Source organism: Stenotrophomonas sp. UBA7606, assembly GCF_002477705.1.
Lineage (GTDB): Bacteria > Pseudomonadota > Gammaproteobacteria > Xanthomonadales > Xanthomonadaceae > Stenotrophomonas.
Map to the genome: position 1 here is coordinate 1 of NZ_DLJW01000010.1, position 49,722 is coordinate 49,722.

The 49,722-nt window shown below is 65.2% G+C and carries 51 protein-coding genes and 1 other RNA gene; 24 read left to right on the forward strand and 28 right to left on the reverse strand.

Annotated elements, in window-relative coordinates; genetic code table 11:
- The coding region (locus tag B2527_RS01910; protein ID WP_293705859.1) for a hypothetical protein at nucleotides 1–241 on the forward strand (241 nt) is incomplete at its 5' end.
- Nucleotides 241–1,401 (forward strand): metallophosphoesterase, encoded by a 1,161-nt coding sequence (locus B2527_RS01915; RefSeq protein ID WP_293705860.1) that lies wholly within the window; start codon nucleotides 241–243, stop codon nucleotides 1,399–1,401. The genes B2527_RS01910 and B2527_RS01915, both read left to right, overlap by 1 nt.
- A 114-nt stretch (nucleotides 1,402–1,515) precedes the next feature.
- On the opposite strand, the gene B2527_RS01920 is transcribed toward B2527_RS01915, so the two are convergent.
- The 6 genes from B2527_RS01920 to B2527_RS01945 form a co-directional block, all read right to left on the reverse strand.
- Entirely contained in the window at nucleotides 1,516–2,025 is a 510-nt protein-coding gene (locus B2527_RS01920; RefSeq protein WP_293705861.1) for an MgtC/SapB family protein, read from the reverse strand.
- A 192-nt stretch (nucleotides 2,026–2,217) separates the two neighbouring features.
- Nucleotides 2,218–2,916 carry an acireductone synthase gene (gene mtnC / locus B2527_RS01925; RefSeq protein ID WP_293705862.1) on the reverse strand — a complete coding sequence of 233 codons (699 nt, stop codon included), beginning with the start codon at nucleotides 2,914–2,916 and terminating at the stop codon, nucleotides 2,218–2,220.
- 147 nt (nucleotides 2,917–3,063) lie between these two features.
- Nucleotides 3,064–3,618, reverse strand: a complete 555-nt coding sequence (locus B2527_RS01930) for a 1,2-dihydroxy-3-keto-5-methylthiopentene dioxygenase (RefSeq protein WP_293705863.1) — start codon at nucleotides 3,616–3,618, stop codon at nucleotides 3,064–3,066.
- Between the two features lie 29 nt (nucleotides 3,619–3,647).
- Nucleotides 3,648–4,295 carry a methylthioribulose 1-phosphate dehydratase gene (locus B2527_RS01935; RefSeq protein WP_293705864.1) on the reverse strand — a complete coding sequence of 216 codons (648 nt, stop codon included), beginning with the start codon at nucleotides 4,293–4,295 and terminating at the stop codon, nucleotides 3,648–3,650.
- Nucleotides 4,296–4,553: 258 nt separating this feature from the next.
- On the reverse strand, nucleotides 4,554–5,999 hold the full coding sequence (locus tag B2527_RS01940; RefSeq protein ID WP_293705865.1) for an amino acid permease: 1,446 nt from the start codon (nucleotides 5,997–5,999) through the stop codon (nucleotides 4,554–4,556).
- 77 nt (nucleotides 6,000–6,076) lie between these two features.
- Nucleotides 6,077–7,552 carry an amino acid permease gene (locus B2527_RS01945; protein WP_293705866.1) on the reverse strand — a complete coding sequence of 492 codons (1,476 nt, stop codon included), beginning with the start codon at nucleotides 7,550–7,552 and terminating at the stop codon, nucleotides 6,077–6,079.
- Between the two features lie 186 nt (nucleotides 7,553–7,738).
- Here B2527_RS01945 and B2527_RS01950 point away from each other — a divergent pair, with 186 nt between their 5' ends.
- Nucleotides 7,739–8,290, forward strand: coding sequence for an NUDIX hydrolase (locus B2527_RS01950; RefSeq protein WP_293705867.1), 552 nt, complete (start codon nucleotides 7,739–7,741; stop codon nucleotides 8,288–8,290).
- A gap of 235 nt (nucleotides 8,291–8,525) precedes the next feature.
- Here B2527_RS01950 and serA read toward each other — a convergent pair whose 3' ends face one another.
- Nucleotides 8,526–9,767, reverse strand: a complete 1,242-nt coding sequence (gene serA, locus B2527_RS01955; protein WP_293705868.1) for a phosphoglycerate dehydrogenase — start codon at nucleotides 9,765–9,767, stop codon at nucleotides 8,526–8,528.
- Nucleotides 9,768–9,971: 204 nt separating this feature from the next.
- On the opposite strand from serA, the gene B2527_RS01960 reads away from it, so the two are divergent.
- Genes B2527_RS01960 through B2527_RS01975 form a run of 4 tightly spaced genes read left to right on the forward strand, consistent with a single transcriptional unit; the run spans nucleotide 9,972 to nucleotide 14,705 of the window.
- Nucleotides 9,972–11,360: an FAD-binding oxidoreductase gene (locus B2527_RS01960; protein WP_293705869.1), complete on the forward strand. Its 1,389-nt coding sequence runs from the start codon at nucleotides 9,972–9,974 to the stop codon at nucleotides 11,358–11,360.
- A gap of 51 nt (nucleotides 11,361–11,411) precedes the next feature.
- Nucleotides 11,412–11,711 carry a DUF2388 domain-containing protein gene (locus B2527_RS01965; protein ID WP_293705870.1) on the forward strand — a complete coding sequence of 100 codons (300 nt, stop codon included), beginning with the start codon at nucleotides 11,412–11,414 and terminating at the stop codon, nucleotides 11,709–11,711.
- Nucleotides 11,712–11,755: 44 nt separating this feature from the next.
- Nucleotides 11,756–13,582, forward strand: a complete 1,827-nt coding sequence (locus B2527_RS01970; protein WP_293705871.1) for a DUF4105 domain-containing protein — start codon at nucleotides 11,756–11,758, stop codon at nucleotides 13,580–13,582.
- Nucleotides 13,575–14,705: a two-component system sensor histidine kinase NtrB gene (locus B2527_RS01975; protein ID WP_293705872.1), complete on the forward strand. Its 1,131-nt coding sequence runs from the start codon at nucleotides 13,575–13,577 to the stop codon at nucleotides 14,703–14,705. Before B2527_RS01970 ends, B2527_RS01975 begins: the two co-directional genes overlap by 8 nt.
- Before the next feature lie 38 nt (nucleotides 14,706–14,743).
- Here B2527_RS01975 and yeiP read toward each other — a convergent pair whose 3' ends face one another.
- The 5 genes from yeiP to B2527_RS02000 form a co-directional block, all read right to left on the reverse strand.
- Entirely contained in the window at nucleotides 14,744–15,310 is a 567-nt protein-coding gene (yeiP, locus tag B2527_RS01980; protein WP_293705873.1) for an elongation factor P-like protein YeiP, read from the reverse strand.
- A 145-nt stretch (nucleotides 15,311–15,455) separates the two neighbouring features.
- Nucleotides 15,456–16,226, reverse strand: coding sequence for an SDR family NAD(P)-dependent oxidoreductase (locus B2527_RS01985; protein ID WP_293705874.1), 771 nt, complete (start codon nucleotides 16,224–16,226; stop codon nucleotides 15,456–15,458).
- A gap of 71 nt (nucleotides 16,227–16,297) precedes the next feature.
- Complete coding sequence (locus B2527_RS01990) at nucleotides 16,298–18,850, reverse strand: sensor domain-containing protein (protein ID WP_293705875.1); 2,553 nt, start codon at nucleotides 18,848–18,850, stop codon at nucleotides 16,298–16,300.
- A complete protein-coding gene (locus B2527_RS01995) occupies nucleotides 18,847–19,740 on the reverse strand; it encodes a hydroxymethylglutaryl-CoA lyase (protein WP_293705876.1) in 894 nt (297 codons plus the stop codon). Before B2527_RS01995 ends, B2527_RS01990 begins: the two co-directional genes overlap by 4 nt.
- Nucleotides 19,737–20,534 (reverse strand): enoyl-CoA hydratase-related protein, encoded by a 798-nt coding sequence (locus tag B2527_RS02000; RefSeq protein ID WP_293705877.1) that lies wholly within the window; start codon nucleotides 20,532–20,534, stop codon nucleotides 19,737–19,739. The genes B2527_RS01995 and B2527_RS02000 overlap by 4 nt, the downstream gene beginning before the upstream one ends.
- A gap of 234 nt (nucleotides 20,535–20,768) precedes the next feature.
- Here B2527_RS02000 and B2527_RS02005 point away from each other — a divergent pair, with 234 nt between their 5' ends.
- Nucleotides 20,769–21,404, forward strand: a complete 636-nt coding sequence (locus B2527_RS02005) for a glutathione S-transferase family protein (protein WP_293705878.1) — start codon at nucleotides 20,769–20,771, stop codon at nucleotides 21,402–21,404.
- Between the two features lie 9 nt (nucleotides 21,405–21,413).
- On the opposite strand, the gene B2527_RS02010 is transcribed toward B2527_RS02005, so the two are convergent.
- Nucleotides 21,414–22,523, reverse strand: coding sequence for a sterol desaturase family protein (locus B2527_RS02010; RefSeq protein WP_293705879.1), 1,110 nt, complete (start codon nucleotides 22,521–22,523; stop codon nucleotides 21,414–21,416).
- Between the two features lie 163 nt (nucleotides 22,524–22,686).
- On the opposite strand from B2527_RS02010, the gene B2527_RS02015 reads away from it, so the two are divergent.
- Nucleotides 22,687–23,223 (forward strand): DsbA family protein, encoded by a 537-nt coding sequence (locus B2527_RS02015; protein WP_293705880.1) that lies wholly within the window; start codon nucleotides 22,687–22,689, stop codon nucleotides 23,221–23,223.
- Nucleotides 23,224–23,415: 192 nt separating this feature from the next.
- Here B2527_RS02015 and arsC read toward each other — a convergent pair whose 3' ends face one another.
- From arsC to B2527_RS02030, 3 genes are all read right to left on the reverse strand, one after another.
- Complete coding sequence (gene arsC, locus B2527_RS02020; protein WP_293705881.1) at nucleotides 23,416–23,766, reverse strand: arsenate reductase (glutaredoxin); 351 nt, start codon at nucleotides 23,764–23,766, stop codon at nucleotides 23,416–23,418.
- Nucleotides 23,767–23,770: 4 nt separating this feature from the next.
- A complete protein-coding gene (locus B2527_RS02025) occupies nucleotides 23,771–24,910 on the reverse strand; it encodes a phospholipase A (RefSeq protein WP_293705882.1) in 1,140 nt (379 codons plus the stop codon).
- Between the two features lie 123 nt (nucleotides 24,911–25,033).
- The gene (locus B2527_RS02030) at nucleotides 25,034–25,519 is read right to left on the reverse strand and encodes a DUF456 domain-containing protein (RefSeq protein ID WP_293705883.1); all 486 of its coding nucleotides are present in this window, start codon (nucleotides 25,517–25,519) and stop codon (nucleotides 25,034–25,036) included.
- A gap of 234 nt (nucleotides 25,520–25,753) precedes the next feature.
- Between B2527_RS02030 and B2527_RS02035 the strand changes: the two genes are divergently transcribed.
- Nucleotides 25,754–25,963 carry a cold-shock protein gene (locus tag B2527_RS02035; RefSeq protein ID WP_108765608.1) on the forward strand — a complete coding sequence of 70 codons (210 nt, stop codon included), beginning with the start codon at nucleotides 25,754–25,756 and terminating at the stop codon, nucleotides 25,961–25,963.
- Between the two features lie 69 nt (nucleotides 25,964–26,032).
- Here B2527_RS02035 and B2527_RS02040 read toward each other — a convergent pair whose 3' ends face one another.
- Both B2527_RS02040 and B2527_RS02045 read right to left on the reverse strand, forming a co-directional pair.
- Nucleotides 26,033–26,524, reverse strand: a complete 492-nt coding sequence (locus tag B2527_RS02040) for a glycine zipper 2TM domain-containing protein (RefSeq protein ID WP_293705884.1) — start codon at nucleotides 26,522–26,524, stop codon at nucleotides 26,033–26,035.
- 109 nt (nucleotides 26,525–26,633) lie between these two features.
- Nucleotides 26,634–27,077, reverse strand: coding sequence for a hypothetical protein (locus B2527_RS02045; RefSeq protein ID WP_293705885.1), 444 nt, complete (start codon nucleotides 27,075–27,077; stop codon nucleotides 26,634–26,636).
- 138 nt (nucleotides 27,078–27,215) lie between these two features.
- Between B2527_RS02045 and B2527_RS02050 the strand changes: the two genes are divergently transcribed.
- Nucleotides 27,216–28,022, forward strand: a complete 807-nt coding sequence (locus tag B2527_RS02050) for a tRNA threonylcarbamoyladenosine dehydratase (RefSeq protein ID WP_293705886.1) — start codon at nucleotides 27,216–27,218, stop codon at nucleotides 28,020–28,022.
- Between the two features lie 91 nt (nucleotides 28,023–28,113).
- On the opposite strand, the gene B2527_RS02055 is transcribed toward B2527_RS02050, so the two are convergent.
- Both B2527_RS02055 and B2527_RS02060 read right to left on the reverse strand, forming a co-directional pair.
- Complete coding sequence (locus B2527_RS02055; protein ID WP_293705887.1) at nucleotides 28,114–28,875, reverse strand: TatD family hydrolase; 762 nt, start codon at nucleotides 28,873–28,875, stop codon at nucleotides 28,114–28,116.
- A gap of 2 nt (nucleotides 28,876–28,877) precedes the next feature.
- Entirely contained in the window at nucleotides 28,878–29,099 is a 222-nt protein-coding gene (locus B2527_RS02060; protein ID WP_293705888.1) for a DUF6116 family protein, read from the reverse strand.
- Nucleotides 29,100–29,254: 155 nt separating this feature from the next.
- Here B2527_RS02060 and B2527_RS02065 point away from each other — a divergent pair, with 155 nt between their 5' ends.
- The 8 genes from B2527_RS02065 (at nucleotide 29,255) to B2527_RS02100 (ending at nucleotide 38,469) form a co-directional block, all read left to right on the forward strand.
- Entirely contained in the window at nucleotides 29,255–30,088 is an 834-nt protein-coding gene (locus B2527_RS02065) for a glycine zipper 2TM domain-containing protein (RefSeq protein WP_293705889.1), read from the forward strand.
- 110 nt (nucleotides 30,089–30,198) lie between these two features.
- On the forward strand, nucleotides 30,199–30,735 hold the full coding sequence (locus B2527_RS02070; protein ID WP_293705890.1) for a GNAT family N-acetyltransferase: 537 nt from the start codon (nucleotides 30,199–30,201) through the stop codon (nucleotides 30,733–30,735).
- A gap of 99 nt (nucleotides 30,736–30,834) precedes the next feature.
- Nucleotides 30,835–31,494 carry a glutathione S-transferase family protein gene (locus B2527_RS02075; protein ID WP_293705891.1) on the forward strand — a complete coding sequence of 220 codons (660 nt, stop codon included), beginning with the start codon at nucleotides 30,835–30,837 and terminating at the stop codon, nucleotides 31,492–31,494.
- 60 nt (nucleotides 31,495–31,554) lie between these two features.
- Nucleotides 31,555–33,825: a thiamine pyrophosphate-dependent enzyme gene (locus tag B2527_RS02080; RefSeq protein ID WP_293705892.1), complete on the forward strand. Its 2,271-nt coding sequence runs from the start codon at nucleotides 31,555–31,557 to the stop codon at nucleotides 33,823–33,825.
- A gap of 196 nt (nucleotides 33,826–34,021) precedes the next feature.
- Nucleotides 34,022–34,579 (forward strand): NADPH-dependent FMN reductase, encoded by a 558-nt coding sequence (locus B2527_RS02085; protein ID WP_293705893.1) that lies wholly within the window; start codon nucleotides 34,022–34,024, stop codon nucleotides 34,577–34,579.
- 208 nt (nucleotides 34,580–34,787) lie between these two features.
- Entirely contained in the window at nucleotides 34,788–36,209 is a 1,422-nt protein-coding gene (locus B2527_RS02090; RefSeq protein ID WP_293705894.1) for a replicative DNA helicase, read from the forward strand.
- 12 nt (nucleotides 36,210–36,221) lie between these two features.
- On the forward strand, nucleotides 36,222–37,631 hold the full coding sequence (locus B2527_RS02095; protein WP_293705895.1) for a cryptochrome/photolyase family protein: 1,410 nt from the start codon (nucleotides 36,222–36,224) through the stop codon (nucleotides 37,629–37,631).
- A 139-nt stretch (nucleotides 37,632–37,770) separates the two neighbouring features.
- A complete protein-coding gene (locus B2527_RS02100; protein WP_293705896.1) occupies nucleotides 37,771–38,469 on the forward strand; it encodes an OmpA family protein in 699 nt (232 codons plus the stop codon).
- Nucleotides 38,470–38,915: 446 nt separating this feature from the next.
- On the opposite strand, the gene B2527_RS02105 is transcribed toward B2527_RS02100, so the two are convergent.
- Complete coding sequence (locus tag B2527_RS02105; protein WP_293705897.1) at nucleotides 38,916–39,071, reverse strand: hypothetical protein; 156 nt, start codon at nucleotides 39,069–39,071, stop codon at nucleotides 38,916–38,918.
- Nucleotides 39,072–39,110: 39 nt separating this feature from the next.
- Nucleotides 39,111–40,109: a GGDEF domain-containing protein gene (locus B2527_RS02110; RefSeq protein ID WP_414716964.1), complete on the reverse strand. Its 999-nt coding sequence runs from the start codon at nucleotides 40,107–40,109 to the stop codon at nucleotides 39,111–39,113.
- Nucleotides 40,110–40,211: 102 nt separating this feature from the next.
- Between B2527_RS02110 and lexA the strand changes: the two genes are divergently transcribed.
- From lexA to B2527_RS02130, 4 genes are read left to right on the forward strand one after another with little or no spacing between them, the layout of a single operon-like run.
- Nucleotides 40,212–40,820: a transcriptional repressor LexA gene (gene lexA, locus B2527_RS02115; protein ID WP_293705908.1), complete on the forward strand. Its 609-nt coding sequence runs from the start codon at nucleotides 40,212–40,214 to the stop codon at nucleotides 40,818–40,820.
- Nucleotides 40,820–41,440, forward strand: coding sequence for a translesion DNA synthesis-associated protein ImuA (imuA, locus tag B2527_RS02120; RefSeq protein WP_293705899.1), 621 nt, complete (start codon nucleotides 40,820–40,822; stop codon nucleotides 41,438–41,440). The genes lexA and imuA overlap by 1 nt, the downstream gene beginning before the upstream one ends.
- Before the next feature lie 6 nt (nucleotides 41,441–41,446).
- The gene (locus B2527_RS02125) at nucleotides 41,447–42,856 is read left to right on the forward strand and encodes a Y-family DNA polymerase (protein ID WP_293705900.1); all 1,410 of its coding nucleotides are present in this window, start codon (nucleotides 41,447–41,449) and stop codon (nucleotides 42,854–42,856) included.
- A complete protein-coding gene (locus B2527_RS02130; RefSeq protein WP_293705901.1) occupies nucleotides 42,853–45,933 on the forward strand; it encodes an error-prone DNA polymerase in 3,081 nt (1,026 codons plus the stop codon). The genes B2527_RS02125 and B2527_RS02130 overlap by 4 nt, the downstream gene beginning before the upstream one ends.
- 153 nt (nucleotides 45,934–46,086) lie before the next feature.
- Here B2527_RS02130 and B2527_RS02135 read toward each other — a convergent pair whose 3' ends face one another.
- Nucleotides 46,087–46,368, reverse strand: a complete 282-nt coding sequence (locus B2527_RS02135; RefSeq protein WP_293705902.1) for a hypothetical protein — start codon at nucleotides 46,366–46,368, stop codon at nucleotides 46,087–46,089.
- Between the two features lie 427 nt (nucleotides 46,369–46,795).
- On the opposite strand from B2527_RS02135, the gene B2527_RS02140 reads away from it, so the two are divergent.
- Nucleotides 46,796–47,146, forward strand: coding sequence for a VOC family protein (locus tag B2527_RS02140; RefSeq protein WP_293705903.1), 351 nt, complete (start codon nucleotides 46,796–46,798; stop codon nucleotides 47,144–47,146).
- Nucleotides 47,147–47,194: 48 nt separating this feature from the next.
- Here the strand turns inward: B2527_RS02140 and B2527_RS02145 are convergent, their stop codons facing one another.
- From B2527_RS02145 to ssrA, 5 genes are all read right to left on the reverse strand, one after another.
- On the reverse strand, nucleotides 47,195–47,407 hold the full coding sequence (locus B2527_RS02145) for a hypothetical protein (protein WP_293705904.1): 213 nt from the start codon (nucleotides 47,405–47,407) through the stop codon (nucleotides 47,195–47,197).
- 175 nt (nucleotides 47,408–47,582) lie between these two features.
- Nucleotides 47,583–47,747 carry a hypothetical protein gene (locus tag B2527_RS02150; protein ID WP_293705905.1) on the reverse strand — a complete coding sequence of 55 codons (165 nt, stop codon included), beginning with the start codon at nucleotides 47,745–47,747 and terminating at the stop codon, nucleotides 47,583–47,585.
- Nucleotides 47,748–47,819: 72 nt separating this feature from the next.
- Nucleotides 47,820–48,242 (reverse strand): low affinity iron permease family protein, encoded by a 423-nt coding sequence (locus B2527_RS02155; RefSeq protein WP_293705906.1) that lies wholly within the window; start codon nucleotides 48,240–48,242, stop codon nucleotides 47,820–47,822.
- A gap of 289 nt (nucleotides 48,243–48,531) precedes the next feature.
- Nucleotides 48,532–48,990, reverse strand: a complete 459-nt coding sequence (locus B2527_RS02160; protein ID WP_293705907.1) for a hemerythrin domain-containing protein — start codon at nucleotides 48,988–48,990, stop codon at nucleotides 48,532–48,534.
- Between the two features lie 550 nt (nucleotides 48,991–49,540).
- Nucleotides 49,541–49,722: a transfer-messenger RNA gene (gene ssrA / locus B2527_RS02165) on the reverse strand; the annotation flags it as partial.

Consider the following 49,722-nt stretch of genomic DNA (forward strand, 5'->3'; position numbering starts at 1 on the left):
TGGCCTTGCCGACAATGTCCCGGACCTGATGCAGACGGCATTGCCGGTTCTTCCTTGGGTTGACCGGGAAAGCCCCTGCCGAGCATGGCTCGGCACTACATGCAGCAGGTTGGAGTTACGTAGTGTTCCAATGGCAATCCTGCGCTGGGCAGCCCCGGCATGGCAAAGTGCAGGGGAATTTTCCGAGCCTGTTGGCGGTCTGATCGCGGGCCTGCTTCGCTCATCCACCGCGTACCGCTGATGACTTTTATCGTATCGCTGCTCCTGCCGCTGCTGGCCATCCTGTTCTGGTGGCCGGTCAAACCCCTGTCCACCTGCCAACGCCGTTGGCGTACCGGCATCAGCCTGGTGCTGGCCCTGATAGGCCTGGGCTTTGCGACGCTATGGCGGCTGGATATCTTCAGCTATTCGGTCGAGGCCTGGATCCAGCTGGTGTTTGGCTGGGTGCTGGTGATGTATATGCTGGTACTGGTGTTCGTGGTGGTGCGCGGGGTCGGCTGGCTGCTGTCGCGCCTGTTGCCACGCACTTCCCGCTTGGCGACGCTGTGGCATGGCGCCGGCCTCAATCACGGTGCTGCCATCGTGATCGTGCTGCTGGCGACGCTGGGCATCTACAACGGACTCAAGCCACCGCAGGTGCATGAGCGCGAGCTGATCGTCCCCCACCTGCCCAGGGAGATGGACGGCCTGCGCATGGCAGTGCTGGCGGATCTGCATATCAGCCCGGTCAAGCGCAGCTGGCGCACGCAGCGCATCGTGGATGCGACCTTGGCGGCCAAACCCGACATGATCGTATTGCCTGGCGACATGGCCGACGGTGGTCTGGACGACAGCGGTCGTTTCGCCGCGCCGCTCGCGCAGCTCAAGGCGCCTTACGGCGTCTGGTTGGCACCAGGTAACCACGAGTACTACTACGACTACAGTGCCTGGATGGCGCATTTCCGGCAGATGGGCCTGGGTGTGCTGGAAAACCAGACCGCGCTGTTGACAATCAACGGCCGCAGGCTGGCGGTCTCGGGTATCGGCGACCTCGCGGCGCTGAAGCCGAGCTCGTACATGCACGGTGGGCTGGCACCGGACATGCCGGCGGTGGTGGCCGGCGGCAGTGGCGCCGATGTGCATGTGCTGTTGGCGCATCAGCCCAAACAGGCGCGCGCGGCAGCGGCGACCGGTGCGTTCGACCTGCAGGTTTCCGGGCATACCCACGGCGGCCATATGTGGGGATTCGACCGCTGGGTGGTGGCCCCGTTCAACCATGGCTATGTGCGTGGCCAGTACCGCGTGGGCGACATGGTTTTGTTCGTCAGCAACGGGGTGGGCCAATGGGATGGTTTCACCGCACGTCTTGGGGTGTCCTCCCGCATCGATGTGCTGGTGTTGCGTAGTCCTGCCTTGAAGTAGTGCTGTAAGCCGCGACACTGACGTTGCCCAACGCCGTGGAAGCCCTGCCATCTGATGGTGCGTGAGCCTCGCTGCTTGCGCCGCTCCGGCAGAAGGCGCCGTTGTGGCGACCTGTCAGGTGTCGAGATCGGCGTCGCTGCCCTCTGGGTTCCTGCGTTTGTCCGGCATCAGTTTTGGTAGCGCACTCACCACCGCCAGCGCCGCGAGCGTGGTAATGAAGGCCACCATTTCCATGCCCATGCCGGCGGCCATGCCGATGGCGGCCGTCATCCAGATACCGGCCGCGGTGGTCAGGCCCTGGATGCGCTCTTCATTGTCGAGCTTGAGGATGGCACCAGCGCCGAGGAAGCCGATGCCGGAGACGATGCCCTGCATCACGCGGGTGACATCGGCGCCCGAAATGCCCATTTGCAAGGGTGCAAGTACGAACAGCGCCGAACCTACCGAGACCAGGATATGGGTCTTCAAGCCGGCGGCGCGCCCTTTGCGCTCGCGCTCCAGGCCCAGCAGTCCGCCGAGCACGATGGCGGTGGCCAGCCGCGAGACGATGACGGTCAGTGTGCCCACATCGGGAATGGCAAATTCGGCGGCCAGCGCCTGTCCGACTTCTTCGGTGATGCTCATGCGAGGGCGTCCTGGGTTGTGGTGGCAGGGCTGGCGATGGAGTGCTGATCGTGCGCAGGGTTTGCTTTACCGGTGGTGATGCCGATGTGCTGCCGGTGTGAAAAGCGAGGTTTTCCATTCGGGGTGTCCGGTGGGCCCCGCAAAAAAAAACGGCCCCGTGAGGGGCCATCTTTGTGGGTGTGGATCAGGCAATCAAAGCGCTATCTGGTCGAAGCGTTCGACCCGGGTGTGGCCGTGGGTGGCTTCGCCGGTGCGCGGCTGCGGGTAATCGCTGAGACGGTCGACCAGCACGGTCTGCAGGCCGGCTTCGCGGGCGGCGTCCAGTTCTTCGACCACGTCGGACAGGAACAGGATCTCGGCCGGGGCAATGTTGATGGCCTTGGCGATGTGCGCGTAGCTGGCGGCCTCGCGCTTGCCGCCGACTTCGGTGTCGAAGTTGCCGGAGAACAGGCCGTTGAGGTCACCGGCATCGCTGAAGCCGAAGAACAGCTTCTGCGCCGGCACCGAGCCGGAGGAGTACACATACAGCGGCAAGCCGCTGGCCTTCCAGCCGCGCAGCACGTCAGCGACTTCCGGGTACAGGTGGGCGGTGTAGTCGCCGTTGCGGTAGCCGCTGTCCCACAGCATGCCTTGCAAAGCCTTGAGCGCGGTGTGCTTGCGGTCCTGGTCGATCCAGCCCTGCAGGGTTTCGACGATGACGTCGTCCTGGCAGGCGCTGGCCGAGATTTCAGTGGCCACCGCGTCCAGCCACTGGCGGACCTGCGGCTCATTACCGTGGGCCTGGACGAAGCCGGGCAGGGCATTGCGGGCGTACGGGAACAGCACTTCCTTAACGAAGGAGATGCTGGAGGTGGTGCCCTCGATGTCGGTGAGGATGGCTTTGATGGTCATGCTTTCGGGTCCTGCGCGGCATTCTTGCTCGCGCGTTGTGCGGTTGGTTTGAGGCTTGAACAGCGTAGAGCTGCCCTTACCCCAACCCCTCTCCCGCTCTGGCGGGGAGGGGCTCAAGCAGAGCAGGGGCTCAAGCGAAGCAGCGGCTTATGCCGCGCTGGGCTCGTAGCGCGGGAAGCGCTGGGCGATGTCGGTGCCGGTGAAGTGGCCGACCCAACCGTCCGGCTCGGTGAAGAAACGGATGGCGGCAAAGCTGGGTTCTTCGCCCATGTCGAACCAGTGGTTGACGCGGTCGGGGACGGCGATCAGGTCGTCCTTGACGCATTCCACCTCATAGACCTTGTCGTCCACGTGCAGGGTAAACAGGCCCGAGCCGGCGACGAAGAAACGCACTTCGTCTTCCTTGTGGTAATGCTCGTCGAGGAACTTCTTGCGGATCTCGGCGCGCGCCGGGTTGTCCGGGGCGATCGAGGCCACGTCCACGCTCTTGAAGCCATGCTCGGCCACCAGCCGATCAATGTCCTCGCGGTAGGCGGTGAACACTTCTTCCTGGCTGGCCCCCGGGGCCACCGGGTGCTTGGCCTGCCAACGTTCAAAGGTGACGCCGATCTTCTTCAGTTCGGCGGCGATGACGGTGCCGTCGCGGCTGTCCAGCAGCGGTGCGTCCGGGGCGGTGTCGTTGAAAATGCGCAGTCGGCTCATTGGGGGACTCGACGTAGTAAGGGAGAAGATCAGGCGTGGCCGCGCAGGCGGCGCAGTTCCAACTCACAATGCAGCAGGAACTCGAAGGCTTCCAGGTGGCGGCGGGCTTCGGCCATGTCGCGGCCCCAGGCGTAGAGGCCATGGCCGTCGATCAGGTAGCCCCACATCGGCCCCTTGTCGAGCTCGGCCTCGACCTGGGCGGCCAGCACGTCCATGTCCTGGGTGTTCGGGAACACCTTCAGGTCGACCGCGGTTTCGTGGGTGGCGTTGCCGTGCAGGGCCTTGAGCAGCTCATAGCCTTCCAGGCGGATATGGCCGTCGCTGCCATACAGGCGCGAGGCGATGGTCTGCACCGGCGAATGCGTATGCAGCACGCAGCCGACTTCCGGGAAGCGAGCGTAGAGCTGGGTGTGCAACAGAGTCTCGGCGGACGGGCGCAGGGGGCGGCCAACGGCCTTGCCGTCAAAATCCACCACCATGATGTCGCTTTCGATCAAGCGGCCCTTGTCCTTGCCGGACACGGTGATGGCCGCATGGTTGTCGTCCAGCCGGTGCGAGAAGTTGCTGCTGGTGGCAGGCGTCCAGCCGGCCTGGGCCAGTTCACGGATGTTGTCGATCAGCAGCTGGGCCAGTTCGCTCAGTCGCTGGGCGTCGTAGGGGACAGTAGGCGCGTTCATGCCGCCATTCTACTAAGAACGCCCCAAGGTTCATGCATCTATCCGGATGGAGCTGATATTGGCATGGAATATGCCGGAAACGGCTAACCCCGGCCCGTAGCCCGGGTAAGCGAAAGCGCACCCGGGGCCTTTCGAGGATGCCTGTCACCCAACTCCCAGGTGCGCTTCGCTTACCCGGGCTACGGGTGATGCGGATAGCCCGGTAACGAAAAAGCCCGGGATCGCTCCCGGGCTTTGGCTTCCTTCACTGCAGGCAACTCAGCTGCGCTTGGCCTTGTTCTCGGCGTTCAGCTTGCTGTGGCGCATGCCGTACAGGAAGTAGATGACGAAGCCGGTCACCGTCCAGATGCCCATCAGCATCCAGTTGTGCAGGGTCATCGCGGTCAGCAGGCCGATGCAGCTGAGCACGCCCAGGCTGCAGATCAGCCAGGCCATCGGGATGCGGAACGGACGCGGCAGGTCCGGCTGGGTGCGGCGCAGGACCAACACGCCGGCGCAGACTGCGGCAAAGGCGATCAGCGTGCCCATCGAGGTCAGCTCGCCCAGGATGTCCAGCGGGAACAGCGCCGCCAGCAGGGCGATGCCGATGCCGGTGATCACGGTGTTGATATGCGGCGTGCGGTACTTGGGGTGGATCTTGGTGAACACCGGCGGCAGCAGGCCATCGCGGCCCATGATCATGAAGATGCGCGGCTGGCCGATCACCATCACCAGTACCACCGAGGCCAGGCCGATCAGTGCGCCGATTTCGACGATGATGCGCAGCCAGTCGAGCTGCGGGTGGGCGGCAACCGCGGTGACTACCGGCTCGGCGGTGCCCAGCAACTGGTAGGGCACCAGGCCGGTCATGACTGCCGCCATGCCGATGTACAGCACGGTGCAGATGACCAGCGACAGCAGCATGCCGATCGGCAGGTCGCGTTGCGGGCGGTGCGATTCCTGCGCCGCCACCGACACCGCCTCGAAGCCGATGTAGGCGAAGAACACCATGGCCGCGCCGCGCAGCACGCCTTCGAAGCCGTATTTGCCTGGGCCTTCGTTGGCGGGGATGAACGGGGTCCAGTTGCTGGTGTCCACGTACTTCCAGCCGGCAATGATCACCAGGATGATCAGGCCCGTCTTCAGTACCACCATGGCCATGTTCATTGCCGAGGACTTGCTGATGCCCACGTAGCACAGCCAGGTCAGCAACAGCACCAGGATCGCCGCCGGAATGTTGGCGATGGCACCGGTGGGCTTGAGCTGCGCATCCAGCGGTGCATTGACCAGTGCCGCCGGCAGGTGGATGTCGAAGTGGTTGAGGAAGCTGAGGAAGTAGCCGGTCCAGCTGACCGCTACCGCCGACGCCGAAACACCGTACTCCAGCACCAGCATCCAGCCGATGAACCAGGCCGACAGCTCGCCGAAGGTGGCGTAGGTGTAGGTGTAGGCACTGCCGGAGACCGGCACCATCGAGGCGAACTCTGCATAGGCCAGGGCGCAGAAGGCGCAGCACACGGCTGCCAGCACGAAGGACAGCATGATGGCCGGGCCGGCATGGTTGGCTGCGGCCTGGCCGGTGATGACGAAGATGCCGCCGCCGATCACCGCACCGATGCCCAGCGCGGTCAGACCCCAAGGGCCCAGTGTGCGGCGCAGGCTCAGCCCGTTGGCTTCCTGGTGTGCGGCGTGTGGGTGTTTTGTGGCCCAGAGTTGCTTGAACATGTTTCGGGTCTTCGCTCGTCGGTGCGCGTTGGTGCTGCGCGAAAACCGGCGCACAAGGCGCCGGTCGGGGTGGTTGGTCAGCGGTGCTGGTTGAGCTTGCTGTGGCGGATGCCGTAGCCGAAGTAGATACACAGGCCGAGCAGGGTCCACAGCACGAATACCAGCCAGTGCGCGGCGAAGGCCATGGCAAACAGGCCAAGGCAGATCAGCGCGCCCAGCGGTGCGACCAGCCATACCGCCGGTACGCGGAACGGCCGGTTGATATCCGGCTTGGTCCGGCGCAGTACCAGGATGCCGATGCAGACGGTGGCGAAGGCCAGCAAGGTGCCCATGGCGACCAGTTCACCCAGCACGTTCAGCGGTACCAGGCCGGCCAGGGTTGCCGCCAGGACGCCGACGATGATGGTGCTGATATAAGGCGTGCGGTACTTGGCGTGGACCCTGCCGAACAACGGCGGCAAAAGGCCATCGCGGGAGATGGTGTAGGCGATGCGGGTCTGGCCCATCATCATCACCAGCACCACCGAGGAAAGGCCGGCGATGGCACCGATTTCCACCCAGGTCTTGAGCCAGGCCAGGTTGGCGTAGGGGCTCAGTGCGGTGGCCACCGGCTTGTCGGTACCCAGCAGGTGGTAGGGCAGCAGGCCGGTGAGCACGGCGCACACGATGATGTAGATCAGGGTGCAGACCGCCAGTGAGCCCAACAGCCCGATCGGCATGTTGCGCTGCGGGTCCTTGGTTTCGCCGGCAGCGGTGGAGACCGCGTCGAAGCCGATATAGGCGAAGAACACGATGGACGCCGCGCGCAGCACGCCACTCCAGCCGAACTCACCGAAGGTGCCGGTATTGGCAGGAATGAACGGGGTCCAGTTGGCCGGGTCGATGTACATGGCGCCAAAACCGACGAACAGGCAGATCACCGCCACCTTGATGGCGACGATGACGGCATTGACGAAGGTGGACTGGGTGACGCCGACGTATAGCAGGCCGGTGATGGCGGCCACTATCAGTACCGCAGGCAGGTTGAACAGCTTGCCCGAAGAGATGAAATGACCGTCCTGCCAGGCGATGGGGGCAGCGGTAAGTGCGTCGGGGAAGGGCAGGTTCAAGGTGGTGGTGAGGAAGCTGATCAGGTAAGCCGACCAGCCCACCGCCACCGATGCCGAAGCAAACAGGTATTCCAGCACCAGGCACCAGCCGATGAACCAGGCCACGCCTTCGCCCATGGTGGCGTACGAATAGGAATAGGCACTGCCGGAAACCGGCATCATTGCCGCGAACTCGGCATAGCACAGGCCGGCGAAGGCGCAGGCCAGGCCAGCCAGCACGAAGGACAGCATGATCGCGGGCCCGGCATGGTTGGCCGCAGCCTGGCCGGTCACCACGAAGATGCCGGCGCCGATGACTGCGCCCATGCCCAGCAGGATCAGATGCTTGGCTGTGAGGGTCCGCTTGAGCGTGGCTTCGCCTTGCAGGCTGCCTTCGACCGGTTCACCGGCATCGACATGTGCAGCCGGTTCGACCGGTTTGACCCTCAACAGAGTTTTAAGCATTGCGCTGGTTCCCAAACTGTTTGATGGCCCGCGCGCCGGGGCGGCGGGACCGTTTTTGTTGCGCCGCAAGCTGAACGGTCGGCAACCACCCTACCTTGCCAAAGGTGGCGAAACTCGACAAGCGCAACTGCAACATCGACAGCGATAATGGCTGCCGGATCGAAATGATGGGATGTGCTTACAGTCATGCTTGCGGCGGATCGGCAGTTGCGACAGGCGCTTACGGATTACTCCCGGGTACATCGGGACCATGACGCGGTAGCGCATGAGTTCCTGACCCTGCTTGAGGAGGGTGGGGTGGACCCCTTCACCCGTGAACGGCTGGCCGGCCACTTCACCGGCAGTGCCTGGTTGGTCAGTGCCGATGGCGAACGGGCTTTGCTAACCCACCACCGCAAGCTGCAGCGCTGGTTGCAGCTGGGCGGACATGCCGACGGTGACCATGATCTGGCGGCGGTGGCCCTGCGCGAGGCCGAGGAAGAGTCGGGCCTGCAGGGGCTGGTACTGGCGTCAACGGCAATCTTTGATCTGGACAAGCATTGGATCCCTGAGCGCAAGGACGTGCCGGGGCATTGGCATTACGACGTGCGCTACTTGGTGGTGGCCGCTGCCGATGAGCGGTTTGTGGTCAGTGAGGAGTCGTTGGAGCTGGCGTGGCGGCCGGTGGCCGAGATTGCCGGGGACAGCGATGAATCGCTGCGCCGCATGGCCATGCGCTGGATGCAGCGCGGAGGGTAGGCGCGGCGGAAGACCGTCAGGCTCGGTGTGATTTTTCCGCGTCTGTTTGTGTTGCGGGAAAGCCCTGTCGAGCATGGCCCGGCATTTCGGCTCCCTCCCTTTCGCGCAGCGAAGGGGAGGGTTGGGGAGGGGTGATCTTGCTGTTGTGTGCCTGGATAGCCGCATGCCGAGCATGGCTCGGCACTACATTGGTTGTGCCGGGAAGGGCGCTGCCGAGCATGGCTCGGCACTACCTTCAGTACAGGATGCGGGTGCGCAGGGTGCCCTGGATCGCTGCCAGTTCCTCGCGGATGGCCGCGGCCTGTTCCTCGGTGGCGCTGATGTCGATCACCACGTAGCCGACCTTGGGGTCGGTGCGCAGGAACTGGCCATCGATGTTCAGGTTGTGACGCGAGAAGATCTCGTTGATCTTGGACAGCACGCCCGGCACATTCCGGTGGATGTGCAGCAGGCGCAGGCTCTGCTCGTGTTCGGGCAGGGTCACTTCCGGGAAGTTGACTGCCGACAGGGTGGAGCCGTTGTCGCTGTAGCGCACCAGCTTGGCGGCCACTTCCACGCCGATGTTCTCCTGCGCTTCCAGGGTGGAGCCGCCCACGTGGGGGGTCAGGATCACGTTGTCATGCGCTGACAGCGGGGATTCGAACAGGTCGCCATTGCCCTTGGGTTCAACCGGGAACACGTCCACCGCGGCGCCGCCCAGGTGGCCCGAGCGCAGCGCTGCATCCAGCGCGTCGATATCGACAACGGTGCCGCGCGCTGCATTGATCAGGTGCGCGCCCTTCTTCATCTTGCTCAATTGCTCGGCACCGATCATCCACTGCGTGGAGCCGTTTTCCGGCACGTGCAGGGTGACCACGTCCGAGCGCGCCAGCAGGTCGTCCAGGCTGATGGCCGGGTGCGCATTGCCCAGCGACAGCTTGGTTTCGATGTCGTGGAAGATCACATGCATACCCAGTGCCTCGGCCAGTACACCGACCTGGGTGCCGATGTGGCCGTAGCCAATGATGCCCAGCGTCTTGCCGCGGACTTCATGGCTGCCCGCAGCCGACTTGGACCAGCCGCCGCGGTGGCATTCGGCATTCTTCTGCGGGATGCCACGGGTCAGCATGATCGCCTCGGCAATCACCAGCTCGGCCACCGAACGGGTGTTGGAGTAGGGCGCATTGAAGACCGGGATGCCGGCCAGTTCGGCCGCTTCCAGGTCAACCTGGTTGGTGCCGATGCAGAAGCAGCCCACCGCGATCAGGCGCTTGGCATGCGCCAGTACCTCGGCGCTGAGGTGGGTGCGCGAGCGGATGCCGACGATGTGGGCTTCGGCGATGCGCGCCTTCAACTCCTCTTCCGGCAGTGACTTGCTGTACAGCTCGATCTGCGAGTAACCGGCCGCCTTGAAGACGTCCACGGCGGTCTGGCTGACCCCCTCAAGCAACAAAACGCGGATGTCCTGCTTCGGGAACGAGGTCTTCTTGGGCGACATGTCGTGGACGGCGGCGAAAGGTGGGTAGGTCGCCAACTATGCCAGAACGGCGCGCCGATTTGTGCGCTGCGCAACGCGGCAAGGCCTTGATGGCAAAAGGTTTCATATGAAATCCACGGCGCGCGTGAGGCCTCACTACGGACACTGGACGGCACGCGGCCGGGCTGTCACGCTTGGCGGCTTTCACGCCGCCGAAACACCGCCATGACCGATCCGCGCCTGGAAACCCTGTTGCAGTCCTGCCCCGAGCTGCGTCTGAAGACCGACGCTGGCGACCTGGAGCACTACGGCCGCGATTGGACCCGGCGCTGGACGCCGGCGCCGCTGGCCATCGCCCTGCCGGGCAGTGTGGAAGATGTACAGGCGGTGATGCGCTGGGCCAACGCGCACAAGGTGGCCGTGGTGCCGTCCGGCGGTCGTACCGGCTTGTCCGGCGGCGCCGTGGCTGCCAATGGCGAGCTGGTGTTGAGCCTGGAGCGCATGAACAAGGCGCTGGCGTTCGATGCGGTGGACCGCACCCTGGTGGTGCAGGCCGGCATGCCGCTGGAAGCGCTGCACAACGCGGCCAGGGAACATGGGCTGATCTATCCGGTGGATTTCGCCGCGCGCGGTTCGTGTTCGATCGGTGGCAATATCGCCACCAATGCCGGCGGCATCCGCGTGATCCGTTACGGCAATACGCGTGAATGGATTGCCGGGCTCAAGGTGGTTACCGGCAATGGCGAAGTGCTCGAGCTCAACAAGGGCCTGATCAAGAATTCCAGTGGTTACGACTTCCGCCAGCTGATGATTGGCTCGGAAGGCACGCTGGGCATCGTGGTCGAGGCCACCGTGCGCCTGACCGACCCGCCGCCGGCCACCAATGTGATGGTGCTGGCGTTGCCGTCCTTCGAAGTGCTGATGCAGGTGTTTGCCGCGTTCCGCGAGCGGCTGCAGCTGGAGGCCTTCGAGTTCTTCACCGATCTGGCGGTCAAGCACGTCACCGCGCATGGCGCGCAGTATCCGTTCGAGGACATCCACCCTTACTACGTGGTGACCGAATACGCCTCCGCCGACGAGGCCGGCGAAGCCGCCGCGCTGGCGGCATTCGAGTACTGCATGGAGCAGGGCTGGGTGCTGGATGGTGTGATCAGCACCAGCGAAGCACAGGCACAGCAGCTATGGCGCCTGCGCGAAGGCATCACCGAGTCGGTGGCGCGCTACAAGCCATATAAGAATGATGTGTCGGTGCGGATATCGGCGATGCCGGCGTTCCTGGCTGAAACCCAGGCGCTGATCAATGGCGCCTACCCGCATTTCGAGGTGGTCTGGTTCGGCCATATCGGTGACGGCAACCTGCATATCAATGTGCTCAAGCCCGACGACACCAGCGATGCCGAGTTCCTCAGCCAGTGCGAGCACGTGACCAAGCTGCTGGCGCAGGTGCTGCACCGCTTTGACGGCAGCATTTCGGCCGAGCATGGCATCGGGCTGGTCAAGAAGGCCTACCTGGCCAGCACCCGCAGCGATGCCGAGGTGGCCTTGATGCGCGGGGTCAAGCGTGTCTTCGACCACAACGGTCTGCTGAATCCGGGCAAGGTATTCGACCTGTGAGCGTGGGCCCGCTACTCTTTGCCTCCTTCTTTATCCGATGTTGACCTGACGATGATTCGCCCGATCCTGTTCTGCGCGTTGCTTGCCCTGCCGATGTCGGTGTTCGCCTCCAGTTTTGCCGGTAGTTCGGCAGGCTCGGCCAGCGGGGCTTCCTCCAACTCCTCGGGCAGCTCGTCCGGTGATGACAAGGTACTGCTGGACGCGCGTGATGATGCGGCCAATTTTGTCGCCAGCGAGGGCGTCATTCGTGGTGCCTGGCTGGAAGCGGCGTTCATCCAGCTGCGTGAGCGCGATGCTGCCGCCCGCGACGCCAGCGACCTGGTCCTGGCACGGAAGATCCTGGCCCTGTGATGGCCGGCAGCCGGCCGCCGCGCTGGCGGTGGTTGGCGTCATGCGTGTTTGCTGTGGCTGCGGCCACCGCCTCGGCGCAGGTGCCGCTGCAGGTTGAACTGACAGACCCAGAGCTGAGTGCCGCCGAACGGCAGGCAACGCTGCAGTTGATGGACGATGTGCTTGCGCGCCTGCCGGCGCGGATGCAGCAGGCGGCGCCGGCCCCCCTGCAGCTGCGCTGGCGGCAGGACCTGCCTGCGCATGTGCAGGGCCGCGCGACCGGGCGCAGGCTTGGGCTGGATCGGCGTCTGCTGGCACCGTTGCTGCAGCAGGACGACGCTGCCTGGCAGCACGCGCGGGCGGCCCTGATTCATGAAATCGCCCACGCGCTGGATCGTTCTGCGCAGGGCCGATGGTCACGGCAGGCGCGCTTCCTGGACCTGGCCGGCTGGCAGCAACGGCCACTGCTGCCGGGGCGCAGCCGTAACCGCAATAGTCTGCGCAGCCCCGATCTGTACGAGCTGCACAGCCCCGCGGAGTTCTTCGCGGTGAATCTTGAACACTACCTGCTGGACCCGGACTATCGCTGCCGGCGCCCTGCCTTGCATGCGTGGATGCAGATGCAGCTGGGCAGTGTGCCAGGGGCAGTGCCGGCGGCTTGCACGCAGACCCTGCCGTTGATGCAGGCCGACGAGCAGGCAGGCAGCATCGCCCTGGTTGGTGTGGACCCGGGGCGTGTCTATCAGGTGGACTATCTGCTGGCCGAGGGCAACAACCAGCTGATGAGCCGGTGGGGCCACAGCATGCTGCGGTTGGTGATCTGCGCGCCTGGACGAGTGCGGGGGCCGGCTTGCCGGATGGACCTGCAGCACCACCTGGTGCTGTCTTTCCGCGCCTTTGTCGGCGATGTGCAGATATCCAGCCTGCGCGGACTCACCGGCTCCTACCCCTCGCGGCTGTATGTGCTGCCGCTGAACCGCGTGATCGACGAGTACACCAAGGTCGAGCTGCGCCCGGTTTCATCCACCCCACTGGCGCTGCAGCCTGAAGAGATACAGGCCTTGTTGCAGCAGGCAGCACAGCTGCATTGGGCTTACGACGGCCGTTACTACTTCATCAGCAACAACTGCGCGGTGGAGACATGGAAGCTGCTGCATGACGGGGTGCCGCGTTTTGGCGAGAAGCCGCTGGCATCGATCACCCCTACCGGCCTGCTGGCGCGCCTGCGCAGCCAGGAGCTGAGCAGCGCCGCGCCGTCGCATCGGGCACAGGCCATCCGCGAGGGCTACTACTTCGAATCGGCGGCCGCCCACCATGCAGCGGTGTTCGCTGTTGCGCGCACGGCGCTGGCGCTGCCGGTGCAGACCTCCGATCAATGGTTGGCGCTGCCTGCGGCACAGCGGCGGCGCTGGTTCGCGGCCGCTGATGGCAAGGCGCTGGCCGCGCTGCTGGTATTGGAGCAGGCAGCCTGGCGGCGCCAGGAACTACTGGCCCGTGATGCCCTCAAGCGGCAGTTGTTGTCACCGAAGGCGGGCGCCGCACAGCGGCAGCAGTTCGACGCGCTGATGGCCCGGGCCGGTGCACTGCTGGCGCCCGGAAGCCTGCCGCTGCCCGGCTACGGTTTGCCGTCTTTGGCCGAACGCGGTGCGCTGCAGGCGCAGGTGGCCGACGGTGCTCAGGCCGCTGTCGGCCAGTGGCAGGCCTTGCGCCAGGCGGCGGTCGCGCTGCTGTCGCCGGCCCAGCAGGCCGAATTGGCGGACCTGGAGGCAAACCTTGAAAGCCTGCGCCACGGCCTGCGTTTGCGGTACGGTACGCAACCAGCGGAGTCGGCCGCTGTTTCTGCAGCGGCTCGGGATGGTTTCAAGGAGAAAACGGTTGAGCACGATGGCTGACCCACAGCGGGGGGCGACTGAGGGGGCGTTGGCGCAGGGGGTGATGCAGTTGCGCTCCTGCGCGATCCTTGGATTGGATGGGGATGGGCAGATAAACGCCTGCAATGCAGGGGTGGAGCCCATTTTTGGCTACAGCCGCGACGAACTGTGCGGCAAGGGCTTTGCCTGTCTGTTCAGTGCCGCCGATGCCGGCCGTGGCACCGACCGGCAGGTGCTTGAACGCGCGCTGGAACAACATTTCGAGGAAATGGGCCTGCCGATGGTGCGCAAGGACGGCACCCGTTTCCGCGCCACGCTGATGCTGGAACAGGTAGGCACCGCGCAGCGGCCGCAGGTGCTGGTGATGGTGCGTGACATCAGCGAGTACTTCCAGACCCAGAAGCGGGTGCGCGAGGCGCAGGAAATCGCCCTGCGTGCGCAGCGCCTGGATGCGGTCGGCAAGTTGACCCTGGGGCTGTCGCACGACTTCAACAATCTGCTGTCGGTGATCGGCAACAGCCTGGACATGCTGGCCGCGCGGCGTACCGGCGACGAAAGCGCGCGCCGCATCATGGATATCGCCCACCGTGCGGTGGAGCGGGGCACCCAGCTGACCCGGCAGATGCTGGCTTTTGGCCGTGGGCAGACGCTGGTGCCGCAGCGCAGCCATGTGCATGACCTGGTGTACGGGTCATTGGAGCTGTACCGCCGTGTCTGCGGGCAGACCATCCAGCTCGCTGTCGAGTTGGAAAAGGACCTTCCGCCGATCTCGGTGGACGTGGGCCAGTTGGAGGCGGCGCTGCTCAACCTGCTCAGCAACAGCCGTGATGCCATGCACGGGGTGGGCAGGGTGGTGCTGGAGGCGCGCCAGCAGACCATGCTGGTGCCCAATGGCCATGGCGAGGAGGCACCATTCGTCTGCATCACCGTGGGTGACAGCGGGCCGGGCATCCAGGCCGAGATCCAGGACAGCGTGTTCGAGCCGTTCTTCACCACCAAGGGGGTGGGCGACGGCAGCGGCCTGGGCCTGAGTCAGGTCTACGGCTTTGCGGCGCAGTCAGGCGGCACCGCCATCATTGGTACGTCGGCACTGGGTGGCGCGGCCATCTCGTTGTGCTTCCCGGTGGCACACGCAACGGCATGAAGAAGAAAGGGCGCCGTTGGCGCCCTTTCACTGTTGCGTCAGTCGGCGCGGCCGCCGAATTCACCGGTGGTGGTATTCACCAGGATGCGTTCGCCGTTGACGATGTACTCGGGCACCATGATTTCGATGCCGGTGTTGAGCTTGGCCGGCTTGGGACGCTTGGTAGCCGTGCCACCCTTCAGTTCCGGCGGGGTCTCCACCACTTCCAGGGTCACGTGCTGCGGCATCTGGATCGCTACCGGCTGGTCGTCGATGACCTGCACGTAGATGCCGGTCAGGCCTTCGGTGATGTAGCCGGCGTCATCGCCGATCACGTCCGCATCCAGCGTGTACGGGGTGTAGTCCTCGTCGTCGAGGAACACGAAGGCATCGCCATCCATGTACGAAAAGCTGGACTGGCGGCGCAGCAGCTCGACTTCGTTCAGGTTGTCATCGGCATCGAAGCTGGCATCGAGCTTGTTGCCGCCCGGCACGCTGTACATGATGAAGCGGAAGCGGACGTTGCCGCCGCGGCCCTGCGGCGAGCTGCGCTCGATGTCGCGGACCTGGTAGACGCCGTTGTTGTACTCGACGACGTTGCCTTTCTTGATGTCGTTGGCTTTCATAAATACGGGGACTGGGGAATAGGGAATCGGCAATGGAAGGTCAACCACCTTCCATGCAACGGGCAGGCAATGAGGTTCAGGCAAGGGTGAAGCGATAGCGGGGTTCTAATCCCCGCTCTCTACTCCCCATTCCCGGCTCAATTACTTACTTCGGTGCCAGACGCACGGCACCGTCAAGGCGAATAGTCTCACCGTTGAGGTAGGTATTGCCAATGATATGGCCTACCAGGCTGGCGAAATCGGCCGGCAGGCCCAGCCGCGACGGGAAGGGGATGGAGGCGGCCAGCGATTCCTGCACGTTCTGCGGCATGCCGTCGACCATCGGGGTCCAGAACACGCCCGGGGCGATGGTCAGCACACGGATGCCGAAACGGGCCAGCTCGCGTGCCATCGGCAGGGTCATGCCGACCACGCCGCCCTTGGACGCCGAATACGCGGCCTGGCCGATCTGGCCTTCGTAGGCGGCCACCGAGGCGGTGTTGATGATCACGCCGCGCTCGCCGTCGCCGTTGGCCTCGTTGTGCTGCATCAGCTCGGCGGCGGCCTTGGCGACGTTGAAGCTGCCGACCAGGTTGACCATCACCGTGGTCTGGAAGTTGGCCAGCGGCATGGCCGCCTCGCGGCCGAGCACGCGGCCGGCGCCGAGGATGCCGGCGCAGTTCATCACCACGTTCAGGCCGCCCAGGAACGCGCGTGCGGCGGCCAGGTTGGCGGCCACGCCGGCTTCGTCGGTGACGTTGGTGCTGAAGTAATGCGCATTGTCGGCGCCCAGCTCGGCGACCGCGGCGGCGCCTTTTTCGTCGTTGAGGTCGAACAGGGCGACCTTGCCGCCATTGGCGACCAGGTACTGGGCCACGCCCAGGCCAAGGCCGGAAACGCCACCGGTGATGACGGCACGAACGGAGGACAGCTGCATTGGAACAATCCTGCGGGAAAGAACCGAAGATTCTAGCCGATGGCCAGCCTGCGCCAAGTACGCGACCGGACCTAGCCCAGGCGCCTTGCGAAGGCGTCAGGTGCCAGCCCGGGCGCGAACAGGAAGCCTTGCCCCACCGGTACTCCCAGCCCCAGCAGGAAATTGCGCTGGGCCTCCGACTCGATGCCTTCGGCCACCAGTCCCAGCCCCAGGCTGCGGGCGATGCCACAGACCGCCTCGCAGACCGCCACATCGGAGGGGTTGTCCGGGACGCCACTGATGAACAGCTGGCTCAGTTTGAGCCCATGGATGGGCAGGGTGCGCAGGTAGTTGAGCGCGCTGTAGCCCTCGCCGAAATCGTCGATGGTCAGCACCACACCCATCTCGCGCAGTTCGGCGAAGGTGCGCAGGGTGGCGGGAGCATCTTCGATCAGCACCCGCTCGGTGAATTCCAGTTCCAGTGCCTGGCCGGGCAGCCGGTAGTGGGCCAGCACGTCGCGCACCTGGCGGGCCAGGCGGTCACCACTGAACTGGCGATAGGAGACATTGATCGCCACCCGTACCAGCCCACGGCCCTGATCCTGCCACTCGCGCACCTGGCGGCAGGCCTGGTGCAGTACCCATTCGCCGATGCGTACGATGTCACCGGTGTTCTCCGCATGGCTGATGAAGATGTCAGGCCGCAGCTCGCCAAGCTGGCGGTCGCGCCAGCGGATCAATGCTTCGCAGGCCACCGTGGTGCCGCTGCGCAGCTCCACCTGCGGCTGGTAGACCAACCGGAATTCATCGCGTTCCAGCGCCTTGCGCAGGCGCCGTTCGATCTGCAGGCGGTCGCGCTGGCGCCGTGCCAGTTCCGGCGAGAACAACTGCCAGCCGTTGCGGTCACGGCGCTTGCATTCGTACATCGCCAGGTCGGCGTTCTGGATCAGCTGTTGCGGGCGCTGGCCGTCGCGCGGCGCGCGGGCGATGCCGATGCTGGTGGTCACCGCGAACTCATCCTTGCCGAACTGGAACGGCGGCACGAAAGCCTGAGTGATGGCCTGGGCCAGCCGTTCGGGGCGTTCTGGCAGGTCGCGGGCGTCACAGGTAACCACGAACTCATCGCCGCCGAAGCGGGCCAGCAGGCCTTCGGTGCCAATCGCGTCGCGGATGCGCCGGGTGGCTTCGATCAGCAACTGGTCGCCGGCGTTGTGGCCCAGCACGTCGTTGACCATCTTGAAACGGTCCAGGTCGATGTACAGCACCGCCACCTCGGCATGCGAGGGGTTGCCCAGGCGCGCTTCCAGGTCGGTCAGCGCGGCGTCGCGGTTCATGATGCCGGTCAGCGGGTCGGTGCGGGCCTGGTTCTTGAGCGTTTCCTCGGCGTGCTTGGGCTCGGTGATGTCCTGCAGAGTGCCGGCAATCCGGCTGGAGGCCAGGTCGCCAGCCTCGACTTCGCCGATCATGCGGATCCAGAAACTGTGGCCGTCGCTGCGTTGGCCCTGCAGTTCCAGCTCAAAGCCGTTGCGCAGTTCCACGACCGTATCCATTGCCGCCAGCAACTGCAGGCGCGCGGCCGGGCTCAGGCAGGCCACCAGGCCCTCCAGATCCGTCGGTGCGAGTTGCTGGCCGAGGATGCGCTGTGCCTCGCCGGTCAGGTACAGGCGCTGCTGGCTGCGGTCCCACTCCCAACCGCCAATGTGCGCCAGCGACTGGGCGCGATCGAACAGGGCGTGGTCCCGCTTGAGTTCGGTGATGTCACTGAACAGGGAAAACACATGGTCGGGCAGGTCGCAGCCGGAGGAAAACACCGGTACGGTGGTGATCGATATCCAGATCATGCGACCGTGCGGACGGTGGTACAGGCCGATGATGGTGCTGGGGATGATGCGGCCTTCGCGGAAGGCCTTGGCCACCGGCCATTGCTCACTGCGCAGGCGGCGGCCGCGCTCGTCGACGGTGATCCAGTCCTCGTTGTCCAGCGGCACCCGCGAGGGGGTTTGCACGCCGGTGTTGAAGATCCGGTGCGCGGCCGGATTGGCGGCAAGGATGCTGAGGTTGCGGTCGAACAGCATGACGCCCTTGTCGATCGATTCCAGCAGCAGCCGGTAGCGCGTTTCGGCCTGCCAGCGCCGGCTCAGGTCGCGGGCCACGGCAACGATGCAGTGCTCGCCGTCATGCTCGAACGCGGCCGAATGCACCTCCACCGGGAAACGGCTGCCATCACCGCGCATGTTGGTGACTTCCACCACGTAGGTTTCGCCGCGGTTGAGCGTCTCCCAGACCGGCTCCAGGTGGTCGGCGGGCAGGTCGGGGTTGAGCAGTTCGATGGGTTGGCCGACGATTTCCTCGCGGGTGCGGCCGTAGGCGCGCACGCCCGCGCTGTTGACGTCCAGCACCGTGCCGGTGGCGCTGAGGATGCTGACCGGGTCGGGTACCGCATCGAACAGGGCGGCATAACGGCGTTGCGCGGACTGGCGTTCGCTCATGGCTTCACGCAGGGCGTCCCGCGCGGCCAGCAGCACGGGTTGCAGCTGCAGTGGCAGGGGCTGGTGCAGGGCCTGTTCCAGACCGGCGAGCGCATCCACGTGGGCGGTCGGGTGACCACCGTCGTCGGGAACTATGCGCTGGCCGGATCCGGTCATGACACTGTCATTGCCCTGGCTGTCTTGCTGCCTGTCTGCCGGCCCAGCCGTTCGGCGAGCCAGTTCCCCGTTGCGGCCAGCGCGGCAAGATCAATGCCGGTGACCATCCCCATGCCGTGCAACATATACACCACATCTTCGCTGGCGACATTACCGCTGGCGCCACGGGCATAAGGGCACCCCCCGGTGCCTGCCACCGCCGAATCTACCACGCGTACACCTGCCTCAAGGCAGCTGGCGATGTTGGCCAGGGCCTGGCCGTAGGTATCGTGGAAGTGCACGGCAAGGTCGGCCATGGGCACTTCACCGGCGACGGCCAGCAGCATGGCGCGGGCCTTGGCCGGGGTGCCGACGCCAATGGTGTCGCCCAGTGAAATCTCGTAGCAGCCCATGGCATGCAGACGTGCCGCCACCTTGACCACGTCGGCCAGCGGCACCTGGCCCTGGTAGGGGCAGCCCAGCACGGTGGAGACATAACCCCGCACCTTCACACCATCGGCCTTGGCGCGGGCCAGGATGGGTTCAAAGCGCAGCAACGACTCATCGATGCCGGCATTGGTATTGGTGCGGTTGAACTGCTCGGAGGCCGCGGTGAATACCGCAACTTCCTCCACGCCCACCGCGCGGGCGCGGTCATAGCCCTGTTCGTTGGGCACCAGTACCGGGTAGCTGATGCCGGGGCGGCGCTGGATGCCGCTGAACACCTGCGCGGCATCGGCCAGCTGCGGTACCCATTTGGGGCTGACGAAACTGGTGGCTTCGATGCTTTTCAGGCCTGTGGCCGAAAGCCGATCGATCAGGGCGATCTTGTCGGCGGTGGCGACCTGCTGCTTTTCGTTCTGCAGGCCGTCGCGCGGGCCTACTTCAACAATACGGACGAAATCGTTCACGGTGCTTTCCTGTCAGCCCACCTGGGGGCGCGTTTTTCCAGGAAGGCGCTCAATCCTTCCTTGCCTTCATCGGAGGCCCGCAAGGCGGCGATAAGGCCCGCGTTGGCGCGGTCCAGGCCGTCGCGGTCGCCGACCGCAGCACAGACCTCGCGCACCAGTATCTTGGCCGAGGCGGCGGCTACCGGCCCGGCCTTGGCCAACAAGGCCAGTTGCGCCTGTACGGCGGCGTCAAGCGCGTCGGCCGCGACCACCTGGTGGACCAGGCCGATCTGCAGGGCGGTGGCGGCCTCGAAATGCTCGCCGGTGGCGAACCAGCGGCGCGCCTGGCGGGGGCCGATGGCGGCGATGACATAGGGTGAAATCACTGCGGGTAGCAGGCCCAGGCGGCTTTCGGTGAGGCCGAAGCGGGCCCCTTCGGCGGCGATGGCGATGTCACAGCAGGCCACCAGGCCGACACCGCCACCAAAGCTGGCGCCTTGCACGCGGGCGATGGTCGGCTTGGGCAACTCGTCCAGGGTGCGCATCAGCCGTGCCAGTGCCAGCGCGTCAATGCGGTTTTCTTCCTGGCTGGCGCTGGCCATGGCGCGCATCCATTGCAGGTCCGCACCGGCAGAGAACGAGGCACCATTGCCGGCCAGCACCACGGCGCGCACGCTGGGGTCGTTGCCCACCGCTTCCAGCGCCTCGGTGAGGGCCTGGATCAGGCCGGCGTCAAAGGCGTTGTGTAGCTCGGGGCGGTTCAGGGACAGGGTGGCTACCGCGCCCTGGTGGTGTACGTGCAACGCATCGCTCATCGGGAAAGCCTGTCTGACGTTATCGCGCGCATGATTGTTGGCGCCGGCCGGCTTTGACAAGGGCGGGGGGCACCGTTGTTCCAAAGGGTTGGACGGGAAGGCTTGCGGGGCAAAGGTTTCAGGCGTTACTACAGCATTGGCGGCGCGCGCTGGGCCGGCACGGTGCAGGGCATGTTCGCGGTGCATTGCGCGTGGTGGCCGCTACCATGGGCCTCTTCCATGGGAGTGATGCGCATGTCTGTCGTGCTGTATGGATCGCAAAGTACCGCTTCGCTGGTGGTGCACTGGTTGTTGATCGAGCTGGGCATCGCCCATGAACTGCACCAGCTTGATTTCGAGCGCCGCGAACAGAAGTCGCCGGACTACCTGGCATTGAACCCGGCCGGACGCGTGCCCACCCTGCTGATCGATGGACAGGTGCTGACCGAATCGGCGGCCATCGCCATGCACCTGGCCGATCTGCACCCGCAGGCCGGGCTGGCGCCGGCACCGGGTACCCCGGCGCGGGGCGACTATTACCGCTGGATGTGTTTCTGCGTGTACACCCTGATGCCTGCCTACCGCGGATGGTTCTACCCGCAGGAGCCCGCGGGGCCGGCGTTTGCCGATGCCGCGCGCGAACAGGCGCGCCAGCAACTGGAAGCCGCCTGGCAGCAGTTGGACGCCCATCTGGCAGGCAAGGGCCCCTACGTGCTGGGGGCGCAACCATGCACGGCCGACTTCATGTTGACCATGCTGATGCGCTGGAGCCGCAACATGCCGCGGCCCACCGACAGCTGGCCGGCGCTGGCCGCGCATGCCGCGCGCATGAAGGCGCGACCTGCCTTTGCCGAGGTCTACCGGCGCGAGGGCATCAGCGACTGGCGTTGAGGGCGGCGCTCAGTCCACGTAGTCGTCGTACTTGCGACCACCCTGGAACGGCATCAGGTGCTGTTTGACGATGCCATTGGGCACGGTCTCCAGCTTCATCACCCCGTATTCCAGTGGCCATTGGGCCTGGTCCGGTGGCAGCTTGAAGGTGCCCATCAGCATGTCCACCAAGGGCAGGTGGATGGCGTAATTGACGTCGATGTATTCCTTCTGCCGCGCATGGTGCCAGTGGTGGTAGCGCGGCAGCACCAGCAGGTACTCCAGCCAGCCGAAGCGGATGCCCAGGTTGGCATGCGCCAGCACCGCCTGCAGACCCACCAGGATGACGTAGGCGTTCACCGCCGGGGTCGAGAAGCCCAGTACCAGCAGCGGCAGCAGTACTGCGCTGCGGGTCATCACGATCTCCACTACATGGATGCGCGAGCCGGCCAGCCAATCCATGTGGCGGCTGGAGTGGTGCACGGCGTGGAAGCGCCAGAGCCAGGGGATGTTGTGGTATGCGCGGTGCAGCAGGGCCTGGGCCATGTCGGCCACAAACACGGCGATCAGAAACTGTGCCCACACCGGCAGTGACTGGATGGCGGCCTTGAGCACCGGGAATGCCGCCAGCCCGGCGATGGTGGAAGTGGAGGCAGTGACCAGGATCAGGATGAACTGCACCAGTACATGGCTCATGAAGAAGTACGCCACGTCGGTGCGCCAGCCCGGCCGCAGCGGAGACAGCGCGCGTTTGCCCAGGTAGTGCTCCAGCGGCACGAACACCAATGCGGAAAAGAACAGCGACAGCACGAACCAGTCCAGCCCCAGCGAGTAGGGTGTATGGCCGATGGCATCGAACTGCACGTTGGTGCCGCCCAGCAGCACGGCAAGCGTGGCACTGGCCACGCCCAGCGTGGCGATGCGTTTGTTGCGGTCGCGCAGGATCGCCACGGTGCCCATGAAGAAGGCGGCGGCCAGCCCGACCAGCAACAGGTGGCGGGCGAACTGCTCGTTGTAGACCGCGCGGAACTCGCGGCTGGTCAGCAGCTCGGGAAAATGGAAGCAGGCCACGGCGAGCAGGCTCAGCAGGCCGAGCAGGGCGGAACTGTAGGCAAAGAACGAACGGCGTTGGCGTTGCATGCGACGACTTCCTGTCGGGACGCGCCCGATTCTGCCTGCGCAGCGTCGTCGGTGGAAGGCTGTCCCGGTACGGTCACCCATGCTTCACGTCGGCTGCGCGTCGCAGCGGTTAGCGTTGTCCCGGGCCGGTTTTGCCCGGCCATGCCCGATTGGAGACTTCGCGATGAACATGTTGAGCGTTCCGGTAAGCGCTGACGATCACATGCAGGGCGATGCGGCGGCGCCGGTGGTGCTGGTGGAGTACGCTGACTACCAGTGCCCGTATTGCGGCGAGGCGTTCTCGCTGGTGCAGCGGCTGCAGCAGCGCTTCGGCGACAGCCTGTGCGTGGTGTTCCGCAATTTCCCGCTGGTGCAGTCGCACCCGCAGGCATTGCCGGCGGCGATCACCGCCGAGTATGCCGCCGGCCACGGCAAGTTCTGGCAGGCCCATGACGCGTTGTTCCGCAACCAGCAGCAGCTGGGCGAGCTGGTGTACCGGGAGCTGATGCGCGAGCTGGGCCTGCCCGAAGATGGGCTGGCTGCCGCCATGGACAACACCGGCTACCTGCAGCGCATCCAGCGTGATGTGGACAGCGGTATGCGCAGCGGCGTCAGCGGTACCCCGGCGTTCTTCATCAACGGCCGCATGTTCCAGCCCCAGCGCAGCTTCGAGGAGCTCTACGACGCCATCGTCGAAGCCGGGGGCAATCCGCCCAGGTGATGCCCTGGCAGGAGTGGTGCAGGCCGCGAAAGCGGGGAGCTCCGGAATCCATTGGTCGCCGCAGCCCTGGTCATGTGCCAGCTTCGGCGCGCGAGCCTTTGAACGCTGCCTTGCCCCACAGGCGCTGAGGAGGGTTTGCGGGATGGGCTTCGGGGGATCGTGCCGGCTTGCCCGGGCGCGCCCCCCGCTGCCTCAGCCGATCAACGCCATCACTTTCTCCGGCGGGCGGCACAGGGCGGTGCCCTTGCGGGTGCGCACGATCGGGCGATTGATCAGGCTGGGGTGCGCGGCCATCGCTGCAACCAGGGCTGCCTCGTCCTCCAGCTGACTGGACAGGCCCAGCTCGGCGTACGCAGGTTCCTTGGCCCGCAGCAGCTCACGCGCAGGCAGGCCCATTTCATCGAGCAGTGCCCGCAGCTGCGTGGTTGATGGCGGGGTGTCCAGGTAATTGATCACCTCTACCTCCACGCCGGCATCCTGCAGCAGTGCCAGCGCACCACGTGAATTGGAGCAGCGGTTGTTGTGCCAGATGGTTGCCTTCATCGCCTTAGAACCACTCCAACAGAGAGACACCCACGCCGATATAGGTAGCGCGGTGGTTGTAGTCGATCATGCTTTCGCCGTAGCCATCGAACACCTGCACGTGACCGCGCAGCAGGTTGTTGATCGGGAAGCCGTAGTCCACCTGCAGCGAGCCGTGCGAGCGGTCGCCGCTGCGCAGCGAATGGCGGCCGGTCAGGGCCAGCTCATGGCCATTGCGGTTGTAGACCAGGGTGGCGTCGCCGCGGCCCATGTAGTCCTCGATATCGGGATTGTTGTCATCCCGGCGGCCTTCGGGGATGCGGTACCAGGGGCGCAGCATGATGGCCCAGTTCTCGCGGTCCAGGCCGATGTTGGCCACCACCCGGTTCCAGCTGCGCGACAGGGGATCGCTGCGGCCGTTGGACTGGTGGTTGAGGCTGATGCCGGTCATGCGCCCGTTCCAGCCAAGCAGCGAATAGCCGTTGCGGAAGGTCAGCATCACCTCGGGCTCGTAGTTGGTTTCGCGGAACGGTCGGGACAGTTCGCTGTTGTAAGCCTGCCAGCGCGAGCTCTGGGTATAGCCGACCCAGATGTCGCCGTTGTCGCCGAACAGGTTCTCGGTGACCTTGGTCTTGAAGCTGAGCTGGAACTTCAGCTCGGTGCTTTCCAGCTCTTCTGCCTGGGTGACCGTATTGTTGGGGTTGGGCGAGTGCGGCATCTCGTTGGGCTTGCTGCTCCAGAACGCAGGCAGCAGGTAGACCGGCTTGTAGGCACGCAGCTGGAACAGGCCCAGCTTGGAATCCTTGGCCAGCTCCCAGCGGCTGTCCAGCAGCGAGCCGCGGCCCGCGTTGGCGGCAGCAGCGGCCAGGTCATCGTGGGCGAACAGTTCGTTGCGGCGCGGATCTTCCGCATCAAGCTGCCTGGCGCTGGCCTTGGCTTCCTTGCGTGCCTGTTGCGCGGCAAGGGCGGCGGCATCGGCTTCGCGTGTGGCCACCGGGGTGTGGCCCAGCGCCTTGTCGTAGCAGGCCAGGCGGGCGGCGTCCGAGTCCAGGGCGAAGCAGGCCTGCGGCGAGGCCGGGTCGCTGATCGACTCCTGGGCGAGGGCAAGGCCGCTGGTGCCGCCAAGGGCGATAAGCAGAGCGTGGGAAAGCGTGCGGGTCAGCATGATGGGGTCCGGTCGCTGCGGGGGGGGCCGGGCCCAACCCATGGCAGGGGCCGTGGGCGGGCAACAATGGCGTTCAGGGGGATTGTCGGTGATTGGCGTGTCGAGAGGGAGTCATGGCCCTGGTCAGAAGAACCAGGCGGCAGCGAACACTCCCAGCATCGCCATGGCCAGGCCCAGCTTCAGCGCCACCCCCAGGATGATGCCCAGCCAGGTACCCAGGCCCACCTTGGTGGCCTGGCCCAGCTGCCGGCCGTGCAGGTACTCGCCCAGCAGGGCGCCGGCAAACGGTCCCACGAACAGACCGATGGGCATGAAGAACAGACCCACCACGGTGCCGATGGCCGAGCCAAGCAGGGCCAGTTTGCTGGCCCCCACCTTCTGTGCGCCGACCACCGTGGCGATCACGTCCACGATCACCGAGATGACGGTCAGCACCCCCAGCACCACCAGCGGCAGCCAGCCCACGCGCTCGAAGCCGTCGCCCCAGGCCGCTACCAGCAGGCCGACGAAGACCAGGGGGACCCCGGGCAGGGCAGGCAGGATGATGCCGGCAATGCCGACGATGACCAGCAGGGCAGCGACCAGATAGAAGATGAATGAATAGTCCATGTTGGCTCTGAAGGGGGTCCAATAGGGGTTGACTTTACCGTGCGTTGCAGTATTGCAATTTGATTTTGCCCGGGTTAAGTTGCAGCCGCTGAGCTTGGCAAGGTCACCGTGAATCGTGGCCTGATGGGTAGATCGCATGATTTGCTGCATCGTTGCACCTCGCTTCCTCCTTGCAACCAGCCGCCTTACGGGGCGTTCCATCAAACGAGAGAGAGCAACAGGGAGTTAGTCGAGATGTCCGATCGCGAAACCGGTACCGTCAAGTGGTTCAACGATGCCAAGGGCTTTGGCTTCATCAGCCGTGAAAATGGCGAGGACGTGTTTGTGCACTTCCGCGCCATCCAGACCCAGGGCTTCAAGAGCCTGAAGGAAGGCCAGAAGGTCACCTTCACCGTCGTCCAGGGCCAGAAGGGCCTGCAGGCCGACGCCGTGCAGCCGGTCTGACCCACCGGCCACCAGGCAAAAGAAAGGCCCGCGCAAGCGGGCCTTTCTGTTTACCCGAGGCGGCAGGGATCAGCGCAGCACCACGCGGCCGTTGACCACGCGCACATAGGTGTTCTCGCGGATGCCGCCCAGGTCCTTCTGGTTGACCACGATCACACGGCCATCGTCCATGCGCACCTGAATGTCATAGGAGTTGCCGGTGACGTTCTGCTGCACCTTGTTGCCAGCCAGGGCGCCGGCAGCGGCGCCGGCGACGGCGGCGATGTTCTGGTTGCCCTTGCTGCCACCGGTCTTGTCGGAGATCTCATGGCCGGCCACGGCACCGACGATGCCGCCCAGGATCGCGCCGGTTGCCGCCGGTGCGGTACGCCCCGACGCCACGGTGTCGATGCGGGTGACGATGCCGCAGTCGGTGCAGCGGTTCTGGTTGTAGCCGTTGTTGTAGCCGCCGTTGCCGTAGTTGTTGCCACCGTTGTAGCCGCCGCCGTAACCCGGCGAGGTGGCGCAACCGGCCAGTGCGAGGCTGGCAATGGCGCCTGCGGCGATCAGTTGAATCTTCATGGTGTGTCTCCTTGCCAGATCGGGATGAGGGGCACGCTGTGCCCGGCGAGACAGATCCTGTCGTTTCTCATGTGAATGGCGGGCCAACCAGCCGTGAAGCCGTTGTCGATTACTTGAAATCCTGGTGGCAGGCCTTGCAGTCGCTGCCCACCTTCTGGGCTATCGCAGCCAGGCTGGCGCAGTCCGCCGGTGGCTTGGCCAGGGCGTCGTTCAAGGTGGCACGGAAGCGGCTGGCGTGGGACTGGAAGCGTTCATCGTCACGCAGGCCGGGGAAGGCGACTTCAAGGTCATTGGCCAGTGCGCGCAGGGTCTGCAGGCGCGGCGCGGTGTCGCTGATGCTGCAGCGGTTCTGCTTCTGGCTGTCGCCCAGCAGCTGTGCCTGCTTGGCCATCACCGTCATCAGGCTGCCGGGGAAGTGGTCCTGGCGGGCCTGGATGGCGCGCATGGCCATCACGGTAGCGATCACGCCGATCACCAGGCCGGCGACAAGGACGAACAGGTAGCGCGATGCCTTGGACGGGGTGCGGGTGGTGGTGGGTGCGGGATCGGACATTGCGTTGGCTCCAGGCTACGTGGCAAAGGGTCGTGACGGGGCGCCATTATGCAGGGGCAGGCGCAGATGCGGTGTCATTGCCCAGGCAGGGCGGGCGAAGGCTCGCGGGCGGTCCCCGTCCGGCCGTAAAATGCGCCGATGAAACAGGAATTGCGTGAGCGCTTTGCCGGCATTGACCGGCTGTACGGGGCCGGGGCCATCGAGCATCTGACGGCCTGCCGCGTTGCCGTGGTAGGCATGGGCGGGGTTGGCTCGTGGGTGGTGGAGGCACTGGTGCGTTCGGCCGTGGGCCAGTTGACCCTGATCGATGCAGACGACATCTGTGTGTCCAACACCAACCGCCAGTTGCCGGCACTGGCCGGCCAGTACGGCCGCAACAAGGCGCTGGCGATGGCCGAGCGTTGCCGGTCGATCAATCCCGATGTCGAGGTGGAGGCCGTGGAGGCCTTCCTCACCGGCAGCAACATGCAGCAACTGCTGGACCGTGGCTTCGACCTGGTGATCGACGCCTGTGACAGTTTCCGGGTGAAAGTGGAAACCATTGCCTGGTGCCGCCGCCGCAAGTTGCCGCTGATCACCGTGGGGGCGGCGGGTGGCCGTACCGATCCCACCCTGGTGCGGGTCCGCGACGTGTCGCGCACCGAGCACGACGCCATGATGGCGCTGATTCGCAAGAAGCTGCGCGGCGAGTTCAATTTCCCCAAGAACCCGCAGCGCTATTTCGGCGTGCCGGCGGTGTATTCGCTGGAGAACGTGAAATACCCGCAGGCCGATGGCAGCGTCTGTGGCATCCGCCCCAACCTTGGCCCGGATGAGGCGCTGAAGCTCGATTGCGGTGGCGGCCTGGGCGCGGCAACCCACATCACCGGCGCGTTCGCGTTTGCGGCCGTGGGCAAGGCGCTGGAGATGTTGCTGAAGAAGCGCGCACCGGCAGGCGCGGCCTGAGGCGCGACGCGGGAAGGATTTCCGTCAGCGGCTCCCGCTTTCCACGCACAGGGAGCGGGCTGCCGGTGATGACGATCGGCTGATGCCGCGCCTAGCGGTTGAACAACCGGCGCGCGTTGGCCGTGGTCTGTGCCGCGATTTCCTCGGCCGGTTGCTGCCGCAGCTCGGCAACGGTGGCAAGGATGCGTGTCAGCCGGGCCGGCTCGTTGCGCTGGCCGCGGATGTCGGCGTCGGGTTGATCGGGGGCATCGGTTTCCAGCAGCAGATACTCCAGCGGCATCTGTGCCACCAGGCTACGCAGGCGGTTGGCACGGGTGTAGGTGAGTGGGCCGCCCAGGCCGATCATGAAACCGAGCTCCCACAACTGCCGGGCCTGCTCGGCGCTGCCGGAAAAACTGTGCACCACACCACGCAGGCCACCGACCCGGCGGATGCGCAGGATCACCTCGTCCACCGCCCGCCGCGCATGCACGATCAGTGGCAGATCGAAGGTACGCGCCAGCTGCAGCTGCCCTTGGAAGTAATGGCGCTGACTGTCCGGGTCCAGGCCCTCGACGAAGAAGTCCAGTCCACACTCGCCGATGGCGCAGGGCGATTCGCGCTGCAGCCAATCGCCCAGTTGCTGCAGGTGTTCAGGGCGGTGCTCGGCCAGGAACATCGGGTGCAGCCCGTAGGCGGCATGCAGCCCAGGGGCGAGGGTGCAGACGTCGCGCAGTTTGGGCCAGCTGGCTGCGGTGACGGCGGGCACCACCTGGCTGCTGACACCGGCGCTGCGTGCGCGCTCGATCACCGCCGCGCGATCGGGGTCGAATTCGCTGGCGTCCAGGTGGCAATGGCTGTCGAACAGCACCACGTTCAGCGTTTGCGCGGCAGGGCCGGCGGCTCCGTGCTGGGGTCGTTGCGGCGCTTCCAGTTGGCCAGCAGCAAGGTGCCCAGGCCGAACAGGATCTCATCCACGAACAGGATGGGGTCCGGCACCACGAAAGAGATCAGGAACAGCCCCGCCGTCACTTTGAACAGCGTGGGATAACGCAGCTTGCGGGCCCATTCCAGCACGGGGGTGGAGAGCAGGCTCATGGCAGATCCTGAAGGTTAAGGGGAGTCAACACTGCGGATATTGCGACGGCTGGATCGTTTTCGATAGGGTGGCGACGGAAATGGGGGCCTCTGTTCAGCTAAATCATGCTGGAATCGCCCCACGATACAACGCGGACAAGCCGCAGGAGCCAGTCATGAAGAGCACTACTACTACCGTTCTGGTTGCCGCCGGCGCATTGCTGGTGGGTGGCATTGCCACCGCCGCTTTCATGCAGGGCCGCAATAATGCAACCACCTTGCCGGCGGCCGAAGCGCCGCGGCCGGTGCTGGACAGCAGCCTGCCGGCCGATGACGCCAGCGTTGCCGACAGTGTCAACGCGGCAGGCGAGCCGCAGCTGCAGTACGCCGATGTGTTGAAGGTCAGCCCGGTAACCCAGAAGGAACGCGTCTACGGCACCGTGACCGGCAGTGAGCCGATCCGCGAAACCTCCACCACCAGCACCCCGCACGAAGTGTGCGAGGACGTGGTGGTGCAGGAGCGCCTGCCCGAGCGCGATGGCAATGTGGGCGGTACGGTGGCTGGCGCAGTCATTGGCGGCCTGCTGGGCAACCAGATCGGCGGCGGCAACGGCAAGAAGGCCGCCACCGCAGCCGGTGCCGTGGCAGGTGGCGTGATCGGCAACCAGGTCGACAAGCGTCATGTGGGTGGTCGCGTGGTCAACCGGACCGAGCGCCAATGCCATACCGAGCAGCGCACGGCCGAGTCCAGTCGCATCACCGGCTATACCGTGACCTACCGCAAGCCCGATGGCAGCACCGGCACGATGCGCATGGACAGTCGTCCGGGTGAGCGCGTGTCGCTGGGCAATGCCAACGAAACCGTTGGCTATGACGTCACCTACCGCTACGAAGGCGTCGAGAAGACCGTGCGCATGAACGACAAGCCGGCCAGTGATCGCCTGCCGGTCATCGACGGCCAGCTGGTCACGCAGACCGCCGCCATGGCCCCGGCGGGCAGCCGCCAGTAAGCCGGGCGTGGTTTGACGGTAAAAGGGGGCCGGCGCAAGCTGGCCCTCTTTCGTTATGGGCGTGGCGATTGGCGAGCGCCCCAGGTATTCATCGGCAACACGGGATCACCATGAGCATCTTTGACCTGCAACTTGAAACCGAGCGCTTGTTGCTGCGCCCGCCCGCTGCCGATGATTTTCCGGCCTTCGCCGCGTTCTGTGCCGACCCGGTGGCGATGCAGCACCTGGGCGGCGTGCAGGAAGCGTCGGTGGCGTGGCGCAGCCTGGCCGCGCTGGTGGGCAGCTGGCAGCTGCTTGGGTATTCGATGTTCTCGGTGATCGAGAAGGACAGCGGGCGCTGGGTTGGCCGGGTAGGGCCGTGGCAACCGCATGGCTGGCCAGGGACCGAAGTGGGCTGGAGCATCGCTCCCGCGTTCTGGGGGCGTGGTTATGCGCCGGAAGCTGCACGCGCCAGCATCGACTGGGCGTTCAACAGCCTGGGCTGGGACGAGGTCATTCACACCATCGAGCCGGCCAATACCAACTCGGTGGCGGTGGCGCGCAAGCTGGGTTCACACATCCTGCGGCAGGCGCGCTTGCCGGCACCGGCCAACGTGACGGTGGATGTCTGGGGGCAGTCGCGGCAGGCTTGGGTGGCGCGGCGCTGAGCGACGGCTTTTGCTGCGGTTGCAGCTTTACCTGACTGCCTGCAATCCGGTCAGATACACCTCGACGTCTGCCAGCGTGCAGCGGGGAGAGCAGGACCAGTGAGTCGTACGCAAGCTGCTTTGACGGTGTATGGCATGTCCAGCTCGGGCAACTGCCACAAGGTGAGGTTGTTGCTGCAGCAGTTGGGCGCACGCTACCAGTGGCACGAGGTTGACAGCGCCGATGGCCAGACCCGTACCGCCGAGTTCCTGGCACTCAATCCCAACGGCAAGGTGCCGATCGTGCAACGCGGTGACGGCCGCGTGCTTGCCGAGTCCAATGCCATCCTGTTCTGGTTGGCCGAAGGCACGCCGTTCCTGCCCGCTGATGGCTGGCAGCGCGCGCAGGCGTTGTCATGGATGTTCTTCGAACAGTACAGCCACGAGCCTTATGTAGCCGTCGCCCGTTTCATCAGTGGCTGGACGCCTGAAGGCTCCCCCCGCCGTGCCGAGCTGCCGCGCCTGCGTGAACGCGCGCAGGATGCGCTGGCAGTGATGGAGCAGCACCTGCAGGCCAATGGCTGGTTCACCGGTCCCGACTATGGCGTGGCCGATATCGCCTTGTTCGCCTATACCGCGGTCGCCGGGGATGGCGGTATCCGCCTGTCGCTGTACCCGGCGGTCGAACGCTGGCTGCAGGCCGTGCGCGCGCAGCCGGGTTTCGTGGCCATGCCGGCGCCCGATGCGCACGTGCAGGCCCGCTTCAGCGCATCGTTGTAAGTGGCACCGTTGTAGGACACCTCGTTCCCTAACCCTGTTGTTGCCGTGGAGCCTGTCTGCATGTTCGCCCGTGTACCAAATCCCATTCCGGCCCGTATGAAGGGCCTGAACCGCGCCGAGATCTGCGATACCAACTTCCTCGAATTCGTCAACGCACTGGGGCAGGGGCCGGCAAGCGGCCCACAGGACGGCGCCCCGGTGCTGCCGGGCAGCACGCTGGATGCGCAGGGCTTCCGCGAGTTGTTCGAATCGCAGTTGATCAGTCGCCACCTGGACTTGATGGCGCGGGTGCTGCGTGTGCAGAACAAGGTTTTCTACACCATCGGCTCGTCCGGCCACGAAGGCAATGCGATGGTCGCGCGGGCCACGCGGCACACTGATCCGGCGTTCCTGCACTACCGCTCCGGCGGCTTCATGGCCGAGCGTTTCCGCAAGCTGCCGGGCATGGACCCGGTGATGGACTCGGCGCTGTCCTTTGCCGCCAGCAAGGATGACCCGGCCAGCGGCGGCCGCCACAAGGTCTGGGGCAGCAAGCCGTTATGGGTACTGCCGCAGACCTCGACCATCGCTTCGCACCTGCCCAAGGCGCTGGGCACGGCGATGGCCATCGAGGCTGGCAAGCGGCTGGGCCATGGCCTGCCGATTCCCGATGACAGCATTGCCATCTGCTCCTTCGGTGACGCCTCGGCCAACCATGCCACCGCGCAGACCGCATTCAACGCCGCGGCGTGGAGCAGTTTCCAGAAGTTGCCGGCGCCGGTACTGTTTGTCTGCGAGGACAACGGTATCGGCATCTCGGTCAAAACCCCGGAGGGCTGGATCGGCGAGAGCTTCCGCCATCGTCCGGGGCTGGATTACTTCCAGGCCGATGGCCTGGACCTGGCCAACGGCTATGCCGATGTGCAGCGCGCGGTGGCGCATTGCCGGCGCACCCGCCGCCCGACCTTCCTGCACCTGCGCACCACCCGCCTGATGGGCCACGCCGGTACCGATTTCGAGATTGAATGGCGCGCGCTGGAAGAACTGTGTGCGGTCGAGGCCGGTGACCCGTTGCTGCGCTCGGCGCAGATCGCGGTGACGTCCGGCCTGATGGACAAGGCCGAGGTGCTGGCGTTGTACGAGCACACCCGCAAGCGCTGTTTTGCGGCCGCCGAGGATGCCGACCAACGGCCGCGCCTGACCGCGCTGGCTGATGTGGTCGCGCCGTTGGCACCCTACACGCCGGACAAGGTACAGGCCGAGGCCCAACGTGACGACTATGGGGATCGTCGCCTGCAGGTGTTCGGCGCCGCGTCCAGCCTGCCGGAAAACCAGCCACCCAAGCACCTGGCCATCCAGATCAACCAGGCCCTGCACGACCTGTTCGCCAAATACCCCGAGACCCTGCTGTTCGGTGAGGATGTGGCCCAGAAGGGCGGCGTGTACACGGTGACCAAAGGCCTGCAGAAGGCATTCGGGCCGCGCCGGGTGTTCAACACGCTGCTGGACGAAACCATGATCCTGGGCATGGCCCAGGGCTTTGCCAACATGGGCATGTTGCCGGTCCCGGAGATCCAGTACCTGGCCTATCTGCACAACGCCGCCGACCAGGTGCGCGGCGAGGCCTGCTCGCTGCAGTTCTTCTCCAATGACCAGTACCGCAACCCGATGCTGATCCGCATCGCCGGCCTGGGCTACCAGAAGGGCTTTGGCGGGCACTTCCACAATGACAACTCGATCACCGCCATCCGCGATATTCCCGGGCTGGTGGTGGGCTGCCCGACCCGCGGTGACGATGCCGCCGGCATGCTGCGCACCCTGGCGGCGCTGGCGCGGGTGGATGGGCGCGTGTGCGTGTTCCTGGAGCCGATCGCGCTGTACATGACCAAGGACCTGTACGAGCCGGGCGATGGCCAGTGGTTGTTCCCGTACCCGGCGCCGGGGCAGGCGGTGGCGCTGGGCGAGGGCAGGGTCTACGGCGAGGGTCATCGCGACCTGGTGATCGTCACCTATGGCAATGGCGTACCTATGGCGCTGCGTGCGGCGCGGACCATCGGGCAGGCGCATGGCTGGAAGGTGAAGGTGGTGGACCTGCGCTGGCTGGTGCCGTTGAACGCGGCGTACATTGCCGAGCAGACGCGCGGAGCCAAGCGGGTAATCGTGCTGGACGAAGGCCGGCACAGCGCCGGGGTGGGCGAAGGCGTTGTCACCGCGCTGGTTGAGGCCGGGCTGGGCGACGTGCCGATGCGGCGCGTCACCGGTGCCGACACCTATACGCCGCTGGCCGGTGCCGCGCTGCTGGTGCTGCCCGGCGACGCCGACGTGGTGGCCGCGGCGGCGCAGTTGGCCTGAGCGCATCCGTCGGGGGAGCGGGGCAAGCCGCGAAGCCGGCAGCCCACGCTCCGCAACCCTCCCTTTCGCTGCGTGAAAGGGAGAGGAAATTGCGGTTCCTGTTGCTGCGCAGAAAAGAGAGGGCAACAGCCGCTTCTTCACCCCCAGCAACGCCCGTGCTGTCTAGCCTGTGTCCATCCCAAGGAGCGAGGTCCTCATGAGCCAGTACAAGATCGCGGTGTTCGTTGGCAGCCTGCGCAAGGAGTCGATCAACCGGCAGTTGGCCAAGGCACTGGAAAAGCTTGCCGGTGACCGCGCCAGCTTCGAGTACATCCAGATCGGCGACATTCCGCTGTACAACCAGGACCATGATGGCCAGTTTCCGGCCCAGGGCACGCGCATGAAGAACCAGGTGCGGGCGGCCGATGCGGTGCTGTTTGTCACCCCGGAATACAACCGCTCCATCCCCGGCGTGCTCAAGAACGCCATTGACACCGCCTCGCGCCCGTATGGCGACAATGCCTTCGACGGCAAGCCGGCGGCGGTGATCGGCGCGTCCATCGGTGCCATCGGCAGCGCCCTGGCCCAGCAGCACCTGCGCAACGTGCTGGTGTTCGTCAACCTGGCGGTGATGGCGCAGCCGGAGGCCTTCCTGCAATTCAAGGAGGGCTTGATCGACGCTGACGGCAACATCAGCAACGAGGGCACGGCCAAGTTCCTGCAGGGCTTCGTGGATCACTTCCTGGCCTGGGTGGCTGCCCACCACAAGGGCTGAACCACGCCGGCGGCAGGCCGCCGCCAGCTTTGCGATAATCCGCACCCGGCTACCGCAATGGAGCCGGGTGCGTTTGTGTACGGCCGTGCAACGTCCAGCCCCACCAGGCTTGGGTTCTGTACAGCTTATCCACAGACTTGTACGTATCCCGGTGGGCAATGCCCACCTACCATGGCCGCACGGCCTTATTGCAGGAATAACGCTTTTCATGTCTGCCCGTACTGGTTTCCGCTCCGACCGCAACCGCAACGACCGTTCTGATCGTAGCGAGCAGCGCATTGATGCCTTGCGCGTCCCCCCGCATTCGGTGGAAGCCGAACAGGCGGTGCTGGGTGGCCTGATGCTGGCACCGGAGGCGTATGACCGGGTCAACGAGGCATTGACCGAAAAAGACTTCTATCGCCGCGACCACCAGTTGATCTATCGCGCGATCCGCGAGCTGTCCGAGCGCGACCGCCCGTTCGATGCGGTGACCCTGGGTGAGTGGTTCGAGTCGCAGGGCAAGCTGGACCAGGTGGGCGATGGCGCCTATCTGATCGAACTGGCCAGCACTACGCCGTCAGCGGCAAACATCAGCGCGTATGCCGAGATCGTGCGTGACAAGGCGGTGTTGCGGCAGCTGATCCAGGTGGGCACGGATATCGTCAACGACGGCTTCCAGCCCGAGGGGCGCGACAGCTCCGAGCTGCTGTCCGCGGCGGAAAAGCAGGTGTTCGCCATTGCCGAGCAGGGCGCGCGTGGGCGTACCGACTTCGTCGCCATGCCCGGCGCGTTGAAGGATGCCTTCGAGGAGCTGCGCAACCGCTTCGAGAACGGCGGCAACATCACCGGCCTGCCCACTGGTTACAACGATTTCGATGCGATGACGGCCGGCCTGCAGCCCACCGACCTGATCATCCTGGCCGCGCGTCCGGCCATGGGCAAGACCACCTTCGCCTTGAACATCGCCGAATATGCGGCGATCAAGTCGAAGAAGGGCGTGGCGGTGTTCTCGATGGAAATGTCCGCATCGCAGCTGGCGATGCGTCTGATCTCCTCCAACGGCCGCATCAATGCCCAACGCCTGCGTACCGGCCAGCTGGAAGATGAGGACTGGAGCCGCGTCACCGGCGCCATCCGCATGCTGAAGGAAACCAAGATCTTCATCGACGACACGCCGGGCGTGTCGCCGGAAGTGCTGCGTTCCAAGTGCCGCCGCCTCAAGCGCGAGCATGACCTGGGCCTGATCGTCATCGACTACCTGCAGCTGATGAGCGTGCCGGGCAACAGCGAGAACCGCGCCACCGAAATCTCCGAGATCTCGCGTTCGCTCAAGGGCCTGGCCAAGGAGCTCAACGTGCCGGTGATCGCGCTGTCACAGCTCAACCGCTCGTTGGAAACCCGTACCGACAAGCGCCCGGTGATGGCCGACCTGCGCGAATCCGGCGCTATCGAGCAGGATGCGGACATGATCGTCTTCATCTACCGCGACGATTACTACAACAAGGAAAATTCGCCGGACAAGGGCCTGGCCGAGATCATCATCGGCAAGCACCGTGGTGGCCCTACCGGTTCGTGCAAGCTGAAGTTCTTCGGCGAGTACACGCGGTTTGACAACCTCAGCCACGATTCGGTGGGTTCGTTCGAATAAGCGGAGCTGCGCATGTCCACCGCCATCGTCTGGTTCCGGCGTGACCTGAGGTTGCGCGACAATCCGGCCCTGCAGGCGGCCATCGAGGCAGGGCACCAGATCGTGCCGCTGTATATCCATGCGCCGGCGGAAGAGGGCGCATGGGCCCCAGGTGCGGCATCCAATGCCTGGTTGCAGCGTTCGCTGCAGGGCCTGGATACCCAATTGCGTGACCTCGGCTCGGCGCTGGTGCTGCGCGCCGGTGACAGCATGGCCCAGCTGCAGGCGGTGATCGCCGAAAGCGGTGCCGAGGCGGTGTACTGGAACCGCAAGTACGAGCCGGCCACCCAGCCGCGTGATGCGGCGATCAAGCGTGGCCTGCGCGAACAGGGCCTGCTGGCCGAAAGCCATAACGGTTATCTGCTGTTCGAGCCCTGGGAGCTGGCCACCCAGCAGGGTGGGCCGTACAAGGTATTTACGCCGTTCTGGCGCAACGCGCTGACCCGCTGGCGCCTGCCTGCGTTGTGGGATGTCCCGTCTGCGCTGCCTTCGCCCACGGTCGCCAGTCTGCCGCTGGAGGCCTTGCAGCTGCAGCCGGCGCTGGATTGGGACAGTGGCTTCTGGGCGCACTGGCAGCCCGGCGAGGCCGGCGCACTGGAAGCGCTGGAGGTGTTCTGCGACGGCGCGCTCAACGGCTACCGCGAGCAGCGTGACCTGCCGGACCGCACCGGCACCTCGCTGTTGTCGCCGCACCTGCATTTCGGCGAGATCGCGCCCTGGCGCATTGCCCATGTGCTGGAAGGCCTGCGCAGTGCCGGGCGCGATGCCGACATCGATGGCTACCTGCGCCAGCTGGGCTGGCGCGAGTTCTCCTGGCATCTGCTGCATCACTTCCCGCAGACCAGCGACCACAACCTCAACCCGCGCTTCGGGCACTTTGCTTGGGCCCAGCCGCAGGCGGCGCTGTTGCAGGCCTGGCAGCAGGGGCGCACCGGCATCCCCATCATCGACGCCGGCATGCGCGAGTTGTGGGCCACCGGCTACATGCATAACCGCGTGCGGATGCTGGTGGGCAGCTTCCTGTGCAAGCACCTGCGCATGCATTGGCTGCACGGCGCGCGCTGGTTCTGGGACACGCTGGTGGACGCAGACCTGGCCAACAACAGCATGGGCTGGCAATGGATCGCCGGCACCGGCGCCGATGCTGCACCGTATTTCCGCGTGTTCAATCCGGTAACCCAGGCGCAGAAGTTCGACCCGCAGGCACGCTATATCAGCCGTTGGGTGCCAGAGTTGGCGGCGCTGCCGCTGAAGGCGCGGTTCGCGCCCTGGCAATGGCCGCAGCTGTTGGCCGCGCACGCGCCGGGTTATCCGTCGCAGCCGCTGGTGGATCTGGGCGAAGGTCGCGAAGCGGCGCTGGCGGCCTATCACCGTTGCCGTTGACGCCCACTTTAACGGCGCGGACAGCTAGATGAACGAATCCCCCTGAATAGGGAGTTTCATCATGCTTACATTGCGCTTGGGTGTTTATCCTTGCCCGGCAAATCCACGCAGGCCAGCCCGGCCGATCAAGGAGACTCAGATGACCACGCTCACCGTTGTGCGCAACCTTTCCATTGGCTTGGTGGCAGCGGCCGTTCTCTCGGCCTGTGCCACGGGCGGTTCGTATGTGCAGCAGGACCAGTACGGCAACCAGACCCAGCAGCAGAACCGCACCGGCAAGGGCGCCCTGATCGGTACCGCCATTGGTGTGGCCGCCGGCCTGTTGAGCGGCGACAGCGCCACCGAGCGCCGTCAGCGCGCCATGGTGGGCGCCGGTATCGGTGCCCTGGGCGGTGCCGCAGTAGGCAACTACCAGGACCGCCAGGAGCGCGCACTGCGTGAACGCACCGCCAACACCGGCATCGACGTGCAGCGCCAGGGTGACAACATCACCTTGAACCTGCCCGACGGTATTACCTTTGATTTCAACAAGACCACGCTCAAGCCGCAGTTCTACAGTGCCCTCAATGGCGTGGCCAGCACGCTGAGCGAGTACAACCAGACCATGATCGAAGTGGTTGGTCACACCGACAGCATCGGCACCGACGCGGTCAACAACCGCATCTCCAAGGAGCGTGCCGACGCCGTGGCCGCTTACCTGAGCGCCCAGGGCGTGCAGCGTGAGCGCATTGAAACCCTGGGTGCAGGCAAGGCCTACCCGATCGCTGACAACAGCACCGACGCTGGCCGTGCCCAGAACCGCCGCGTCGAGATCCGCGTGATCCCGCTGCGTTCGTGATCGTAGCTGTCATCTGCTGATGTACAGGAAAGGCCGCGCAAGCGGCCTTTCTTTTTGCTGTTGCAGCCGCCTCTCCCGCTGGTGGGAGAGGATGCCCGCAGGGCAGGTGAGGGTGCTCTTCGCGATCAAGCGGGGAGCCCCACTGATCCGGCGTTCTGCTGTTGCAGTCGCCTCTCCCGCTGGTGGGAGAGGATGCCCGCAGGGCAGGTGAGGGTGCTCTTCGGTATCAAGCGAAAAGCGCCCGTGATCCGGTTTTTTGCTGTTGCAGTCGCTTCTCCCGTTGGCGGGAGAGGATGCCCGAAGGGCAGGTGAGGGCGCTCTTCGCGATCAAGCGGGGAGCCCCACTGATCCGGCGTTCTGCTGTTGCAGTCGCCTCTCCCGCTGGCGGGAGAGGATGCCCGCAGGGCAGGTGAGGGGGCTCTTCGCGATCAAGCGGAAAAGCCCCCTCATCCGGTGCTGCGCACCACCTTCTCCCGCAGGCGGGAGAAGGGAATAGCCATAGCTATAGCCAATGCCAAAGCCAATGCCAAAGCCAATGCCAAAGCCAATGCCAAAGCCAAAGCTAAAGCCAAAGCCATAGCCAAAGCCAAAGCCAAAGCCACAAAGCCAAAGCCAAAGAAGCGCTGCAGCCACAGCCAGCGCTACTCGGCCACTACCTCGCTGTTTCTGCCCTGGCCCTTGGCGGCATACAAGGCTGCATCGGCGCGGGCAAACCAGTCCTGCCAGCGCTCCTCGCCAGCGTACATGGCCGCACCGAGGGAAATGGTGATGCGCCCCCCTGGGCCTCGCAGGGCCTGGTAAACCGCTTTGCGCAGACGTTCGGTGAAGCAGGCCAGGGCTTCGCGACTGCCGACATCGGCCAGTACCACGAACTCCTCGCCGCCAAAGCGGAATACCTGGTCGTTCTCGCGCAGTTCAAAGCGCAGGATGGCGGCCAGATCGGACAGCGCGGTATCTCCGGCAGCATGTCCATAGCGGTCGTTGACATCCTTGAAGTGGTCGATGTCCAGTACCACCAGCCCCTGCCGGAAACGGGCCTCGCGTAGACCGTTGGTCTGTTGCTGCAAAGCCTTTTCCAGTGCGCGCCGGTTGGGCAGGCCGGTCAATGCGTCCAGGGTGGCCAGTTGTTCCAGGCGGGTGCGGTCGCCCTGCAGGCGGCGCGAAAAGTGGTAGCCAAAGCCGAACACCAGGGTGATCACCACCAGCGCCTGCAAGCGCGCTGGCCCCAGCAGCAGCGACGGCATCAGCAGCAGGCCGGCGGCCAGCAGCAGATTGAGCGGGGTGGCAATGCCGTTGCGCACGATGAAGAAATTGGACATCAAGGCCAGGTAGGTCCATGGCAGCGCATCGCGGCCGAACAACCAGGCGGCCAACAGGCAGCCACCGATGTTGGCCAGGCACAGCAGCACGCCACCGGTCTGCAGATGCGGGCGGTGGCGATGGATCAGCACGGTGGCCAACAATGCCAGCACGGTAAGTGCCGCACTGAGCGCAGCGGCGGCAAGGCGGTCGTCCAGCAGCAGCCAGACGGTGAAGAACAGCAACGCCAGCATCGCCACCGGGGCGATCGTGCGCAGCGGCACGCTGCGCAGTTCCTGCGGCAGGGAAGGGAGGGGAGGGCGTTTGCCGGCGCGCGTCATAGCGCGGGCAAGATAGCAGTGCGCCGGTGTGGCCGGTGTGTAGCTGAATACAGGTGCTTAGCGTCTGGCGGGCTTTGTGTAGATGGAGTACAAATGTACTCGATGAGAGCCCTCAGCCCCCGCCGTGCCGCCATCCTTTCCTTCATCCGTGACCGGGTTGCCGGGCACGGGCAGCCGCCGTCGTTGGCCGAGATCGCCTCGGCCTGTGGGCTGGCCTCGCGCGGGGCGGCGCGCAAGCATGTGCTGGCGCTGACCGAGGCCGGCCTGATCGAGGTCGCGCCGGGACAGGCCCGGGGCATCCGCCCGGTGGGCATGGCCGCGGCGGCCGAACTGCTGCAGGTGCCGATCCTGGGCCGGGTTGCGGCGGGCAGCCCGATCGGGGCCGATGCCGGCTTGCAGGACATCCTTGCGCTGGATGAGCGCCTGTTCGCGGTTGCGCCGGATTACCTGCTGCGGGTGCAGGGAGACTCGATGATCGAGGACGGCATCCTGGACGGTGACCTGGTAGGCGTCCGCCGCCGCAGTGATGCCCGCGACGGACAGACCGTGGTGGCGCGGCTGGACGGGGAACTGACCATCAAGCGGCTGTCACTGGCGGGCGGGCAGCTGCGGCTGTTGCCGCGCAACCCGGCCTATGCCCCGATCGTGGTGCAGGCCGACCAGGAGTTCGCGGTCGAAGGCGTGTTCTGCGGCCTGGTGCGGCGCGGCTGATGGGGGCGGTTGTTGCCATCGACAGCCTGCTGCACGAGCGCCGGATCTGGCGCGGGCAGCCTGCACCCCTGCCACCCAGCCGGCAGTCGACCGGCCATGCCCTGCTGGATGAGGTCCTGCCGACCGGTGGCTGGCCGGAATCGGCATTGAGCGAAATCCTGTTGCCGGCCGATGGCGTGGGCGAGCTGCGGCTGTTGTGGCCATCGCTGGCGCGGCTGACCCAGGCCGGTGAGCGGGTGGTATTGGTTGCGCCGCCGCATCTGCCTTATGCGCCGGCCTGGCAGGCAGCGGGTGTGGACCTGCGCCAGATCCAGGTGGTGGAGGCGCCGGAGTTGCGCGACGCCTTGTGGGCCAGTGAACAGTGCCTGCGTTCGGGCAGTTGCGGGGCGGTGCTGTGCTGGCCGCAGCTGGCCGAGGACAAGGCCTTGCGACGGCTGCAGGTTGCGGCCGAGTCCGGGCAGACCCTGGGCTTTGCCTGCCGGCCTCTGCAAGCGGTGCGCAACCCCTCGCCAGCGGCACTGCGTATCGCCATCGATGCACAGCCGGCGCAGCTGCGGGTATTGAAATGCCGGGGCGGCATGCCGCCTTCGCGCCCCTTGCCGTTTGCACGGGCGCAGTGAACGGCCATGCGCTGGGCCTGCATCCTGCTGCCACATATGGCCATGGACGGCGTGCTGCGCGGTTGCGCGGAGCCGACAGCGCCACGTGTGCTGATCAGCGGGCCCAGCCAGCGGCGGGTGCTGCATGCGGTCAATCCCGCCGCCGCCGCGCTGGGGCTGAAGGCGGGGCAATCGTTGGTCACCGCACAGGCGTTGGCGACGGGATTTGAAACGCATCCCTTCGAGGCCGATGCGCAAGCGCACTGGCATCAGTTGCTGGCGGCCTGGGCCTATCGCTTCAGTTCACAGGTCAGCCTGCAGTACGCGCAGGCGCTGATCATCGAGATCGAACACAGCCTGGCCCTGTTCGGGCCGTGGCCACGTTTCGAGGCCCGGCTGCGGCAGGAGCTGCAGTCGTTGGGTTTCCGCCACCGTATCGCGCTGGCCCCCAATCCGGTGGCGGCGCGGGCCCTGGCCAATGCCCGTGATGGGTGGACCGTGGACGAGGCCGGGCTGGCAGCGGCATTGGCACAACTGCCGGTGGCCCGTGCCGGTTTTGGGGCAGCTACGGCGGCGTTCGCGGGCATGGGTATCCGCACCGTCAAGCAATTGCAGGCCTTGCCCCGCGACAGCATCAACCGGCGCTTTGCACCTGCCGTGCTGCAGCAGCTGGATGCACTGTTGGGCGTACGCCCGTTCGTGCTGCAGCCCTACCAACCGCCGGATGTGTTCGAGTTGCGCATCGAACTGGGCTATGAGGTGGAAACCTCGCAGGCGCTGCTGTTCCCGCTGCGCCGGCTTACCTCCGATCTTGCCGCCTTCCTGGCCGGGCGCGACGGCAGCGTGCAGCGTTTTGCCTTGCTGCTGGAACACGAGGACCACCCGCAGACCAATATCGAGATCGGCCTGCTGGCCGCCGAGCGCGATGCGGCGCTGCTGTTCGAGATTGCCCGCAGCCGCCTTGAGCAGGCGAAGATCCCCGCGCCGGTACGGCAGTTCGGCCTGCGTGCGGACCAGTTGCCGGCCTTCGTGCCCGAATACCGCGAGCTGTTTGACACCCGCCCGCAGCAGAACGTGCCCTGGGAGCAGTTGCGTGAACGCCTGCGCGCACGTCTGGGCGAGCAGGCGGTGCAGGGGCTGCGCAGCCATGCCGATCATCGTCCCGAGTATGCCTGGCGCCCTGAAACCAGCGGTGGCGGCGGGGCCGAGCTGGCCAATGCCGCGCGCCCGGGCTGGTTGTTGCGGCGTCCGCAGCCCTGGCCCGGCGCAAGCCCGGCGTTGTTGTCCGGTCCGGAGCGGATCGAAAGTGGCTGGTGGGACGGCGACGATGTGCGCCGCGACTATTACCGCGTGGCCAGCCGTTTTGGCCAGCACGGCTGGGCCTGGCGCGAGGTGGGTGGCGATGGCAGCTTCATGCTGCAGGGCTGGTTCGCATGAGCTATGCCGAACTGCATTGCCTGTCGGCCTTCAGCTTCCAGCGCGGTGCCTCCACTGCCGACGAATTGTTCGCCCGTGCCCAGCATCACGGCTACAAGGCGCTGGCGATCACCGACGAGTGCTCGCTGGCCGGCATCGTGCGTGCCTTGAGGGCGTCGGAGGCATGTGGCCTGCCGCTGATCGTGGGCAGCGAGATGCAGCTGGCCGATGGCCCGCGGCTGGTGCTGCTGGTGGAAGACGCGGCCGGTTACCAGAGCCTGTGCTGGCTGATCACGCGGGCACGCCGGCGCGCCGAGAAAGGCGAGTACCAGTTACTGGCTGAAGACCTGGAGAAGGTCGACCGCAGCGGCCTGCTGGCCTTGTGGCTGCCGCCGCCGCAACCGGAAATGGCACAGGGCCAACGCGTGCGCGGATGGTTTCCAGACCGCTGCTGGATAGCCGTGGAACTGCACCATGGCGCCGATGACGCTGGGCGCCTGCAGCAGTTGCGCGCGCTTGGCGATAGCCTGCAGTTGCCGCTGGTGGCGGCCGGTGATGTACATATGCATGCCCGCGGGCGACGGGCGCTGCAGGACGTGATGACGGCCATCCGTCACCGTGTAACGGTGGCCGAGGCCGGACACCTGCTGTTTGCCAATGGCGAGCGCCACCTGCGCCCGCTGGCGGCGCTGCAGGCGATCTATCCGCCCGACCTGCTGCAGGAAACCCTGCAGGTGGCAGCACGCTGCAGTGGCTTCAACCTGAAACAGGCGGTGAACTACCAGTACCCCAGCGAGCTGGTGCCGGACGGGCATACACCGCAGAGCTGGCTGGCCGAGCTGGTCGTGCAGGGCGCGCGCCGCCGCTGGCCCGAAGGCACGCGGGCGCAGGCACAGGCGCTGATCGACAAGGAGCTGGTGCTGATTGCAAAGAAGCAATACGCCTCTTATTTCCTCACTGTGCATGACCTGGTCAGGCATGCGCGCGAGTTGGGCATTCTCTGCCAGGGGCGCGGTTCGGCGGCCAACTCGGTGGTGTGCTTCGTGCTGGGCATCACCGAGCTGGACCCTTCGCACAGCCACCTGTTGTTCGAGCGCTTCATTTCCGAGGACCGCGACGAGCCACCGGACATCGACGTGGACTTCGAACATGAGCGACGCGAGGAGGTCATCCAGTACGTGTTCTCGCGCTATGGCCGCGAGCGTGCGGCGCTGGCGGCGGTGGCCACCCAGTACGGTGGGCGCGGCGCGATCCGCGATGTGGCGCGGGTACTGGGCATGCCGGGCGATGCCATAACCCAGCTGACCAGTTGCATTGGCCAGTGGTCGGACAGCGTTCCCGACGACGAGCGGCTGCGTGAGCACGGGTTCGACCCGGACAGCCCCTTGCTGCGCAGGATCCTGGTGTTGGCCGGGGAGCTGATCGATTTCCCGCATTACCTGTCCCAGCACCCCGGCGGCTTTGTCATCTCCGAGCGTGCATTGCACAGCATGGTGCCGGTGGAAAACGCGGCGATGGACGCCCGCACCGTGATCCAGTGGGACAAGGATGACCTGGAATACCTGGGCCTGATGAAGGTCGATGTGCTGGCGCTGGGCATGCTCACCGCGGTACGTCGCTGCTTCGACCTGATCCAGCGGCATCGTGGCCTGCACTACACGCTGGCCACCATTCCGCAGGAGGACAAGGACACCTACGCCATGATCAGTCGCGCCGACACGGTGGGCGTGTTCCAGATCGAATCGCGCGCACAGATGGCCATGCTGCCCAGGCTGCAACCGCGCACGTTCTACGATCTGGTGATCGAGGTCGCCATCGTCCGCCCCGGCCCCATCCAGGGTGACATGGTGCATCCCTACCTGCGCCGGCGCAGGAAGGAAGAACCCATCAGCTATCCATCGGCAGCGCTGGAAGCGGTACTGGAGCGCACGCTGGGCGTGCCGCTGTTCCAGGAGCAGGTGATGCAGATCGCCATGGTGGCCGCCGATTACAGCGCCAGCGAGGCCGATGCACTGCGCCGCTCGATGGCCGCATGGAAGCGCCACGGCGGCCTGGAACACCACCGCGAGCGATTGACCGCGGGCATGTTGAAGAACGGCTATGACCAGGGTTTTGCCGACCGCATCTTCGAGCAGATCAAGGGTTTCGGCAGCTATGGATTTCCCGAAAGCCACGCCGCCAGCTTCGCGCTGATCGCCTATGCCAGCAGCTGGTTGAAGTGCCATCACCCGGCGGCATTCGCCTGCGCCCTGCTCAACAGCCAGCCGATGGGCTTTTACAGCCCTGACCAGTTGTTGCAGGACGTGCGCCGGCATGGGGTGGCGACGCGGCCATTGGATGTGCGCTACAGCGGCTGGGAGTGCTCGCTGGAACCGGAGCAGGATGGACGCCTGGCCATCCGCCTTGGCTTCTGCCTGGTACGGGGGTTCAGTGCCGAAGACGCGCAGCGCATCGAGCAGGCGAGGGCGCGCACGGCCTTTGCCGATATCGCCGACCTGTGCCGCCGCGCGGGGCTGGATACACGCGCCCGCGCCTTGTTGGCCGACTCGGGCGCATTGCGTGGCATGGCCGGGCATCGTCATCGTGCGCGCTGGGCCATTGCCGGGGTCGAGGACGCGCGCCCCTTGTTCGATGACCAGCCAGCGATAGCCGAGTGCAGCGTGGCCCTGCCCATGCCCAGTGCGGGCGAGGACCTGGCCGCGGATTACGCGCTGCTGGGTACCACCTTGTCCCGCCATCCGCTTGCCCGTTTGCGCCCGCAGCTCAAGGCACGCCATTGCCGCAGCTCGCGTGACCTGGAACAGATGTCCAGCCATGGCAATGTGCTGGTGGCGGGCCTGGTGCGCGGGCGGCAGCGGCCACAGACCGCCAGTGGGGTCACCTTCATCACCCTGGAGGACGAGTTTGGCCAGATCAATGTGGTGGTCTGGCGGCAGCTGGCCGAGCGCCAGCGGCAGGTATTCCTGGAATCACGTCTGATGCAGGTGCGGGGCAGGCTGGAAGCCGAAAACGGCGTGCGCCACCTCATCGCCAAACGCATGGACGACCTGACCGCACTGCTGGGCAGCCTGAATGTCCGCAGCCGGGATTTTCATTGAGAGTGGCGGGGTGCGAGGATTGCTGCTTTGGCTTTGGCTCTTCTTGGGTCTTGCGCCCGGCGCTGGCCCCACGCTCGTCCTGCCCGCGCAGGCGGGAATCGCTCGGACTTTGCCTCTGCCTTTGGCCCAGGTAAAAGACTGGCGGCAACCGTCTCAATACTGGATATGGCTGTACTGCCGTGTGCTCTTCTCACGGATGTTCTCGCACTGCGCGGCGGCACTCACCGCACTGCTGGCACGGTAGATCAAGCCCTCCATGCGGCATACCGCCTGGTACTCGTCGTGGCGGTTCAACAGCAGCTGCTCAAGCTTGGCCCCGGTGATATGCAGCGCCAGCAGTTTCTCCTTGCGCTCCTCCTCGCGCAGGGAGAACGAGCAGAGGATCAGTTCCTGTGCCAGATCGTTGAAGCAAGTCCATAGGGACTCTTCGTTCATAAAGCCCCCAAGCAAGATGGTTGCCTTTCAGAAGTTGGAGATAGTCCTATCAGGTTCGTTCCTACTCAATGCGGGTTCTTCCTGGCGTTATGTAGGTATTTCCCTACTGCTGGGCTTGGGGGAGTTGCGCCGCCAGCGGCTTGGCGCACGGCTCGCACTTTGCTTTGTAGTTGGCATGTGAGCTGGAAGAGGGCGTTCTGGACCAATCGATAACAGCTCGGCCGCCAACCTCCACGACAGGATGCCGCTGGTCGTCGGAAGTGCAGGCCGGGCAGCACGGCAGACGATTACGTCATGAACAGGGAACAGGCTTGGATACGCCCATACGTAGACTGCAGACAATGGCCGAAGCTGATAGCGTTCTGCATACCGGTGACAACCACCATGCCCGGCACCAGGGCAGGGCGATCTACGCGGGAGCAAGCTGATGAGGGTCAAACGCATTGTCGCCAACGTCGCTACCGCCGATCCTGCGGCTGCGGACCTGTTCTATCGGCAGATACTGGGCCTGGAGCTGGCCATGGACCGTGGTTGGATAAGGACGTTTGCCGGTGCCTGCCAGATGACGGTGCAGATTGGTTTTGCCAGCGAAGGCGGTTCGGGTACGCCGGTGCCGGACCTGTCGGTGGAAGTAGATGACCTGGACGAAGCGCTGCGGCGCGTGCAGCAGCACGGCATCGCGCTGGAGTATGGCCCCGTGCTCGAGCCCTGGGGGGTGCGCCGGTTCTTCGTGCGCGACCCATTGGGCAAGCTGGTCAATATCCTGCAGCACGCCTGAGCCAACAAGGCTGACCGTTAGCCGCCGGAGGTTGGCCAGTCGGTCATATCAGAGATAGTGGGGGTCTTTCACCGCGCCCAACCATACCGCCGCCTGCAGCAACTCGTTGGCGACCTGCTTGGGGCAACCCGTGCGGAACGAAGCGGCCTCCATGATGGCCTGGTAGGTGTCCCAGAAGCCGGCGCTGGTGCCGTACTGCACGTAGGCAGCATGTAATTCGGTCCATTCCTTGGCGGTGATGTGACGCCCGAGATAAGCCATGACCACCAACGTGTCCGAGTTGCAGGTCACGTTATCGGGGCATTGGTCACGGTGGCGTAAAGATCTTCGTCACAGTTTTGGGCGCTGCGGTGCAGCCGGATCAAGGCGCCGGGTCGGCCTTGCCGGCCCCCAGGCAACCCAGTTCTTCACCGAGCGCGCGGATCTGATCGTTGAATTAGTCGCGGTCGCGGGCTGCCACCGAGGTGCCCACCTGTTCCACTTCCTGGCTGATGGCATCCATGATGTCCCCCGGCCTGGCATTGGCTACCTGCGGCTGCAGCCGACGGCTGAGATCCTGGATCCACCGATCCAGTTGTTCACGGGTCAGTGTGTTGTGCATGCCACGATGCTAGGTGAGGTGGCGTTATCCGGGGATCAAAGGAACGGTCTGCATACGCTTGCCTGTCGCTGTTCAGGCCGGATGATCGGTGTCCGCGCGTGGCATGCATTGGTCCTTCTTTGCCAACGCTGCGGCGGCGGTTTCTGCCAGTGCCTCGTAGCGACTGCGAATTTCCTCAAGGCGATCATCGTCCAGTTCTTCCAGGTTGAGCAGCTCGTTATTGGCCTCTTGTGTGGCGCGGATAAGTTCGTCGAGCTTGATCTGCAGCGCCGCGGAGTCAACGTTCTGGGTATGTTGAATCAGGAATACCATCAGGAAAGTGACGATGGTGGTGCCGGTATTGATGACCAACTGCCACGTATCATTGAAGTGGAAGATTGGTCCAGTGGCCGCCCAGACAATGATGACACCGAGTGCCGCCAGAAAGGCCGTCAGCGATCCGGCTGAACGTGCGACCTTGCTGGCCATCTTGTTGAAAGCGTGGCTGCTGCGCATTGTCGTATCTCCAGGCAGAGAGCGAAGTGTCTGACGCTGCGGTTGCGTGGCGTGTGAGCAAGCGTGAACAGCGGACACACGGCACGCAGCTGTCACGTGCGCATCTGCACGACAGCGCAGGGATTACGCTTTCTTAATCGCGTTTGGCTTATCGTGAATCACCAGCCACGCGCGCCCTCTTGATCTGCCTCGATGCAGGCGAAGAGGGGCGCTGGTTGGACCAGAGATTTTCTTCAGCGGTGCTTGGTCAGCGCAGTACTTGTGATGAGGTGACTGGGTCCGACAATGCTCATTCGGCAGCCAGCGATCTGCGCATGCGTTCAAAGTCCTTGCGATATTGTGCAGCCAGCCGGTGTTTGCGGGTGGCAGAGAGGATTTTGCCGGAGACCTGGAAGAACTTCCTTTCCTCCTCGCGCAGATGGTGATGTACTTTTTCCGAGAGTTTGCGCGCCTTGGCCATCCAGCCTGCTCCCAGTTTTTCGGCCACGCGCATGTCCGCGATGATCTCGTCGATTTCGTGGTGCTCATGCAATGCATGCCTTGACGCATCCAGGCCCGCGTCATGCATCAGGATGGGGGCATACAGAAAGCGTTCCTCTGCGGCAGCGTGTGCTGCCAGCTCCACCCGCAGTTCGGTGAACAGCTCCAGCCGCCGCTGCGTATGCGGAGGAGAGCGCAGCAGTTTGCGACACAACGAGCGCTGCCTCTCATGGCTTTCGCGCAAGGCGTCGTAGAGGGTCTCGGTCATGCGGCCTCCGATGGAAGACGGTCAGGCGGAGTGTGTGACCTGCGGTGCCGAGAAGTCGTGAAGCTGAAGGTGGCTATGCGTTTGGATCAGTGACGGGTCGCCGCGAGCCAAGCTGGTTTGAACAGGTGGTTTCTTGTTTCCGGGGTTGGGCAGCCAAGGCTTCGTTGTATTGACCCGCGGAATACCTGGTGCGGTGTTGGATTTCACCAAGGAGGCACCGATGAGCGAAATGAGGAGAGAAGAGGTCAAGCGCTGGACCGTGTGGCGCAAGCCTGCGTTGGCCCTTGGCATCACCCAGGACGAAAGACGGTGACCGCTACGAGCAATCAGTACGATCTTCCCCGACCGGGATAGCGGGGGCAAATGGCCGCATAGCTCCACTTTAGGCAGCCGCTAAAAGCGGGGGGATTACCCAGATACCCCATGTTGTACCCCCACCGCCGCATGGACTGAAACGCACAACGGCACACGGACGCGGACACAAAAAAGGCCGGAAACCCTTGTTGCTGTTGGGTTTCCGGCCTGATCGGGACCGTTACGGTCCATCTAATGGTGGAGGTGGGCGGAATTGAACCGCCGTCCGAAGGCGCTCCATCCCTGGTCCTACATGCTTAGCTCACCGTTGGGTCTCGTCCTGTGGCAGCACGGTGTGCAAAGCGCACCCAAGGACCAGCCTGTTTTGGTTAAGCGATGACTGACAGGCAGCCGTCAAAGCCGGTTCCGTGATAATGA

What these genes read in the sequence shown, in the direction of transcription:
- B2527_RS02070 (WP_293705890.1), top strand. Translation starts at nt 30,199, where the DNA reads ATGAGCATCTTTGACCTGCAACTTGAAACCGAGCGCTTGTTGCTGCGC.
- B2527_RS02155 (WP_293705906.1), bottom strand. Translation starts at nt 48,242, where the DNA reads ATGCGCAGCAGCCACGCTTTCAACAAGATGGCCAGCAAGGTCGCACGT.
- B2527_RS02130 (WP_293705901.1), top strand. Translation starts at nt 42,853, where the DNA reads ATGAGCTATGCCGAACTGCATTGCCTGTCGGCCTTCAGCTTCCAGCGC.
- B2527_RS02100 (WP_293705896.1), top strand. Translation starts at nt 37,771, where the DNA reads ATGACCACGCTCACCGTTGTGCGCAACCTTTCCATTGGCTTGGTGGCA.
- B2527_RS02150 (WP_293705905.1), bottom strand. Translation starts at nt 47,747, where the DNA reads ATGCACAACACACTGACCCGTGAACAACTGGATCGGTGGATCCAGGAT.
- arsC (WP_293705881.1), bottom strand. Translation starts at nt 23,766, where the DNA reads ATGAAGGCAACCATCTGGCACAACAACCGCTGCTCCAATTCACGTGGT.
- B2527_RS02085 (WP_293705893.1), top strand. Translation starts at nt 34,022, where the DNA reads ATGAGCCAGTACAAGATCGCGGTGTTCGTTGGCAGCCTGCGCAAGGAG.
- serA (WP_293705868.1), bottom strand. Translation starts at nt 9,767, where the DNA reads ATGTCGCCCAAGAAGACCTCGTTCCCGAAGCAGGACATCCGCGTTTTG.
- imuA (WP_293705899.1), top strand. Translation starts at nt 40,820, where the DNA reads ATGGGGGCGGTTGTTGCCATCGACAGCCTGCTGCACGAGCGCCGGATC.
- B2527_RS01940 (WP_293705865.1), bottom strand. Translation starts at nt 5,999, where the DNA reads ATGTTCAAGCAACTCTGGGCCACAAAACACCCACACGCCGCACACCAG.
- B2527_RS01920 (WP_293705861.1), bottom strand. Translation starts at nt 2,025, where the DNA reads ATGAGCATCACCGAAGAAGTCGGACAGGCGCTGGCCGCCGAATTTGCC.
- B2527_RS02010 (WP_293705879.1), bottom strand. Translation starts at nt 22,523, where the DNA reads ATGCAACGCCAACGCCGTTCGTTCTTTGCCTACAGTTCCGCCCTGCTC.
- B2527_RS01975 (WP_293705872.1), top strand. Translation starts at nt 13,575, where the DNA reads ATGGCTGACCCACAGCGGGGGGCGACTGAGGGGGCGTTGGCGCAGGGG.
- B2527_RS01965 (WP_293705870.1), top strand. Translation starts at nt 11,412, where the DNA reads ATGATTCGCCCGATCCTGTTCTGCGCGTTGCTTGCCCTGCCGATGTCG.
- B2527_RS02080 (WP_293705892.1), top strand. Translation starts at nt 31,555, where the DNA reads ATGTTCGCCCGTGTACCAAATCCCATTCCGGCCCGTATGAAGGGCCTG.
- B2527_RS02050 (WP_293705886.1), top strand. Translation starts at nt 27,216, where the DNA reads ATGAAACAGGAATTGCGTGAGCGCTTTGCCGGCATTGACCGGCTGTAC.
- B2527_RS01990 (WP_293705875.1), bottom strand. Translation starts at nt 18,850, where the DNA reads ATGACCGGATCCGGCCAGCGCATAGTTCCCGACGACGGTGGTCACCCG.
- B2527_RS01930 (WP_293705863.1), bottom strand. Translation starts at nt 3,618, where the DNA reads ATGAGCCGACTGCGCATTTTCAACGACACCGCCCCGGACGCACCGCTG.
- B2527_RS02065 (WP_293705889.1), top strand. Translation starts at nt 29,255, where the DNA reads ATGAAGAGCACTACTACTACCGTTCTGGTTGCCGCCGGCGCATTGCTG.
- B2527_RS02095 (WP_293705895.1), top strand. Translation starts at nt 36,222, where the DNA reads ATGTCCACCGCCATCGTCTGGTTCCGGCGTGACCTGAGGTTGCGCGAC.
- B2527_RS02000 (WP_293705877.1), bottom strand. Translation starts at nt 20,534, where the DNA reads ATGAGCGATGCGTTGCACGTACACCACCAGGGCGCGGTAGCCACCCTG.
- lexA (WP_293705908.1), top strand. Translation starts at nt 40,212, where the DNA reads ATGAGAGCCCTCAGCCCCCGCCGTGCCGCCATCCTTTCCTTCATCCGT.
- B2527_RS01985 (WP_293705874.1), bottom strand. Translation starts at nt 16,226, where the DNA reads ATGCAGCTGTCCTCCGTTCGTGCCGTCATCACCGGTGGCGTTTCCGGC.
- B2527_RS02015 (WP_293705880.1), top strand. Translation starts at nt 22,687, where the DNA reads ATGAACATGTTGAGCGTTCCGGTAAGCGCTGACGATCACATGCAGGGC.
- B2527_RS02025 (WP_293705882.1), bottom strand. Translation starts at nt 24,910, where the DNA reads ATGCTGACCCGCACGCTTTCCCACGCTCTGCTTATCGCCCTTGGCGGC.
- B2527_RS01950 (WP_293705867.1), top strand. Translation starts at nt 7,739, where the DNA reads ATGCTTGCGGCGGATCGGCAGTTGCGACAGGCGCTTACGGATTACTCC.
- B2527_RS02060 (WP_293705888.1), bottom strand. Translation starts at nt 29,099, where the DNA reads ATGAGCCTGCTCTCCACCCCCGTGCTGGAATGGGCCCGCAAGCTGCGT.
- B2527_RS02040 (WP_293705884.1), bottom strand. Translation starts at nt 26,524, where the DNA reads ATGAAGATTCAACTGATCGCCGCAGGCGCCATTGCCAGCCTCGCACTG.
- B2527_RS01915 (WP_293705860.1), top strand. Translation starts at nt 241, where the DNA reads ATGACTTTTATCGTATCGCTGCTCCTGCCGCTGCTGGCCATCCTGTTC.
- B2527_RS01960 (WP_293705869.1), top strand. Translation starts at nt 9,972, where the DNA reads ATGACCGATCCGCGCCTGGAAACCCTGTTGCAGTCCTGCCCCGAGCTG.
- B2527_RS02110 (WP_414716964.1), bottom strand. Translation starts at nt 40,109, where the DNA reads ATGACGCGCGCCGGCAAACGCCCTCCCCTCCCTTCCCTGCCGCAGGAA.
- B2527_RS02005 (WP_293705878.1), top strand. Translation starts at nt 20,769, where the DNA reads ATGTCTGTCGTGCTGTATGGATCGCAAAGTACCGCTTCGCTGGTGGTG.
- B2527_RS02125 (WP_293705900.1), top strand. Translation starts at nt 41,447, where the DNA reads ATGCGCTGGGCCTGCATCCTGCTGCCACATATGGCCATGGACGGCGTG.
- B2527_RS02145 (WP_293705904.1), bottom strand. Translation starts at nt 47,407, where the DNA reads ATGGCTTATCTCGGGCGTCACATCACCGCCAAGGAATGGACCGAATTA.
- B2527_RS01945 (WP_293705866.1), bottom strand. Translation starts at nt 7,552, where the DNA reads ATGCTTAAAACTCTGTTGAGGGTCAAACCGGTCGAACCGGCTGCACAT.
- B2527_RS02140 (WP_293705903.1), top strand. Translation starts at nt 46,796, where the DNA reads ATGAGGGTCAAACGCATTGTCGCCAACGTCGCTACCGCCGATCCTGCG.
- B2527_RS02160 (WP_293705907.1), bottom strand. Translation starts at nt 48,990, where the DNA reads ATGACCGAGACCCTCTACGACGCCTTGCGCGAAAGCCATGAGAGGCAG.
- yeiP (WP_293705873.1), bottom strand. Translation starts at nt 15,310, where the DNA reads ATGAAAGCCAACGACATCAAGAAAGGCAACGTCGTCGAGTACAACAAC.
- B2527_RS02090 (WP_293705894.1), top strand. Translation starts at nt 34,788, where the DNA reads ATGTCTGCCCGTACTGGTTTCCGCTCCGACCGCAACCGCAACGACCGT.
- B2527_RS01935 (WP_293705864.1), bottom strand. Translation starts at nt 4,295, where the DNA reads ATGAACGCGCCTACTGTCCCCTACGACGCCCAGCGACTGAGCGAACTG.
- mtnC (WP_293705862.1), bottom strand. Translation starts at nt 2,916, where the DNA reads ATGACCATCAAAGCCATCCTCACCGACATCGAGGGCACCACCTCCAGC.
- B2527_RS02135 (WP_293705902.1), bottom strand. Translation starts at nt 46,368, where the DNA reads ATGAACGAAGAGTCCCTATGGACTTGCTTCAACGATCTGGCACAGGAA.
- B2527_RS02030 (WP_293705883.1), bottom strand. Translation starts at nt 25,519, where the DNA reads ATGGACTATTCATTCATCTTCTATCTGGTCGCTGCCCTGCTGGTCATC.
- B2527_RS02035 (WP_108765608.1), top strand. Translation starts at nt 25,754, where the DNA reads ATGTCCGATCGCGAAACCGGTACCGTCAAGTGGTTCAACGATGCCAAG.
- B2527_RS02045 (WP_293705885.1), bottom strand. Translation starts at nt 27,077, where the DNA reads ATGTCCGATCCCGCACCCACCACCACCCGCACCCCGTCCAAGGCATCG.